The organism is Mesorhizobium sp. M0208 (assembly GCF_040322015.1).
Classification (GTDB): domain Bacteria; phylum Pseudomonadota; class Alphaproteobacteria; order Rhizobiales; family Rhizobiaceae; genus Mesorhizobium.
The window spans coordinates 115,344-171,654 of sequence record NZ_JAMYSP010000007.1 but is presented as its reverse complement, the minus strand read 5'-3'; the positions used below and the strand labels follow the sequence as shown (position 1 = coordinate 171,654).

Here is a 56,311-nt window from a genome sequence, read left to right as displayed (position 1 = left end):
GCTTCGAGAACGATGCCGCCGAATGCCCGCTGGTCGACAGCTGCGCCTTGAATTCGGCATTGCGCGAAGCGCTCAACGCCTTCTTCGCGGTACTGTCGCGCTACACGATCGCCGATCTGGTGGCGGCGCGCCCGAATGTGCGGCACCTGCTCGGCATCGACATGCTGGTGCAAAGGGCGCCGGCCGCTTGAGTTCTCTGATTGCCTAAGCCGCCGATTGCGGCAGTACGAACGGCATGTTTGCCGCCGGCAACACGCCGACCTTCAGCCGGCAATCGAAGACCTTTTCGATCAGCTCGTCGCTGAGCACCTGTTGCGGCGAACCTTTAGCGGCAAGCCTGCCGTGATGCATGACCAAAATCCGGTCGGCATACATCGCCGTCAAATTGAGGTCGTGCAGGATGGCGACCACGCCGCCGCCGCGTCTGGCGAAATCGCGAGCGATGTCCATGATGATTAGCTGGTGCTTGATGTCGAGGCTGGACACCGGCTCGTCGAGGAACAGATAGCGCGGCTTGCCGTCGAGCACCGGCGCCCAGACCTGGCACAGAACGCGGGCAAGCTGCACGCGCTGCTGTTCGCCGCCGGATAGCTCCTGGTAGAAGCGGCCGGCAAAACCCTCGAGGTCGACGCGAGCCAGCGCCCGTTCGGGCAGGCGCTGGTCCTCGCCGGGCAAGGCGCCGGAGCGCCCGCCGACCAGGCCTAGCCTGACGATCTCGCGCACGGTGAACGGGAAGGACAGCGTCGTCGCCTGCGGCAGCACTGCACGGACCGTCGCCGCCTCGACCGGCTTCATCGCCGATAGATTGCGGCCGTTGACGGTGACCTCTCCCGAATAGCCAAGATCGCCGGACATTGCTCTGAGGAAGGTCGTCTTGCCCGAACCGTTGGGGCCGACAATGGCCGCGATTTCGCCCGGCCGCGCCTCGAAATCGACATTGGCGACAATGCGCTTGCCGCCGATCGCCACCGAGACATCGCGCGCTTCGATCATAAAAACCCTCTTAGAGACTGTTTCGAAATTCGCTCTGGCGAGTCATATGGTGGTGGTTTCGAGAACCGGAGCGGAGCGGACATTTGGGTCCGTGAGCACCGGAAGCGCAGAAAAACGCCATCAGATGGCCGCCAGAGTAGAGTTTCCAAACAGTCTCTCACAGGTCGATGACGCCGCGCTTACGCAGCAGTATCCACAGGAAGAACGGTGCGCCGGCGACCGCGGTGACGATGCCGATCGGCAATTCGGCCGGGGCGACGATGGTGCGGGCGACGGCGTCGGCCAAAAGCAGCAGCGCCGCACCAAGCAGTGCCGATGCAGGCAGCAGATAGCGGTTGTCCGGGCCAATCAGCAAACGCAGCAAATGCGGTACGACGATACCGACGAAGCCGATGCCGCCGCTGACCGCGACGGAGGCGCCGACCGCTGCCGAGACGCCGATGATGGCGGTGTATTTCAGCCGCTGCACCGGGATGCCGAGATGGCCGGCGGTGGCCTCGCCAAGCGCCAGCGCGTTGAGGCCGCGCGCCAGGAACGGCATTGCCGCCAGCGCCAGCACGATGACCGGCCCGACCGAGCCGATCTTCTGCCAGGTTGCGCCGCCCAGCGAACCGAGCTGCCAGAAGGTCAGGTCGCGCAATTGCCGGTCGTCGGCCATGAAGATCAGGATGCCGGTCAGCGCCATGGCAAGCGCCGCCAGCGCGATGCCGGCGAGCAGCATGGTGGCGACCGAGGTCCGGCCTTGTCGTGTCGCGACCCGATAGAGCAGCAATGTCGTCGCCAGCCCGCCGCAGAACGCAGCCAGCGGCAGAGCCAGCGTGCCGAGCGCCGAAGTTAGCGGCGCCAGCATGGTCGAACCAAGCACGATGACGGCGACCGCACCGAGGCTCGATCCAGCCGAAACGCCGATCAGGCCGGGGTCGGCCAGCGGATTGCGGAACAACCCCTGCATGACGGCACCGGAGACGGCAAGCGATGCACCGATCAGCACGCCCAGAATGATGCGCGGCAGACGGATGTCATGGATGATCAGGCGGTCGCGGGCGCTCAACGCCGCGTCGCCGGGCAACGCGCCGAACAGCCAGTTGTGCATGACACCGATGGCCGAGGCATCGGACGCGCCGGAGGTCAGCGACAACAGCACGGCGATAACCAGCCCGACGCAGAGTAGCACGATGACGAGGCAGGCACGCCGCGAACGGTCACCTGCCGTCGCCATGATGCCCGTCGCACCGGCGATCGAATGATCGGCCATCGCGCTCAATCCGCGACCTGGCTGCCATAGAGCGAGACGGCGAGATCATGGATGGCGTCGGCCGTGCGCGGGCCGAAGCCGAGCAGATAGCCGCCGTCCATGCGGATCAGCTTGCGGGCGGCACCCGCCGGCGTCGAAGCCACGGCAGGGTTCGAAAACAATTCGTCATCCGCGGTGGCCGGCCCGGCATTGTTCATCATCAGGATCACGTCGGGCCTGGCGGTGATGACTGCCTCGTCCGACAATTGCTTGTAGCCGGCAAAGCCATCGATGGCGTTGATGCCGCCCGACAGCTTGATGATGCCGTCGGCGGCGGTGTCGCTGCCGGCGGCAAGCAGCCTGCCGCCCTGGATCGACAGCACGAACAGGATGCGCTTGCGCTCCTTGATCGAGGCGGTCTGCTTTTCAGCTGCCTTCAGCTTGGCGTCTGTCTGGGCCGCCAGCGCATCGGCCTTGGCCTCGGTGCCGAGCGCCTTGCCGACGATGTGGATCTTTTCGAGAATGCCTTGATTATCATAGCGCTCGGGCACCTCGATGAACGGTATGCTTGATTTCTTCAAGACGTCGACGGCTTCCTTCGGTCCGCTGCCGTGCAGGGCCAATATGCCCGACGGATTGACCGACAGCACACCCTCCGGCGAAAGCTGGCGCATGTAGCCGACATCAGGCAGCTTGAGCGCCGCCTCGGGGTAACGGCTGGTCGAATCGCGGGCAACCAGCCGATCCTGCTCGCCGAGCGCGTAGACGATCTCGGTGATCGAGCCACCAATAGCCACGATCCTCGAGCGACCGGCGAAAGTCGCGATGCCCTCGGCGGCTTGAGCCGTCATCAGCGTGGCGAATGCCAAGAAAACGGCGGCCGCAGGACCAAGCGCCGGCCTGGAGACCGATGCCAGCCTGGAGACAAGAACCATCGTCGTTTTTCCTCAGGCTGCGGTCGGGCTTGGGATACGCGGCAGGTTTTCGGCCAGAAAGCGCCAGTCTTCGCGCTCGCTTTCGCCTTCGTGCCGCTTCCCGAAGAACTGGATGATCATCTTGCCGTCGGCGCCATAGACTTCCAGCGACGTGACATGGCCGTCCTTGGTCGGCTTGCGCACGGCCCAGACCTCATCGATGTGGTCGGTCCGCAGGTGCAGATGGAAGGTCTCGTCGAGCACGTTGAGCCATGGTCCCATCGGCTTGATCGAGGCGACGGGGCCGGAATGGATCTGGATGCAGCCGCGATTGCCGACAAAGCACATGATCGGAATGGCGCCGGCAGCGGCGTGGTTGAACATGGCGTTCACTACATCCTTGTCCACCAGCCAGGCGTAGTCCTGGCCGACCATGCGCACCGCCTGTCGGCGGTTGATCTTCAGTGTCTTCAGCATGCCGAAGAACTGGTGCACGTCGGTCAACTGGCTCCAGCGGTTGCGCAGATCGTCGACGCTCGCCGAATTGTCCGCAGTCTCGGTCTCGTCAGCCGTGCCCGCTGAAATCGCCACCGTCGGCTCCTGGTTCGGCGATTCCAGCCCGGCCACCAGTTTCTGATAGGCGTAGAGGTTGGAGGCTGGCCTGAGATGCACCTTGTGTACCGCCTCGCCTGCGGTGTCGAAGAACTGCAGGCTGCGGCGGATGTCGGCGCCATCGCGCTTTTCCACGGCAAAGCCGTGCGCCCAGACTTTCGGGAAGATGCGCAGGTCGATGTTTTCGCCGAGCACCATGGCATTGTGATTGCCGGTGACGACCTTGTCGTAGACGCCAATCTTCTCGTGCACCGCGCTTTCGTTGCGGGTCAGCGCCATCACCTCACCGACAGCTTCGAGGCCAGTCAAGAGGTCGTTGACACGCGGCTCGACGCGCACGACCCCGTCGCCGCAATGCGCGGCGACCAGTTCGGCCTCCGAAATCCTCAGCTGGGCGGCGAGCTCACGCTCGCGCATCTTCGGATTGTCTGCCCGTGCCCGCCGGATCTCGTGCGGGGCGGGTTTTACGCGCTGGTCCATTTCTACCACCTACTTGTTGAGGATGAGCTTGCCCTGCCGGGTGATCTTCAGCCGATACAGCGCACCATGATGCTCGATGCCGATCTCGTGCTCACCCTGGAACAGCGTGTTGCTGGACAGCGTTCTCACGGCCGATTGGACCCGGTCGAAACGGATGGAATTTTCGTCGGAACGGCGGACGCGATAGCGAAAGTCGCTGGGATTGTGCGTGTTCATTGGTTCGATCCCTTTCCTGTGCCGGGCATCTGGCTCGGCGCCTGCGTGAATGCCGATTCAATTCTTGACTTGAATGGTCATGTTATCTAGCAGTGCAATACCGGAGTAAATTAGTCAACATTTAAGGCGCCGGACGCGATGAAAAATGCCAGCGAGCCCCAAGCCAGCCAGCATCGAACATGGATTCTTGGAGTTGCAGCATGGGGTTGGCGAATTGGGGACGGCCGGCGGGCAGCGGCCTGGCACACTGGTCGACGGCAAGAAAAATGGGTTCTATGGCAAGCAAAATGGCCGCGTTGCTGGCCGGCGCGGCGGCGATCCCGCTGCTCGCCACACCGGCCGGCGCCCAGCAGGCCGCCCAACCGGCAACCGGCCAGCAACGGACTGACCCGTCACAACAGCCCGAACAGGCAAAGCCGGCTCCGACGGGTACCACGCTGCTCGACAAGATCCTGATCCTCAGCCGCACCGGCGAGACGGCGATCGAATCGCTTGCGTCAGCCAGCCATGTCGACGAGGAACAGCTCGAGCGCCGCATGGCGACGACGCCCAACGAAATGCTGTTCGGTGTGCCGGGTGTCGCCGTCCAGGCCGACGCAAGGCGTGTCAGCTCCAGCATCAACATCCGCGGCCTGCAGGATTTCGGCCGCGTCTCCGTCATCGTCGACGGCGCCCGTCAGAATTTCCAGCGCTCGGATCATGGCACGCAATCGACCTTCTACATCGATCCCGAATTAATCAAATCCGTTGACGTGATCCGCGGCCCGGTCGCCAACACCTATGGCTCCGGGGCGATCGGCGGCGTCGTTTTTTTTGACACCAAGGATGCGCAGGATTTCCTCAGGTCGGACGAGACCTGGGCAGCAGCAGCGACCGGGCGCTACGAAACCAACGGCGAAGGCTGGACCACCAGCGCCAGCGGTGCCTATCGGATCAACGAGAATTGGGACGTGCTCGGCAACATCGTCTACCGCGATTATGACGACTACAGGCATGGCGGCGGCGACACTGTAGCGGGCACCGGCTTCGATGTCTTGAGCGGGCTGCTCAAGACGACCATCCGCCCCAGCGACAACAGCGAGCTGAAGCTCGGCTGGATCGGCTCGAACGACCGATGGACCGAAACCAGCGGCAGTGCGCCGGTGAACGACGCCGACCTGAAGGCGAATACCTTCACGGCCCGCTACAACATCACCGACGAAGACAAGAGCTGGCTCGATCTCCACATCAACGCGTCTTACAACAAGACCAAGCTCGATCTGACGACCCTTGTCGCGCAAAACCGGTTTGATCCGGTCACCGGTCTTCCGATCATCCTGCCAGCGGGTTCGATGTCGACATTCGATATCGGAACTTCCGGCATCGACATCTGGAACACGTCGAGATTCGAGACCGTTGGAATCGCGCATGAGCTGTCCTATGGCGGCGACTGGGTCGGCGACGATGTCGAGACAGGCGGCGCGGCGGGCGGCGACAGTTTCTACACGCCTTCGGGCGATAGAAACGTCTCCGGCGCTTACGTTCAGGACAAGCTCACCTGGCACTGGCTCGAGGTCATCGCCGGGCTGCGTTACGACAGCTACAAGCTCGACAGCGATGTCGGCGAAACCTCTGGCAACCGGCTGTCGCCACGCATCACAGTGGGCGTTTCGCCCTTCGAAACCGCCGGCCTTTCCGGGCTGCAATTCTACGGCACCTATGCGGAAGGCTACCGTTCTCCGTCGCTGTCGGAGACGCTGATCAGCGGCAATCATCCGTCAGGCGTCAGCTTCCCGTTTCTCCCCAATCCGAATTTGAAGCCTGAAATCGGCAAGACGGTGGAGTTTGGCGTCAATTACAGCACCAATGGCGTCATCGAGGCTGATGACGCGCTGCGGCTGAAGGCGGCCTATTTCAACAACAACGTCGATGACTACATCGACGGCGTGACGTTGTCGCCGTTCGACCCGACCAGCGGCTGCCCATTCGGTCCGGACATCCCGATCTGCTTCCAGTACCAGAATTTCGCCAAGGCCAGGATTCACGGCTTCGAGATGGAGGGCGTCTATGACGCAGCCTGGGGTTTTGCCGGGCTGTCGGCGTCGGTCACCGACGGCCACACCATCTCCTATGAAGGCGAACGGGCGGACCTTGTCACGGTCCCCTCCTCCCAGGTCACCGGGCAACTCGGGTTTCGCTTCCTCGAGGACAGGCTGACCATCGGCGGCGAGGTGCAATACAACGGCAAGCCGCAGGGCAACGCGGTGGCCAAGGACTATACGCTGGTCAATGCCTTCGCCAGCTACCAGGCGACCGACAATTTCAAGGTCGATTTTCGCGCCGACAATCTGTTCGACGTCAAATACGTCAACCCGCTGAACGCATCGACGACGAGCGTCGTCTACGAGCCCGGCGTCACCCTGAAGCTGGCGGCGACCATGAGGTTTGGAGGCTGACGACAATGACAGGCATGACGGCATCCCTTCGTCTGTTCGCCGCGGTGCTGGCAATATCGCTTGCGGCGGCTCCGGCATGGACACAGCAGCCAGCGCCGGCGCTGAACCTAGAACTGAACGGCGCGCAACCATCCGACAAGGGCTGCCGCCTGACCTTCGTGGTCACCAACAATCTCGGTGCCGATCTGTCCAAGGCGGCATTCGAGATCGCGCTGTTTAACGAAGTCGGTGTCGTCGATCGGCTGACCGTGCTCGATTTCAAGGAGCTGCCGGCAGGCAAGACCAAGGTGACGCGTTTCGACCTTGCCGGCACCGATTGCGGCAAGCTCAGCCGCGTGTTGATCAACAGCGCCACGGAATGCGCCGGCGCCGAGCCGAATGCCTGCATGCGCGGGCTGAACACGCAGACCAGGACCGGCATCGCCTTCGGGGTCTGAATTTTGGGACTGGAACCCGCCTTCGCACGAAACGCCGTGGCGTGGCCGCTAGCCGGTTTCCTGGCGCCGGAGCCGGACGATCCGGATTTCGCCATCCCGCGCGAGGCGCTGCGTGTTTCGCTGCGCGACAGACCGGAAGACAGTTATATCGTCGATGCCGACGGCAACTTGCCTACGGTGCCTGTGGAGCCAATGCGGCAGGCACGACAGAAGCAGCGGCGCCGCAACTGGACAGTGGCGATCGCCTGCTCTTGCGCACTCCACGCAGCCGTGGCGCTGGCTTTTCTCACGCTGCCGGACGACCGGCCAAGGATCGAAGGTGCCGACCAGCAAGGCGAAATGCTGCTCGGCGCCGACCCGCAGCAGGCAGCCGGCGATGCCGCAGACGACCCGGAAGTGGCCAACGTAACGATGGTGACCATGCTCGACGCCAAGCCCGTCGAAACGGTCGAGGCACAGGCGACCGCGGCGGAGGAGACGCTCCAGCCGGTCACTGACGCGGCCGAAGCTTCCGGAACAGAAGTGGTCGAGCCGGTCAGCGAGGCCGCCACGGAAGCTGCTGCGCCTGCCGATCGCACCGATCCCGCACCTGCCCAACCCGTCCACCCTGCCCGCCAGGACCCATCGCCCGACATTCTTACGACCCACAGGCTGGTGCCTGCCGACGACAATGCCGTGCCGCCGCCAGTCAGCGCAGCCGAAACGGCCGAGCCGGCCGAGACAAACGCGCCGGCACCAGCCGACCCGGCGCCAGCCGAAACAGTTCAGACGACCGAGACTGTCGGCGCGGCGGAAGAACCGAAGCCGGACAGGCCGAAGCCCAGGCAGGCCGAGCCGAAGAAGAAGGCAACCGCGCAGAAAAAGCCGGCCGGGAAAGCCGAACCAGATGAGCCTGAAAAGCCGATCACGCGCGACAAGGCGAGCAAGGCACTTGCCAAGGCCGACACCAAGAAGGGAAAGACCGGTTCCGGCGGCCGCGACGAAACGGATGTCGCGCGCGGCGCGGCCGACGGCAAGAAGGACGGCAAGATCCTGACCGCCAGCAGGGGCGGCAAATCAGGCGTCGGCAATGCGACCGTCACCAACTATCCCGGCAAGATCAGGTCTAAGCTGGTGCGGGCGTTCAATTCGACACGCACGCGCGCCACCGGCACGGCTACCGTCGCCTTTACCGTCGCATCGAATGGCAGCGTCCGGTCGGCCAGGCTGACGGGCAGTTCGGGTGTTGCCGCGCTGGACAAAGCCGCACTCGACGCAGTCCGCCGGGCTTCTCCGTTTCCTCCCATTCCGGAAGGAGCCGGTCGCTCGGCTTGGCAGTTCGAGGTGCCGCTCGGTATCAGGTAACTATCGCTCTCAGCCACCAAAGCCGGCGCCGCCCCTCAACCCGCTGCCGGGACCTTCTCCCGTAAAGAACGGGAAGAAGGGGCGTGGACGCAACGCTGGGCGACCCCTCTCCCCGTTCTTCAGGGGAGAGAGTAAGGGTGAGGGGAAACCTGAAGCGATTTACACGGCCCGCGATACGCGAACCCTGGCGAAACCCTACGCAGCGGCCAGCAGGCTGGCATTGCCGCCCGCTGCCGTGGTGTCGACGCAGACGGCGCGCTCGTGCGCATAGGCGGCCGGATAATAGACTTCGCTGACCAGCGGCACGATCGGGCCGGCGCGCTCGGCGATGACCTTGCGCACGATGCGCGCGGCCTCGGGCGTGCCGGAAAAGGCCACGACATCGACCCGCAGCGAGCGCGCTTCGACCGGGTCCGGCCGGCCGTCGATCGCCGCCAGCGGCAGGCCCTTGCCGGTCAGCGCTGATAGCGCCGCCGGCGCGCCGGGCGCGACGGCGAGCACCGCGTTGCCGGCGGCCAGCGCCTGGATCGTCTGAGCAAGCAGCGTATCCGCGTCGGGACCGAGGCACAGCACGCGCCCGCGCGGCGACAGCGACAGCGTGTTGGCCTCGCCGGTCGGCCCGGGCAGGTCGACCTGGCCGAAATCGATGGCGGCGGCAGCGCCGATGGCCGCGGCACCCTTACCGCGTAGATGTTTCCTCAGGATGGCAACGCGATCCGGACGCGTCGACCAGCCGCCAAACGCCGGGTCCGGCAGATTGTCGGCGAGCTCGGTCGCCGTCACCTTGCGGCCTTCGGCAAGATGGGTGCCGGCCTCCGGCCCCTTGCGGAAGCGCCGGAGATAATGCGGGCCGCCAGCCTTCGGCCCGGTGCCGGAAAGCCCCTCGCCGCCAAACGGCTGCGCGCCGACGACGGCGCCGATCTGGTTGCGGTTGACGTAGATGTTGCCGGCATTGATGCCGTCGACGAAATGCTGGGCGCGGCCTTCGATGCGGGTGTGCAGGCCGAAGGTCAGGCCATAGCCCTTGCGGTTGATCGCCGCGATCACCGCATCGATCTCGTCGGCATCGAAGGTGGCGACATGCAGCACCGGCCCGAACACCTCGCGCTCCAGCTCCTCGATGCCCTTGACCCGAAAGACGTGCGGCGCAACGAAGCGGCCATCCTTCGGTGCTTCGAGTTTGGCGATCAGCCGGCCCTGCAGGCCCATTTTGGTGCAGTAGTCGCGGATCGACGCTTGCGCCTCGTCGTCGATGACCGGGCCGACATCGGTCGATACCCGCCAGGGGTCGCCGAGGCTGAGCGCTTCCATCGCGCCTTTCAGCATCTCCAGCATCTTCTTCTCGACGTCCTTCTGCACGTAGAGAATGCGCAATGCCGAGCAGCGCTGGCCGGCACTCTGGAAGGCGGAGGCCAGGATGTCGCGCACCGCCTGTTCGGGCAGCGCAGTGGAATCGACGATCATGGCGTTCAGGCCGCCGGTCTCGGCGATCAGCATGGCATCGGGCGCAGCGGTCTCGGCGAGTTGCTTTTCGATCAGCTTGGCGACCTCCGTCGAGCCGGTGAAGCAGACGCCGGCAATGCGCGGGTCAGCGGTCAGCGGGCCGCCGACCGAGGGGCCGTCGCCGGGCAGAAGCTGGATGACGCCTTCCGGCACGCCGGCCTCGCGCAGCAGCTGGACGGCGCGAAAAGCGATCAGCGGCGTCTGTTCGGCAGGCTTGGCGATAACGGAATTACCGGTGACGAGTGCTGCCGCAATCTGTCCGGTGAAGATGGCGAGCGGAAAATTCCACGGCGAGATGCAGGCGATGGCGCCGCGCGCCTCGGTTCCCGCCTCGGCATTTCCGGCCTCGGCCGCATAATAGCGCAGGAAATCGACCGCCTCGCGCACCTCGGCAACGCCGTCGGCGAGCGACTTGCCGGCCTCGCGGGCGGCGAGTGCAAAGAACTCGACGGCGTTCGCTTCGTAGAGATCGGCCGCCCGGTTGAGGATGGCGGCGCGCTCGGCAACCGGGCGTCTTGCCCACGCCGGTTGTGCCTCGACGGCGATGCGCACGGCGGTCTCGACCTGCTTGGCGCCGGCCTCGCTGACCGTGCCGACCACTTCCGAAGGTTTTGCCGGATTGACGACCGGACGCTGCTTGCCGTAGCCGGCAGCGCGGCTGACCGGCTTGGCGTGCCAGCGCTCCGGCCCGGCGAACTCGGCCCTCGCCTTGTCGATCGCAGCCAGCGTCAGCGTGTCGGTGATATCGAAACCCTTGGAGTTGCGCCGGCCGGGACCGAAGATCGCCGACGGCGGCACGATCGCCGGATTGGCGGCGGGGCCTTGTTTCTCCACCGTCTCGAGTGGGTCGCGGGCAATGTCCTCGGGCTCGACCTCCTCGTCGGTGAGCTGGTGGACAAAGGAGGAATTGGCGCCGTTCTCCAGCAGCCGGCGGACCAGATAGGCAAGCAGGTCGGAATGGGCGCCGACCGGCGCATAGATGCGGCAGCGCGTGCCTTCGGCTTTGCGCACCGTCTCGTGCAGAGCTTCGCCCATGCCGTGCAGCCGCTGGAATTCGAATGTATCGCGGTCCGTCGTCATCGACAGGATGGCGGCGACGGTGTGGGCGTTGTGGGTGGCGAATTGCGGATAGATGCGATCGGTCATCGCCAACAGCTTCTTCGCGCAAGCCAGGTAGGAGACGTCGGTGTTAGCCTTGCGGGTAAAGACCGGATAGCCGTCGAGCCCGAGCGTCTGCGCCCGCTTTATTTCGGTGTCCCAATAGGCGCCCTTGACCAGCCGCACCATGATGCTGCGGTCATATTTCCTCGCCAGTTCGTAGAGCCAGTCGATAACGAACGCGGCGCGTGGGCCATAGGCCTGCACGACGACGCCAAAACCGTTCCAGCCGGCAAGCTCCGGCTCGGCCAGCACCCGCTCGATGACGTCCAGCGACAAATCGAGGCGGTCGGCTTCCTCGGCGTCGATGTTGAGGCCCATGCGCGAGTGGCGCGCCGCCAGCGCCAGCGAGAACAGCCGCTCGGCCATGACGGGCAGCATCTTTTCCTTCTGCGTGACTTCATAGCGCGGATGCAGCGCCGACAGTTTGACCGAGATGCCGTGGTTCTGGCGGATGTCGGGGCCGTTGGCGCCGGCATCGAGCGACGAGATGGCGTCGGCATAGGCCTTGAGATAGCGCAAGGCATCGGCCTCGGTGCGGGCCGCCTCGCCCAGCATGTCGAACGAATAGAGATAGCCCTTCTGCGTCATCGGCCGGCCGCGCCTGACCGCCTCGGCAATGGTGCGGCCGAGCACGAACTGCTCGCCCATCTCGCGCATCGCCGCCGCCACCGCCTTGCGGATGACCGGCTCGCCCAACCGGCGCACCATGGCGCGCAGCGTGCCTTCGATGCCGCCCTCGCCTTCGTCGAGCACGCGGCCGGTCAGCATCAGCGCCCAGGTAGACGCGTTGATGAAGATCGAGCTCGAGCCGCCCGCATGCGCCGACCAGTCGTGCGGCGCGATCTTGTCGGCGATGAGATCGTCCATCGTCTCGGTGTCGGGCACCCGCAGCAGCGCCTCGGCCAGGCACATCAGCGCCACGCCCTCCTTGGTCGAGAGGCCGTAGGCGGACAGGAAGACTTCCATCAGCCGCGGATCGGACGAGCCGCGCACTGCCCGCACCAGATCGGCGGCGCGGGCCGAGATCGCCTTTCGGTCTTTCCCCGAAAGCCCCGTCGCCTCGGCCAGCCGCTTCACAGCCTCGTCTTCGTCAGGCAGGTAATTGGCACGGATCTGCTGGCGGATGGCATCGAGCGCTGGCATGACGGTCCTGTAGAGCAAGCATCAGGGAGCGGGCCGGCGGTCGCCGGACCGAATGGCGCAAAGCTAGCACAAAGCCCGATCGCAGTCGGTCCAAAGAAATCGACAGCGCAGGTCGATTGATCTATCATGGCGGCTGATGCCCGCCATTTTGACCAGAATTTCAATGACAGAAGACCAATTGGACCGCATTGACAGGAACATCCTGTCGGCGCTGGGCAGCAACGGCCGGCTTTCCATGTCGGAACTCGCGGCAAAAGTCGGCCTGTCGAAGACGCCGGTGCAGGCGCGGGTCAAGCGGCTGGAAAAGGATGGCTTTATCAGGGGCTACCAGGCGATCATCGATCGCGAGCGCATGGGCGAAGGTCATGTCGCCTTCGTGCAGGTGAAACTTTCCGACACCCGCTCGGCCGCGCTCGACGCCTTCAACCGCGCCGTGCAGGCGGTGCCGGAGATCGAGCAGTGCCACATGATGGCGTCGAGCTTCGACTATCTGCTGAAGGTCCGCACCACCGACATCGCCGCCTACCGCCGCGTGCTCGGCGAGCGCATCTCCGCCCTGCCGCACGTTGCCCAGACCTCGACGTTTGTCGCGATGGAGACAGTGAAGGATCGGTAGGAGAGCGCTGTTGCGGTAATGTTGGCGGAGTGAAGGACTTAGAAAGCCGATCGCTACAGAGCGGGCTGAGCCACCCTCACTCCGCCAGTGTCTTCAAAAACGCCACCAGCGCCGCGCGCTCGCGGTCCGAAAGCTGCAGCGGGTGGACCTCTGACACACCCTCGACACTTGCCGGCGCCTTCGAATAATGCGCCACCACCTCGTCCAGCGAGGAAAACTGCCCGGCATGCATGTAGGGCGGACGGGTGGCGGCACCGCGCAGCGACGGCGTCTTGTAGGCGCGGACGAGTTCCGGCCCGGTCTTGACCATGAAGCGCAGTTCGCGGCAGGCGCTGGCATCGCCGTCGCGAAAGGCGCCGAAACAGTTGAACGGATCGGCCTCGACCTGCGCCACCGCGTCGACGCGCCCGCGATCCGGCGGCAGGCCCGCGACCGGCGGCACGCCGGTGTTGTGGAAGCTGCCGTCGGTAAAACGCGGGCCATTGTGGCAGGTCACGCAATTGGCCTTGCCGATGAACAGCTTTAGGCCGAGGATTTCCTCCGGCGAAAAGGCGGCGTCGCCTTTCGGCTCGGCGCCCGCAGCCAGGTCGATGGCAAAGCGGTCGAAGCGTGTCTGCGGCGGCGCGATCGAGCTCTCGAAGGCGGCGATCGCCTTGCCGATGTTGGCAAAGACGCGGTTGACCTCCTCGGCTTGGCTGGCGGGCATGGCGTTCCAGGCCGCCTTCTCGGCATCGGTGCCGAGCGGGCCGGCATTGGCCGGCACGCCCGAAAGGTCCGGCAGCGGCCCGAAGATGCGCTCGTAGCGCTCGCCGAAGCGGGCCTTGATGTAATGCGCGAAGGCGGCGCGGCTGCCGGCCTGCTCCAGCGGATTTTCGAGCGGTGTCAGCGCTTGCGCCCACAGGCTGTCGCGCCGCCCGTCCCAGAAGAACCAGGGATCATGCACGACGCCGGCCAGCGGCATGGTACGACGGTTGGTGCGGCCGACGCCGACCGCTTGCGGCAGGTCGTCCTGGAACTGCCGGTCGATCTTGTGGCAGGTCGAGCACGATACCGTGCCGTCGCCGCTCATCCCGGTGTCGAAAAACAGCGTCGAGCCGAGTGCCGCGGCGGCCGGCACATCGGCGAAGCGATTGGTGGTATCGGGCTTCAGCGGCGGCAGCTTGGATAGCGCCAGCGAGGCGATGGTCTGCTTTTCGGCATCGGAAAACTCCGGTCTGCCGCAGCCGGCAAGTACGGCCACCACCGCCAACGCGAGAAGACTGGGAAACCGGCTCATCAGTGGCTCACAGCACCACATTGAAGACGACAGTGTCCGAACCGGCCGCAGCGGAAATGGCAAAATGCAATTGCCACCACCCGCTCATCGTGAATTTCACGCCGTCGATGCGATAGCGCCCCGCGCCGAGGTAATCGGTCGCCTGCGGGCTGGTCGGCAGACCGTGCTTGTGCTGCGGCATGCCGCCGGAAATCGTTATCGCAGCACCTTCCACCGGCGCACCCTCGACGGTTTTGAGCGTCAGCAGCCAGGATTCCAGTTCGCCCTGCCGGATGACGCCTTTCTCGGGCTCGAAAGTCGCCGCGAACAGCTTGTTCGCCGTCGTCTTGGAACGGCCGACATCCGAGCTTGGTTGCGGCGCATGCGGCGCCGTCAGATAGACGATTGCCAGCACGCCGGCGAGCAAGGCAGCCAGGCCGAGGCCCCCAAGAAGATAACGCCATAACGATGCCAAACCCATTCCTGTTCTGCGGATAACGTTTCGCTGGGCAGATCGCGTCCCACGCCCCTGTGGGAAATCGCGCCCAGTGTAAGAATCCGCCGTCGCCAAGCATGGCGCTGCCGGCTGCAAAAAGCTACAGCACCGCAATTGCAGGACGGAGGAGTGCTTCATGGCAGGAAACGGCATCGCCTCGATCGGCGAGTGCATGCTCGAGCTTTCGGGCCAGGCCGGGCCGAACTGGCGCATGGGCTTTGCCGGCGATACGTTCAACACTTTGTGGGCGCTGCATGCCTTGAGCGGCGAGCGGCCGGCGACCTATGTGTCGGCCTTCGGCGACGACCCGTTCTCACGCGACCAGATCAAGTTCCTGGCCGAGAACGGCATCGGCATCGGCGCCAGCCCGGTGATAGCGGGCGCCCGCCCCGGCCTCTATGCGATCACGCTGACCGGCGCCGAACGTTCTTTCACCTATTGGCGGGCCGATGCGGCCGCAAGGCAGTTGGCTTCGGACCCAGCCGCTTTGCAGAAAAGCCTTGAAAATCAGGCGCTTGTCTATTTTTCCGGAATCACTTTGGCAATCCTCGACGAGGCTCCACGCAAGGTACTGCTGACGGCCGTGGCCACGGCGCGCGCGGCCGGCTCGCTGATTGCCTTCGATCCCAATTACCGGCCGCGGCTGTGGCGCCGGCGCGAGGACGCGCAGGCCGCGATCCTCGAGGCACTCGCCGTCGCCGACATCGCGCTCCCGACCTTTCCCGACGAGCAGATGCTGTTTGGTGATACGACACCGCAGAAAACAGCCGAACGGCTGCGAAAGCTGGCCGGCGAAGTCGTCGTCAAGAACGGTGAGGAACCGGCGCTGATCGCGCAAAACGGAACCTTGCAATCGGTTCCGGCGGTGCATGTCGCCGCGCCGGTCGACACCACCGGCGCCGGCGACTCCTTCAACGGCGCCTACCTCGCAGCCCGCCTTGCCGGCCATGCCCCGGCAGAGGCGGTGCTGCGCGCCCATCGCGTCGCCGCCGCCGTCGTGCAGGTGCGCGGCGCCCTGGCGCCGTTCGAGACGCTCAAGGCTGCGTTCGAGGCAACTGCTATCTGACCTTGATGACGACCTTGCCCTTGGCGCGTCCTGTTTCGACATAGGCCAAGGCGTCATTGGTCGCTTCGAATGGAAAGACCCGATCCACAACCGGGCGGATCGCGCCGGCTTCGATGAGAGCGGTGATTTTGCTCAGCTGATCGCCCTGCGCCCACATGAAAAGGAACGAAAACTGCACACCACGGCGCTTGGCTTTGGCCCGAATTCCGCGACTCAGGAAGCGCAGCACCAGCCTCAGCATCAAGTTCAGTCCCTTTTCCCTGGCAAATTCGGCATCCAGTGGACCGGAGATGGAGATGAGCTTGCCACCCGGTTTCAGCACGCTCAGGGATTCTTCCAGTGTCTTGGCGTCCTGGCTGTTCAAGACGACATCGTAGCCCGACAGAACTTTCTCGAAGTCGTCTTTCCTGTAGTCGACGACGACATCGGGGCCGAGACTTTTGACCAGATCGGCACTCGCCGCGCTCGCGGTTGTCGCAACGGTCGCGCCGAGGTGCTTGGCCAACTGAATAGCAAATGTCCCGACGCCGCCGGAACCAGCCTGAATGAAGACCTTCTGCCCCTTCTTCAGGTTTGCCCGTTCGATTAGCGTCTGCCAGGCGGTGAGACCGACCAGGGGAATCGACGCCGCCTCTTCCATACTGAGATTCTCGGGCTTCAAGGCTACGTCGGCCTCATTCACGGCAATGAATTCGGCGAATGTCCAATCCGGCCGTCGCGCGGCCGCGCATAGACCTCGTCGCCGGCCTTGAACTTGCTGACTTTCGATCCCACGCGGATAACCTTCCCAGCCACGTCGTGGCCCAGGATGAAGGGCCGGCGATAGGGCAGGATGAGCTTGAATTCTCCGGTTTTGACCTTGGAATCGAGCAGGTTCACCCCTGCGGCATGGACCTCGACCAAGACATCGCTGTCCTGGAGCTCCGGCTCCGGCATTTCGGCCAGCCGCAGGGTGCCCTTTTTATTATACTTATCGACAACGAATGCCTTCATGGCAGTTACTTTCTAAGAATGTCTGTTGCTGTTCGGGACGAAACAAGCCGAACGTTTTCAGCTGCATGGCCGCCCTGCGGCAAGGCCTCAGCCTCGAGGAAGGACAGCGCCTTCGGGACAAAATCGGCGTAGTTCTGAAATACCCCGCCATGCCCGGCATCCGGGTAGATGACCAGATGCGCCCCAGGGATACGCCCGGCGAGATCGTAGGCATTGCTGCTCGGCACCATCCTGTCCTGGTCGCCATTCGCAACCAAAGTGGGAATGCGGATGGTGCTCAGGTCTCGTGGCGCCTGGAGTCCGTAGGCCTTGATCGCCTTGAGTTGCGCGCCGAACGCGCTCAGCGATATCGCCTTGTCCCGGTTGTTCCGGCGCTCCTTCAGCCGTTCCAGAAATGCGTTTGCGGCGCGGCGCCCATTCGGCGTTCTTGTGAAGAAGAGATAGTACTTCGGATCCCGAAAAGTCAGCGCGCCCTTGATCATGTCCACGATCGTCAGCGGCGTCACCTTGTCGATGCCTTGCCCACCGGCCGGCCCCGTGCCAGCCAGGATGAGTTTGCGCACAAGCTTGGGCTCGGTCAGCACAATCTCTTGCGCCACGAAGCCGCCGAGTGAAAAGCCGAAGAGATCGACTTCTTCGAACCCCAGCGCCCGGACAAAGGCGATTGCATCCCGCGCCATGCCGGAAATGGTCGACGGAGTTTTGCCACCCGAAGCACCGATGCCGCGATTGTCGAAGGCAATTACCCGCCGGGTCGCAGCGAGGCCATCGACGATGCGCGGATCAAAATTGTCCAGCTGAGCAGCCAGATGGTTGAGCAGGATCACCGGCACGCCCGCCCTGGGCCCGAGTTCCCTGTAAGCAAAGGCTGTGCCGCCGACATCGATCGAGAGCGTTGGCGCGTCCTGGAACAACGCCGGTGAACGCGGCGACCGATTGGATCTATGTGTCATGCTTGGCGCCTCCGTTTCGTAGGGCCTGGCCAAATGTGTCGTAGTTGCTAGTCGCATGTGCGTGAAATCCTCTGGCTCGCCGTTGTTCAGACCGGCAGTCGGAACTGTTTGCGCAGGCTCTTGTCGAAAATCCCCGCGGGGGCAAAGCGGCGCAGCAGGCTGACCTGGCGCGCTGCGTTGCCAGCGGTATAGCGCCGTCGCGGGCGGGCATCGGTCGCTGCCTTGACAACCACATCCGCCACCACTTCCGGCCGATCGGCTTTGGGCATCACATCGCCCAGCAGCGCCTTGAGCCCGGCTCGAGCCCGATCGTATTCCTTCAACAGCGAATCCGGCTCGATGCCGTTCTGGTCGAAGACGGTGCGGACGAATGCCGGCTCGATGACGGAAACGCGGACGTTGAAGGCGCGCACCTCGTGGTCGAGCGATTCCGAATAGCCTTCGAGCGCGTGCTTGACCGCCGAGTAATGAGCTGAGTATGGCGCGGGTACCAGTCCCAGAATGGAGCCGATATTGATGATGCGCCCTTCGCCGCGCCGCCGCATCGACGGCAACACCGCATTGGTCATTCGCATGACGCCGAACAGATTGACGTCGAACAGGGCTTGTACCTGGGCGACCGAGGATTCCTCGGCGCCTCCTAGCAGACCGACACCGGCATTGTTGACCAGGAGGTCGATCCGGCCGGTCTGCGCGAGCACGGTGGCAACGAGCGCATTGACGGCCGCATCATCGGTCACGTCGCATGCCAGCATGGTCACTCCGCCCGGACCATTACTGGTCTTGCGGCGACTTGTCCCGAAGACAGTGAAACCCGCCCGCGCCAAGGCCTCGGCGCTGGCGCGGCCGATGCCGGAGGAGGCTCCGGTCACGATTGCGGTTTTTTCAGAATTCCCATTCATTTTTGATATTCCAGGTTCGAGAGGTCTAGCTTATTTCCACAAATTGAATTATGGTCGTAATATCAGATTATGAGCATAATGCAATAGCAGGACAGGAAAGAAAGACCATGCGCTACGAAAAGGGCCGAAAAGACGCGTCACGCAGCCGGATCATGGAGGTCGCCGCCGAACGTTTTCGATCTGACGGCATCGCGGCGTCCGGGCTGGCAACCATCATGAGCGACGCCGGGCTGACGAACGGCGCCTTCTATCCGCACTTCCAGTCGAAGGCGGAGCTCGTCCGTGAAAGCGTGGCGGCGGCCTTGGACGCGCAGTCGCATGAAGTGCAGGAAGCATTGGCCGCCGGCGGTCCGGAAATGGCCATAGAGACGTATCTATCGGCCGAGCACCGGGACAATCCTGGAAAGGGTTGCGCTTCGGCCGCGTTGTTGCCGGAAATCGCGCGGCAGCCGCCTGAAACGCGAGCCCTCTATGCCGAGCGCGCTCAATCCCTGGTGCGCCAGATAGCTGAAGCTCTGCCGCAGACGAACGATCCCGAGGGCGCTGCGTTGGGCATGTTTGCAACGCTCATCGGCGCGCTTCAACTCGCGCGCGCCGTGGAAGGAACGGAATTGTCGGATCGTATCCTAGCGGCGGGAGCAGCTGCCGCAAAGGCGCTGATCCGGCCGGTTCAAGACGAGGTGGCCTCCTGATGGCAGCCCGGATTATTCGGCCGGCTCGAATCTGCCTTGCACCAAGACTGTCTCCACCGGCCCAAGCGGATTGATGATCCGGCTAACCAGGACTTCGATAAGTTTGCGTCCAACACCCGCCATATCCACGGAATGAACTCCGATCTTTGCCGGCAGGAAGCGTGCCAGCCGCGTGCTGTCACGGGTGACGATGTGGACGTCGCGGCCTGGTGTAAGATCCCGCTTGCCGAGAGCGTGCAACGCTCCCAGAAGGCCCAGTTCGTTGGCGCACGCCAAGCCCGTTGGCGGATCTGATGACGCCAGCAAGCGATCGAACCAGCCTGCGCTCGATTCCATGGTGAACATGCCATGACCGATCAGCGATTGGTCGATCGGAATACCGGCCTCGGCCATTGCCCTTCCATACCCGGCAAGACGCATAGCACTCGTCTGGTCCTCCGGAACGAGAAGTTGCAGCGCAATGCGTCGACAGCCCTTATCCATGAGCCGCCGGGTCGCCTCGTAGGCAATCTGTTCATTATCGACATCGACATAAGGATACGCGATATCCAGGTCGGTTCTTCCAAACGCAACGAACGGCATGCGTTTATCCAGCAGCAGCTTGACGCGCGGATCAGCCGACACCAGGCGCGTGATGATCAGGCCGTCTGCGCTGTGCGCCTGAAGCTGCCGCTGCACACTCTCAACGGGATCGTCGTCGGGAGTGGTGGAATAGATGGACAGACTATAACCGGCTTGCCGCGCCGCCAGCGTCATGCCTTCGATTAAAGGAAGCTTCAACAGATCGGACAGATGGTCTCGTGTTTCCATCGGGAGTACGGCCGTCAGCGTCTGCGTTCGACCGGTTTTGAGCGCGCGACCATGATGATTTGGTAAATAGCCGACCCGCTTAGCCGCCTCCTTGACGCGGGCTATGGTCGAGGGCTGCACTTCCGGTCCATCTTTCAGAGCGCGGGAAACCGTGGTCACCGAGAGCGAAAGTTCCGCGGCGATCTGCTTTAGATTGGCCATTGTTCGCCCGACTTCATTTGCGAAAGCGCCGGCTGATTTGCTGACCGCCATAACGTTACCGAATTCGACATCCCGGTCAATCGAACTCCCGTAGGAAGCAGCTTGACTCCAGTGCATTGAGATGCAATCGTAACGTTACGATTACAAAATAATGGCTCTTTTGAGCGATGTTTGATAAAGTTGGGGAGGAGAACCTATGTCCTGGCTACGCATTTCCTTAACAGCATTCGCAATCTCGGCTGCCCTGCCCGTTCATGCGCAGACGGTCACCATCACGACCGCAGGTGGGGATTATGGTAACGCCATGAAGGAGGCCATGTGGGGCCCGGCTGCAAAAGAGCTTGGCTATGATGTCCGCGAGGAGACCCTAAGCGACGGCCTGGCCGCCTTGAAGATGCAGGTCACCTCGGGTGCGGTCACGACCGACGTCATTCACCTGGGTTCGCCGGAAGGTGCCCAGGCGGCCGCACAATCGCTGCTGGAGCCGCTCGACTACAAGATCATCGATCCGAAATCCGTGCCGGAGGGTGCGAAGTCCGACTACTGCTATCCGTTTGACTCCTATGGCACCGTCATGTCGTGGAACACCAAGACCTATGGCGAGAACCCGCCGAAGACGTGGGCGGAATTCTGGGATGTTGCCAAATTTTCTGGCCGTCGCGCGTTGCGCGCCAATGCGCAAGACTCGATCGAGATCGCGCTTCTCTCCGATGGCGTGGCACCGGCGGACGTCTATTCCGTGCTCAGCACCCCGGAAGGGCTAGAGCGCGCCATCAAGCGGCTTGAAGCGATCAAACCAGATGTCGCCGTGTGGTGGACCTCGGGCGCCCAGTCCGCGCAGTTGCTGAAAGACGGTGAGGCGGATTTGGTCATTACCTGGAACGGACGCGCCCAAACCGTGAAAGCAGATGGCGGCGCGGCTGACTACACGTTCAAGGGTTCGGTCATCGGCACGGACTGTCTTGGGGTGCCGAAGGGAGCGCCGAACAAGGAAGCCGCGATGAAGCTCATCGCAGCGATGACGCAGCCCGCGCGGGTTGCCAAGCTGACCGATTTCATTGCCTACGGCCCAGTCAATCCTGCGGCATATGAGGGTGGCCTTATTCCCGAGGACCGTCTGAAGACCCTAGCGACCGCGCCTGAAAATGCTGGCACTTCGGTGTTTTCCAATTCAGAATGGTGGGTCAAGAATGGCGAGGCTGCCCAAAGAGCCTTCGATGAAATGATGGCTCGCTGACTCTCAGCTCTGACGCATGTCGCGCAAAAATGTGCAGCGCGCGACAACGACATGCATGAAAACAAGAACCTAAAGCGCGTCGCGTGAAGCCGGTCGAACGCGACGCGCTTTAAGGCTGGAGCACATCATGAAGTCGCTCGCGATCACCATCGAAAGCGTGCACAAGGCTTATGGGTCCTACGTCGCACTGGATGATGTTTCGCTCGACATTCAGGCTGGCGAATTCCTCACGCTGCTAGGGCCATCGGGATCGGGCAAGACCACGTTACTCATGGCTCTGGCCGGTTTTGTCCGGCCGGATTCCGGTAAACTTTTCTTGGGCGATCGAGACATCACCCGCCTGCCGCCCAACAAACGAGACATCGGCATAGTATTCCAGAATTACGCCTTGTTTCCCCACATGAATGTCCTGGCGAACGTCGCGTATCCGCTGGTGCTGCGCAAGGTACCGAGAGCGGAGGCGCGTCAGCGGGCGCTTGATACCTTGGCCCGCGTGAAGCTGGATGGTCTGGCGGAGCGCAATATTGCCGCACTATCCGGCGGCCAACGTCAACGGGTGGCATTGGCGCGGGCTATCGTCTTCGAACCGCGCGTGATGTTGATGGACGAGCCGCTGTCGGCGCTCGACAAGAACCTGCGCGAGACCATGCAGTATGAGATCCGGCGTCTGCATGATCATCTACGGATCACCACGATCTATGTAACCCACGACCAGCGCGAAGCGCTGATTACGTCTGACCGGATTGCGGTGATGAATTCTGGCCGCATCCAGCAGATAGATACGCCGCAGCGGATTTATGATCGTCCATCGACCCGCTTCGTCGCGGAGTTCATGGGCGAGGCCAACATTGTGGCCCCGGGCTCAGCGCGCAGAATCGACGGCGCCGAAGCATCACGCGAAACTCTGATGATCCGCGCCGAAAGCTTCCATCTTGATGCGAAGCTCGTCGGGGGAGACGGAGTGGCTCTCGAAGGAATACTGCGCGCCAAAGCGTTCCGCGGCGAGAACTGGCTTTTGACGCTGGCGCTTGACGGCGGGCAAGAGGTTCTTGTCTGCATTCCGGCAGCGCTGGCCGGCGGCTGCGCCGAGCTTGCCGCCGGTCAGCGGATGACCGCATATGCACCGGCAGCGAAGGTTCACGCGATACCGGGAGCGATGGCGTGACCGTCGTCCGGGACCCGGCGCTCGCGGCGGATGCGCGGCGCGAGCGGCGGTTTTTTCTTTCACTTTCGCTCCCGGCGCTGTTCATCGTTGGACTGGCGGCGATACTGCCCATCCTTTGGATCATCCGGCAATCCTTCCTGACCACCGGGGGTGAGTACACCGTCGGCAACTACGAGAAGGTCCTTTCGAGCGGACTGACGTGGTCGGCGCTCGTCACGACCCTCGAACTGTCCTTGGGTACGGTGGCGGCCTGCATTCTCCTCGGCACTCCTCTGGCGCTGGCTCTGGCCAGCGTCAGACCAAGGCTGGCCAACGTGCTCATGGCGTTCGTCATGCTGCCGCTGTGGACCTCTATTCTGGTGCGTACCTATGGTTGGCTCGTGCTCTTGCGGCGCGACGGCCTGATCAACGCGGCTTTGACCGGTTCAGGCCTGACGGCGGAGCCATTGCCGCTGGTCTACAACTTCACGGGAACGCTCATCGGCATGGTGCACTACATGCTGCCACTTTTTCTGCTGCCTGTTTATGCTGCGATGCGCGATATCGACCCAAATCTCATTCGCGCGGCTGCGAGCATGGGAGCCACTCTCAGGCAGGTCATCCGCACAGTCATTATGCCGCTTTCGGCGGGCGGCATCTTCTCGGGTTCGATCATCGTCCTCATCTACGCCATAGGTTTTTTCATCACGCCGGCGGTGCTTGGCGGCGGCAAGGTAAATCCGCTCTCTACCCGGATCGAGCGTACACTATCGACCTTTCAGGACTGGGGGTCGGCAAGCGTCCTGGGCATTCTGCTCCTCGTTCTTATGTCGCTGATCGGTGTGATGTTGCTGGCGGCACGCCGTATGGTGGCCCAGAACACCGTGGAAGCCTCCCATGCTTGAAGCCTATCCGCAAAACAGGCTCGCCCGCATTTTGCTCTGGAGCTTTGCCGCTCTTGTCATGGCATTTCTGATGCTGCCGACGCTCGTGGTGGTGCCGCTTTCCTTTTCGGCGTCGAATCTCCTCGAGTTTCCGCCGCACGCCTACTCGTTGCGCTGGTACGAGAACTTCTTCGGCTCGGCAACGTGGATGGCCGCGCTCAGAACGAGTTTGATCCTTGGGACGTTGACGGCGTTGATCGCGGTACCCTTCGCGCTGCTCGCCTGCATTTCAATGAATCGGCTGGGCGGAAAGACCGCTACGGCCATCCAGAGCGTCCTGCTGACCCCCTCGATCACCCCAGGTATCCTGCTTGCGATCGGTCTCTTCTTTGTGTTGGCCGCACAACATCTGATCGGAACGCTATTCGGTGTGCTGGTCGGACATGTGGTGCTGGCCGTTCCGGTCGCCTGCATTGTGTTGCTACCCGCTCTCGCCCGCTTTGACTGGAACCAGGTTCAGGCGGCGCGCAGCCTCGGTGCAAACTGGGCCAGGTCCATTGGCGGAATCATCGTTCCGCAACTTCGGATCAGCTTGCTGTCAGCGACATTGATGGCGTTCCTGACTTCGCTCGACGAGTCGGTGATTTCGATCTTCATCGCAAGTGGTCGCAATAGCACGATGCCGAAGCTTATGTTCCTGTCGCTGCGCGATCAGATCGATCCGACCATTGCGGCGATCTCGACATTGTGGACCGTCATCGTCGTGGCCGTGGTCCTGATTGTGACCCTTCGCCAAAAATCCTGACCGAGACTGGAAACATGCCCACCAATTACCATGCAGCCGACGATCTGACGGATCATTCGACGGACATCCCTCAGGTAGGGTTGGCCATCATCACCGGGTCGGCAAACTGGGGGCTTGCCTTCCCGGAAGATGTCGAATTCGATGGTGTGCGTACCTTGCGGCGCGACATGAGTTTTGAAACGCCTTTCGGTCGTACCGACAACTGGAAGCTGCTCGAGTTCGACGCGTCGATTACTGCCGACGGGAGAGCAAAGCGCGCTCTGTGCATGTATTCGCACGGCAATCCCCGCGACCATATTGACCATTCCTGTCATCGCCGCGCGTTCTGGGTATTGATGCGGGCGGGTGTACGGCAAGTTCTCGCCTGCTCGACGGTTGGCGCCGTCAACAAGGCGATCCAGCCGGGCGACATGGTGGTGACCGCCGACATCATCGAACTGACGCAGACCCCGTTTTCACTGTTGCCTGACCGCCAGAGCTTTGACTGTTCGGGCAAGCAAATCGTGTGTCCAAGATGTGCGGCGGTTCTGGTCGAAACGGCCCGCCGTCATTGGCCAGCCGAATGCCGCGTTTATGGCATCGAACAGCAGTTGGTGGCTGCCCACTGTTATGGGCCCCGGCTGACAACGCCAGCCGAAGCCTTGGCGTATCGGGGCATGGGGGCGGATGTACTCAACCATTCCATCGCCCCTGAGGCGACCTTGTCGCGCGAGATCGGCGCGTGTTTCGTGCCTTGCGCGTTCGTGACGGCGGGCTTCAACGACTATATGGATCGCAATCGCCAGAAATTGCTGCAGGAGGACGTGCTGCCCAATCTCTCAATGACAGCCTCGCGGGTCGCGCTGGAGACCGCCGCGCGACTTCCTGCTGATCCGGCATGCTCCTGTCAGGGCTTGAAGTCGCCTCAGCCGAAAGAACGCTCCAGCCGGTTCTGAGATACCCGCCAGATGGCTGAAGCTCTGCCGCAGACTAGGGATCTCGAGAGTTGTGTGCGTCAAGCTCTGCAAAAATGGCGTTGCATTCAGCGATGACGTTGGCGTGTCCGCCGGGCAGCCGGTAAGCCTATGGGAGCCGGTCTAGGGCCTCCGCAACTTTTACTCTCAGTTGCGCTTCGTCAAGATAGAATCTAGGATTCTCTCTAATCAAGCTGATATCGGAAGTATATGAGTCAATGCCAGCAAAGATCTCATCTATCACCTTAAACTCCTGCTCTGGGATGGCTCGCGTCTCATTCTTAAATTTCTTTAAGTAAATTTCTACCAACTTAGGAGCATCTATTTCCCCTGCGAGAAAAGTTTCAACCAACGCACGGTATTCGCCAGATACGCTGCTCATTGTTCGCCTCCCAGTTTTCCGGTCGTCAAGACATATTCTAACTGCTTGGGACTGAGCTTCCATCAAGACAGGAGATTTCCTGAACTATCGCGAATGACATTCAAGCCGGTTTGCGGGTCGACGAAGTGCGTTACTGATTGCTCTTGGTAAGTTCCTGGATGGCCTGCGTCATCTCGGCCTCCAAAGCCTCCTGCACCACAATCTGCAAGACCTTGCGAAAGCCGTCCTCATCCGACGACAGCAACGCTTTCAACTCGCCCTCTGCTCAGCCTATTTCTCGACTGGTCATGGCACTCCCCTTCCACGGGAATCGGTGGTCGAAACGTCACCAGCGTGCCATGGCAGCCCGTTGCCTCAGGCCAAGAGCTGTTCTCTCTCCAGAGCTTTTGCAGAACCTTCAGGACACTATCATCCCGAGGCGCTACGTTGGGCATGTTCGCGACGCTCGAGTCGTACGCTTCGGCAGCGGCAGTCCAACCCTAAGGCAGCCTGAACCGGTATTCCGTCACGTGATGGTAGATCTGCCCGGGCCACAGTGTGGCTTGCGGGAAATACGGCCGGTTCGGCGCATCCGGCCAGATTTGCGGCTCCAGGCAGAAGCCCGAAAAGGCCTTGTATTCACGCCCACCCAATCCAGGCGAAGACGGCGCCAGATACTGGCCGGTATAGAGCTGGACACCCGGCTCCGTGGTCCAGAGCTCCATCTCGACGCCGGAATTCGCGCCCTGCGCCCATGATGCCTGTTTCAGCGGCCCGCGCGTCGAGGCGAGGCAGAAATTCTGGTCATAGGGGAGCTGTTCGCCCTCGGTCTCCATGCGCAGCGGCCGCGCCTGGCGAAAGTCGAAAGGCGTGCCGTCGACCGGCTTGACCGTGCCTGTCGGGATCAGATCGGCGTCGACAGGAAGATAAGCGCCGGCATTCAGCATCAGCCGGTGGTCGAGAATGTCGCCGGCGCCGCCGTCATCCAGGTTGAAATAGGAATGCTGGGTGAGGTTGCAGAGCGTCGGCTCCTCGCAGGTGGCGGTCAGTTCGACGCTGAGCGTGCCGGGGATCTTCAGCCGGTAGGTGCAGGTCACGTCGAGCGCGCCGGGAAAGCCCATCGTGCCGTCGGGGTCGTGCAGGGTCAGCGTGACAAAATCCCTGCCATGCAGCGAAACCGCCCAGGCCCGGCGCGAAAAACCTTGCGAACCGCCATGCAGCGTGTGCTTTTCGAGGAAATTGCGCTCGGTCTGATAGCGTTTGCCGGCAAGCGTGAAGCGGCCGTCGCGGATACGGTTGGCATAGCGCCCGACGACGGTGCCGAAGAAGGCGGTGTCAGTCTCATAGTGCTCGAAACGATCATAGCCGAGCACCAGCGGCGCGTCGTGCCCGGCCAGACGCAGATCCTGGATGATCGCACCCAGCCCGATGATGTTGGCGGTGAGGCCGCCACCACGGATGGTGAAGCGGCGGACGGCCTCGCCCGCCTGCGTCGTGCCGAAAACCTCGCCGTCCTTCATTGCCATGCTCGCAAGTTCGCTGCTCGATGCCAGCCTGGCCTTTCGAAGCGGCCCAGGGTCGTTTTCGGTATTACCGCATCAGGCTTCTAGAGACCAAGTCCACCGATGCAGACATATTTGGTGTCGAGATAATCCTCGATGCCCTGATGGCCGCCTTCCTTGCCGAGGCCCGATTCCTTGACGCCGCCGAACGGCGCTTCAGGGGTGGTGATGAGCCCTTCATTGACGCCGACCATGCCGTATTTCAGCCCTTCCATGACCCGGAAGGCGCGGCCGAGATCGCCGGTGTAGAAGTAGCAGGCCAGGCCGAACTCGGTGTCGTTGGCGAGTGCTACGGCCTCTTCCTCGGTCTCGAACTTGAATACCGGTGCTACCGGGCCGAAGATTTCTTCCTTCATGAAGCGCATCTTCGGCGTCGCATTGGCGATCACTGTCGGCTGGAAGAACGAGCCGCCGAGCGCGTGGCGCTTGCCGCCGGCGACGACCTTGCCGCCTTTGGCAGTAGCGTCGGCAATCAGCTCCTCGACCTTCTCCACCGCCTTCTCATCGATTAGCGGTCCCTGCTGGACACCCTCCTCGAGGCCGGAACCGACCTTCAGCCCGTTGCTCGCAGCAGCCAGCTTTTCGACGAACTGGTCATAGATGCCGGCCTGCGCCAGGAAGCGGTTGGTGCAGACGCAGGTCTGGCCGGAATTGCGGTACTTGGCGGTGATGGCGCCGGCGACGGCCCGCTCGATGTCGGCGTCGTCGAAGACGATGAACGGCGCATTGCCGCCGAGCTCCATCGACACTTTCTTGACGGTCACCGACGACTTCTGGATCAGGATCTTGCCGACCTCCGTCGAGCCGGTGAAGGTGATCTTCTTGACCAGCGGGTTGGCACAGATCTCGTCGCCGATCTCACCGGCGGCGCCGGTCAGGATATTGATTACGCCTTTGGGGAAGCCGACTTCCTCGGCAAGCGCGCCCCAGGCAAGGCCGGAATAAGGCGTCTGCGACGCGGGCTTGACCACGGCGGTACAGCCGGCGGCAAGCGCCGGGCCAAGCTTGCGGGCCAACATCGAGGATGGGAAATTCCACGGCGTAATGGCGGCGATGACGCCGACCGGCTCCTTGGTCACCAGGATACGGCGGTCCGCCCAGGGCGACGGAACGACGTCGCCATAGGTGCGGCGGCCCTCTTCGGCGAACCACAATATGTAGGACGCGGCCGAGCCGATCTCGCCCTTCGATTCGAACAGCGACTTGCCCTGCTCGATGGTCAGCAGTTCGGCCAGCACGTCCTGATTGTCCATCATCGCGTCGTGCAGCTTGCGCAACAGCTTCGAGCGTTCGAGCGCGGTGGTCTTGCGCCATGTCTGGAAAGCAGCGTCGGCGGCTTCGATGGCGCGGCGGGTCTCGGCCTTGCCCGACTTCGGCACTGTGCCGATCTTGAGGCCGGTGGCAGGATTGTTGACGTCGATCGTCTGGCCTGAATCGGCCTGCACCCATTCGCCATTGATGAGATTGGCCTGCCGCATGAAATGGCTGGTTTTCTGAAGCATGATCTCGCCTCCGTTCGGCACCTGGCGGGCCGGTCGCTGATTTCGTGAATGGACGTGCGCGATAGCATCGCTAGAGCCACTGCTCTTAGCCCAGGGCAAGCCCCGCAAGCAATCACAAGATGGCATATAGGGTTTGGGCCAGCCAAAGCGAGAGCGATGCAGCCAAGGCTCCAGGGTATGTTGAGATTCAGGTCAGGCCGAGTCGAGAAGGGTGGGTTCCGAGAACCGGAACGGAGCGGACATTCGGGTCCGTGAGTACCGGAAGCGCAGGAAACCGCCATTCGCAGGCCGGCATCACCTGAATATCGACATACCCTACCCAAAAACATGGACGACCACCGTCAGCCAAAACGCAGTGGTCACGACAGCACAGGCGGTGGCGATGGTCATCTGGTTCGACGCCAGCGCCTGGCCGGTGTTGAACTGCACCGCGATGAGATAGGAATTGATGCCGGACGGCAACGCCGCAACCATCACCGCCACCTTGGCCGTCAATGGCGGCAGGCCGATCAGCCACACCAGGCCGAGAACCAGCGCCGGCATCAGGAACAGTTTCAGCGCCGACAGCGCCAGCGCCGGCCTTACATTGCCGGAGATGCCAAAGCGGCGCAGGCTGAGCCCCATGGCAAACAGCGCAACCGGGGCGGCCGTGCCGGCCAGCGCGTCGCTCAGCCGCGTCGCAAGCACCGGCAGCGGCGCACCGGTGAAGCGCCACGCCAGCCCGGCCAGTATGCCGATGATCAGCGGATTGATGATTACCCTCCTGAGAAAGCTCCTGACGACACGGACCGGATGCACAGGCTCGCTGCCGCCGCGGCCGAACATCTCGAACAGGATTATCGAGGCCATCATCATCACCGGCAGGTGAATGGAGACGAGCAGTGACAGCACTTCGAACCCGGCCGGCCCGAACACGCCGATGATGAAGGGCGCGCCGAGCAGGACGACGTTGGAGAAGGACGACGATACGCCGCCGACGACGCCGGCGCGGGCGTCCCGCCCGAAGATGCGCGTAACAACCAGATGGCCGGTGGCCCAGGTGAGCGCGACCGCCGCGAAATAAGCGCCCCACAGCGACCACGGCGCCACGCCGTGGAAATCGGCCTTTACCATGGTCTGGAACAGCAAAAGCGGCATTGCCACGTTGATGGCGAATTCGGATACGCCCTCGCCGCTCGCCGGCTTCAAATAGCCGGTCAACCCGGCAAGATAGCCGAGCCCGACGAGACTGAAGACGAAGAGGACGGTTTCGGTAAGCGGAGACATTTTTCCCGTGATAGGCGAGCCCTGAGCGCGGCGCAATCGCCCTTCCCTCGCGAATGTACCGGCCAACAATCCGGCCGCTCGGATCTTGCCCGAATTTGCTCATGGTTGGATGCCAGCGCTATACAGGGTTGTCGGGGGACACGCGGCGAATGGGCCTTGTCGGAAATCAGCACTTCTTCAAGCAGGCGTGGCTGACGGCTTTCGTCGGCGCCATGCTTTGCCTCGTGGTGACCTCGGCTCATGCCGCGGAGCCGGCGAGCCTCAAGGGTGTGGCGCTGATCGTCGGCCAGTCGAAATACCAGCACATAGCGGCTCTTCCCAACCCCGCCAACGACGCCCGCGACATCGCCAAGATGCTGACCGACCTCGGCTTCGACGCGCGCAGTGTAACCGACCGCGACACGGCAAAGCTGAAGCGCGACCTCGAGCGTTTCGCCGAGGATGCAGAGGACGCCGACGTCGCCTTGATCTACTATTCCGGCCACGGCATCGAGGCCGGCGGCGAAAACTATCTGGTGCCGGTCGACGCCGACGTTTCTTCATTGAAGGACGCCGATCAGGCCCTGGTGCCGATCTCCGCCGTCATGGACGAATTGAAGACGACCGTGCCGGTAACGATCATGTTGCTCGATGCCTGCCGCACCAACCCGTTTCCGGCGGATGCGGTGCTGCGCCGGGCGCCGACGGCCTCGGCCTCCCCGATCAGCGCCGGCGGATTGGAGCCGGTGCGCGGTGCCAGGGCACTGGCAAACGCGACCGCGACGGAAAATCTGGGAACGGTGATCGGCTTTGCCGCCGAGCCGGGGCGGCCGGCACTCGACGGCATCGTCGGCGAAAACAGCCCCTACGCAGCGGCACTTCTGCGCCACCTAGCGGCAATGAAGGGCACCGAGTTCGGCTCGGTCATGCGCATGGTGACCGAGGAGGTCTATCTCGACACCAAGGCAAGGCAGCGGCCATGGGTCAATGAAAGCCTGCGCCGGCTGCTCTATTTCGGCGTTGCACCGCAGGAGCCGACCGGCGACGACGACCTGATCACCGGCGAGCGGCGGCAATTGCTGCTGACGATCGCCGAGTTGCCGAACCCCAAGCGGGCACAGGTCGAACTGGCCTCGCTGCAGGACGGCGTGCCGCTCGACGCGCTTTATGGCGTGCTGAAGGCGCTCGGCACCGAAAAGATGCCGGAGGACCCCACCGACCTGCAAAAGCTGCTTGATGCGCAGGCCGAGCGCCTGAAGAAGATGATCTCCGAGCGCAACGCGCTGCGCACCGACGACCCCGAGATCAGCCGCCTCGTCGCCTCGGCCGACAAAGCGATCGGCCAGGGCGCCATCGTCACCGCGCGCAACTTCCTCGACCAGGCGGTGGGCCGGGTCGAGCAGGCCAGCGGCGTGGTCGATCGGGCAGAGGATCTGGTCAGGCAGAAGCGTCTTGCCGACGCGGCGATCTATGCCAGGCGCGCCGACGCTTCGGCGCTGGTCTTCGACTATCTGTCGGCCGCCAACGACTACGGCGAGGCCTTCTCGCTGGTCGAGAGATGGGACGACAGGCTGCGCTGGAACTACAAGAACCAGGAGGCGGAAGCGCTCAACGCGCATGGCAACGCCACCGGCGACAGGCAAGCGCTGCAGCACGCTATCGACGCCTACCGCGTCATCCTGAACTTCATCCCCAATGGCGAGCAGAACCGCGACTGGGCGATCACCCGCAACAACATGGCGGTGGTGCTGCAGACGATCGGCGAGCGCGAGCGCGAAACCGACCGGCTGGAAGAGGCAGCGAAAATCTTTCGCGATTCGCTTGCCGTGTTCGAGCGCGAGAAGGACGACATCAACTGGGCCGCGGCCCAGAACAACCTGGCCAATGTGCTGTTGAAGATCGGCGAACGCGAGAGCGACCCGAAACGCCTGAATGAGGCGGTGGTGGCGATGCGCGCCACGCTGGAGAAGCGGCCCCGCGACAAAGTCCCGCTGGACTGGGCCGCCTCGCAAAGCAACCTTGGCCTTGCGCTTTACGCGCTTTCGGAGCGCGAACCGGACGGCGAGCGCCTGACCGAGGCCGAGGCCGCCTACCGGCTGGCGCTTGAAGAATACACGCGCGAAAAGGCGCCCGTTCAGTGGGCGATGGTCCAGAACAATCTCGGCAACACGCTGGTGTCTCTCGGCACGCAACGCAACGACAAGGCAAAAATCGACGAGGCAGCCGCGGCATTCCGCGCCGCGCTCGAAATCCGCACACGCGACACCTTCCCGCTCTCCTGGGCGAGCAGCCGTCTCAATCTGGGTAACGCGCTGAGCAGTGCTGCCCGTTTCGATCTCGGCACCGGCCTGCTCGAAGAGGCGGCTGCCGCCTATGGCGACGCGCTGACCATATTCACACGCCAACGTTTTCCGACGGATTGGGCTTCGGCGGAGAACAATCTCGGCTCGATCTACCAGACGCTCGGCCAGCGCACGCGCGATCCTGCCAGGCTTGAGCAATCGGCGGCCGCATACCGGGCGGCACGGCGCGTCTACACCAAGAAGGAGTTTCCGCTCGACTGGGCGATGACCCACTACAATCTCGGCAACACGCTGCAACTGCTCGGCGGCGTGACCGACAAGCCGGTGCATTACGAGGAGGCGATCGAGGCCTATCGCGATGCACTTCGCGAATACAAGCGCGAGACGACGCCGCGGCAATGGGCACTGGCGCAGGCCGGTCTAGGCTCGGCGCTGCAATGGCTGAGCATGAGCGAGGCCGATCCCCGCAAACTGGCCGCTTCGATCGCCGCGCGCCGGGCAGCGCTGGAGGTGCTGACCTTCGAGACCTCGCCCGTCGACTGGGCGAACGCGCAGAACGGCATCGGCATGAGCCTGATCAATCTAGGCAATCTCGAACGCACCGGCAAATATCTGGACGAAGCCGAAGCCGCCTTCGAGGCAACGCTCAAGGTCTTCACCCGCGAAAGCCAGCCGATGCAATGGGCCTTCGAGCAGAACAATCTCGGCGACGTCCACTGGAACCGCGGCAGCTATGGCGGTGGCAATGCCGAATACCAAAAGGCGATCGAATTCTTCGAGAACGCCAAGCAGGGCTTTACCGATGCTGGCTATACACTCCCCATCCCGCTGACCGACCGCAAGATCGATCTGGTGAAGAAGCAGATAGCGAAGAAATAGGCGTCTCGGCCGCAGGTTGCACTCGGCTTGTCTTTCAGCCGGCTTTGCCGTCCCTATATGCCGGTCACCGGGGACCTGCCTGCCGGTCACCCGAAAAGGATGTCTGATGCTTCGATTTGTGCTGGCGCTGCTGTTGCTTGCCGTTTCCGCCACAGCCCATGCGACGGAAGCCGGCTGGGCGCTGCTGCGCGACGGCGGGCATGTGGTGCTGCTTCGCCATGCCATGGTCACCGGCACCACCGATGCGGCCAATTTCGACCTCGGCAAATGCGCCACCCAGGTCAATCTCTCTGAGCGCGGCAAGCAACAGGCGCGCAAGATCGGCGCGCTGTTTGGCGCCCGCGCGGCACCGGTCGAGCGCGTGCTGTCCAGCCGCTATTGCCGCTGCCTCGAAACCGCGCGCATAGCTTTCGAAAGCGAACCGGAGCCGTTCGCACCGCTTGACCTGCTGAAGACCGACGAAAAGGAGAAGGCCGCTCAGATCGCTGCGATCCTGGCAGAGATCCGCGGCTATTCCGGCTCCGACAATCTGGTCATGGTCACGCATCTCGAAGACATCAAGGAATTGACCGGCATCTCGCCGCGCGAAGGCGAAGCCGTGGTCGTCGAGCCGCAAGGCGACGGATTGCGCGTGCTCGGCCGCGTTACCTTCTGACCGGGCCGGTCGCTCCTCGCGTCGAGCGAGATAGGTGTTGCCGAAATGCCACTGCCACGAGAAGCCGTGGTTGGATTCCGATCTCATCTTGCTCTGCCAGAACATCAATCCCATCTGCGCCCGGCGTATCAGGCCTTTTCCTGCCCGGAAAAACCGATTAGACAGCCCAAAACACATGCGGACAGATTCCGCCCGCAATCGAAGGAAAAGCCCTTGTCCACCACGTTCGACAAAGTCGCCAAGATCATCGCCGACACCAGCGAGATCGACATCGAGACGATCACGCCCGAAAGCCACACCATCGACGATCTCGGCATCGACAGCCTCGACTTCCTCGACATCGTCTTTGCCATTGACAAGGAATTCGGCATCAAGGTGCCATTGGAAAAGTGGACGCAGGAGGTCAATGACGGCAAGGCCTCGACCGACGACTATTTCGTCATGAAGAACCTGTGCGCCAAGATCGACGCGCTCGTCGCCGCCAAGAACGCCATCTAAGCACTGCGCTTGACGCGCCCTCACCCACAACAGCCGCCCATGAACCCCCGCGACGTCGTCATATCAGGCATCGGCCTTGTCTCGTCACTGGGCGAGGGTCCGGATGCGCATTGGCAAAAGCTCGTCCAGCCCCGCCTTGAACCGGTTCTGGAGGCCTCGCGCTTCTCGCCCTATACGGTCCACCCGCTGCCGGAGATCGACTGGAACCTGCAGATCGCCAAGCGTGGCGACCAGCGGCAGATGGAGACCTGGCAGAGGCTCGGCACCTATGCGGCCGGCCTTGCGCTCGACGATGCCGGCATCAAGGGCAATGACGAACTCTGCGCGACCATGGACATGGTGGTGGCCGCCGGCGGCGGCGAGCGCGACGAGGCGGTCGACGCGGCCATTCTCGCGGCATCGGAAAGCCGCAATGACCGCGACGTGCTGCTCAACGAGAAGCTTACCACGGAATTGCGCCCGACGCTGTTTCTGGCACAGCTCTCCAACCTGCTCGCCGGCAACATCTCGATCGTCCATAAGGTGACGGGATCATCGCGCACCTTCATGGGCGAGGAAGGTGCCGGCGTTGCCGCTGTCGAGACGGCGGCCGCGCGCATCCGCTCCGGCCAGTCGACGCATATACTGGTCGGCGGCGCTTTCCAGACCGAACACTCCGACATGCTGCTCGGCTATGAACTGGCCGGCTACCTGCATCGCGGTCCGTGGACGCCGGTCTGGCAAAGGCAAGGTGCCGAGGGCGGCGGCGTGGTGACCGGATCCGGCGGCGCGTTTCTCGTTCTGGAGCAGCGCGAGCATGCGGAAAGCCGTGGCCGGAAGATCTATGCGGAACTCGGCCCGATCCTGTCCGGCCGTGCCAAGCGCCGGCGGGGCGAACTCGACGGTGAGATCGCCGCGCTGCTGAAGCAGGCCGCATTGCCGAATGGCGAGCTGCTCGCGATCTCCGGCGCTTCGGGCGCCCATGCCGCGACCGCCGCCGAGAAATCGGCGCTCGACGCCAATCCGGCGATCGCCGCACGCGGCTTTTCGACGCTGACCGGCCACATGAAGGAAGCGCAGTTCCCCTTTGCCGTTGCGCTGGCGGTACTGGCTGTCGACCGCAAGGCCGCCTACCCTGTGTTCGACGCCACAGTCGAAAAACCGTTTGCCGGTGTCCCGAAGACCGTCCTTGCAACGGCGATCGGCTATCACCAATTCGAGGGTATGGCGCTGATCAAAGCCGCCTAGAGCATCGGACCGAAAAGTGTGACGCGGTTTTCGGGCGATGCGACGCTCCAAGAGAAACAGGTTTTTGGACAACAAATGGCCAATCTGAACGACCATATGGGCAGGCCGATCGTCGCGGTCACCGGCATCGGCGTGGTGACGTCGCTCGGTGTCGGCAAGGCCGACAATTGGGCGGCGCTGACATCGGGCAAATCCGGCATCCATCCGATCACCCGCTTCCCGGTCGATCATCTCAACACCCGCATCTCCGGCATGGTCGACTTCCTGCCGTCGAGCTCCAAGGGCGCCAGTCTCCTCACCTATGAGCTTGCCGAAACCGCCGCCCAGGAAGCGATGTCGGAGGCGGGCCTCGATGCCGGCGATTTCGGCGGACCGCTGTTCCTCGCTTCGCCGCCGGTCGAGCTCGACTGGAGCGAGCGCTTTTCGCTCTACAATTCCGACAAGCCCAATAATTCAGACAGGCACGATTCCGGCGCCGAAAGGCTGCTGCGGGTAGCGCGCGGCCTCAGAGAACTCGACATCTTCGAGACCACCCAGTTCGGCTCGATTGCCGACCGGCTTGCCGACCGTTTCGGCACGCGCGGCCTGCCGATTACGCTGTCGACCGCGTGCGCTTCGGGCGCCACCTCGATCCAGCTCGGCGTCGAGGCGATCCGCCGCGGCGAATGCGACAGGGCGCTGTCGATCGGCGCCGACGGCTCGGCGACCGCCGAGGCGCTGATCCGCTTCTCGCTTCTATCGGCGCTCTCCACCCATAACGACATCCCTGAAAAGGCCTCAAAACCCTTCTCCAAGGATCGCGACGGCTTCGTGCTCGCCGAAGGCTCGGGCGCCCTTGTGCTGGAATCGCTGGAGGCAGCACTTGCCCGCGGCGCCACCGTTCTCGGCATATTGCGCGGCTGCGGCGAAAAGGCCGACGACTTCCATCGCACCCGCTCTAAGCCGGACGGTTCGCCGGCGATCGCGGCGGTGCGCGCCGCTCTTGCCGATGCCGGCTTGAGCGAGGACGGGATCGATTATGTCAACGCCCATGGCACCTCGACGCCCGAAAACGACAAGATGGAGCATTTGTCGCTGTCGACGGTGTTCGGCGAGCGGATCTCGTCAATGCCGGTCTCGTCGAACAAGTCGATGATCGGCCATACCCTATCGGCTGCCGGTGCTGTCGAGGCAGCATTTTCGCTGATGACGATGCGCGAAAGCGTCATTCCGCCGACCATCAACTACGACAATCCCGACCCGGCGATCGTCCTCGACGTGGTGCCGAACACCAAGCGCAACGCCGAGGTCGGCACGGTCCTGTCGAACTCCTTCGGCTTCGGCGGCCAGAACACCTGCCTTGTCATGGCGCGGGAACCGGTCTAAGCGACCTTTTTCAGCCAGACTGAACCGACAGGCACCATGCGCGCATTGCAACTTATCGAGGACCGCCGCCTTGAAACGGTGGACCTGCCGCCCCCGCCGCAACCTGCGCTAGGCGAGGTGACGCTGCGCATCAAGGCCGTGGCGCTGAACCACATCGACGTCTGGGGCTGGCGCGGCATGGCTTTTGCCAAGCGCAAGCTGCCGCTGGTCGTCGGCGCCGAGGCCTCGGGCGAGGTCGAGGCGGTCGGCCCCGGCGTTTCCAGCCTTGTGCCCGGGCAATTGGTCTCGATCTATGGCGCCCGCACCTGCGGGCTTTGCCGCGCCTGCCGCGAAGGCCGCGACAATCTCTGCGAGCATGTTTCGGGCGTGCACGGCTTCCATCTCGACGGCTTTGCGCAGGAAAAGATCAACCTGCCGGCGCGCCTTCTGGTCCCAGTTCCGCCCGGCGTGAGCGAAATCGGCGCGGCGGTGGCGCCTGTCACCTTCGGCACGGTCGAGCACATGCTGTTCGACAATGCCCGGCTGCAGTCCGGCGAGACGATACTGGTCCATGCCGGCGGCTCCGGCATCGGCTCCGCCGCGATTCAGCTGGCCAAGAAGATGGGCTGCACGGTCATCACCACCGTCGGCTCGAACGACAAGATCGACAAGGCCAAGGCGCTCGGCGCCGACCACGTCATCAATTACCGCGACGACCGCTTCGAAGGCGTCGTGCGCAAGCTGACCAAGAAGAAGGGCGTCGACGTGGTGTTCGAGCATGTCGGCGCCGACACCTTTGCCGCCTCGATGCTGTGCCTCAAACGCGGCGGTCGGCTGGTCACCTGCGGCTCGACCTCGGGCGTGTCGACGCAGATCAATTTGATGCAGTTGTTCCAGCAGCAGCTGAAGCTGCTAGGCTCGTTCGGCTGCCGCATGGAAAACATGGCCGACGCCATGCAGAAGATGGCGGCGGGCCTGGTCGCGCCGGTGATCGACACCGAGGTCGGCTTCGACGGCATCGATGCGGCGCTGAAACGCATGGAAGGCCGCGACGTCTTCGGCAAGATCATCCTGCGCGTCGGCTGAGAATGATCGGCAACGCCTTCAAGAAGATCCGCAGGGACCTGGGATTCCGCTATGGCAGGCGGCTTCGCCAGTTCAATTACTGGCTGGTCGCGCGGGTCGCGATGATCATCATCTCCGCGCTGCGCCTGCTGCCGCCCGACAGCGCGCTCAATTTTGCCGACCGCGCCGCCCGCCGCATCGGCCCTTGGGTGGCGCGCCATCAGGTTGCGGTCGACAATCTGCGCCAGGCCTATCCGGAAAAAAGCGATGCCGAGATCGAAGCGATCGCTTCCGACATGTGGGGCAACATGGCCCGCCTGGCCGCCGAATACATTTTTCTCGATGCTTTGTTCGACTACGATCCCACTGCGACGAAGCCAGGCCGCGTCGAGGTCAAGGGCGTGGAGCATTTCGTGCGCATCGCGGGCGAGGACAAGCCGCATATCGTCTTCACCGGGCATCTCGGCAATTTCGAACTGCTGCCGGTGGCGGCGGCGACTTTCGGCATGAATATCACGGCGCTGTTTCGCCCGCCCAACAACCCTTACCTCGCCGACTACATCCTCTCGACCCGCCGCTCGAGCATGGGATCGCTGCTGCCGTCTTCGACCGGTGCCTCGTTCGCGCTTGCGGCCGTCCTGGAGAAGGGCGGCAATATCGGCGTGCTAGTCGACCAGAAATTCACCGGCGGGCTCGAGACGACATTCTTCGGCCGCCGCTGCGAGAGCAACCGGGTCCTCGGCACCCTGGCGCGGCACTACGATTGCGATGTCTACCCGGCGCGCTGCGTGCGCTTGCCGAACAATCGTTTCCGGCTCGAGATCGAGGACAAGCTCACCTTGCCGCGCACCGCCGGCGGCAGTGTCGACGTCCCCGCCACCACCCAGCTTCTCAACGACGTCGTCGAGCGCTGGGTGCGCGAAGACCCCGGCCAGTGGATGTGGTTCCACAAGCGCTGGGAGATCAGCAAGCGCAAAAAGCGTCGGCCGGTGACAATGCGCGACAAAGCCGCTTGAGCGGAAACCATAGCAAGCGTTTTCCGCTACTGACGTATTTTGTTCTTGCTTTGTGCCGGCAGCTATGCTACAAATTTAGTTATGGTGCTATTTGGCTCCGACGAACCCGCCGCTCCGGCGGGTTTTTTGTTGCGGGCCGGGGAGCAGACCCTAATTCGTCACGAGGATCCGCGTATTGCCGAAGCCGGCTTTGCGCACCATCGAATAGAATGCGGCCGCGTTGCTGGGGTGAAGGCGCACACAGCCATGCGATGCCGGGCGCCCCAATTGCCGGATCGCGCCGGTGCCGTGGATGGCATAGCCGCCGCGGAAGAACACCGAATAGGGCATCGGCGACATGTCGTATTTGCGCGAATACCACATCCGGGCCGTCCGCTGTGGACGATAGCTGCCGCGTGGCGTGATGTAGCCTTTGCGGGCGGTGGAAACGCTCCACCGGTAATACGACAGCCCGTATCTTACCGTCATCGTCTGTGAGGAAATATCGATGTTCGCGACCAGGCTGGCCGCACGACTCTCGAACGACGAACCGAACAGCATCGCTACTAATGCCGCTGCCATGAGAACAGTGTTTTTCATGCAATCAAACCCCTTTGATGCCCCTTGCCTGCCTGCCCTCACGCTGTTCCCCAGCGTTTTGATGGCAAGCCAGCGAGCTAACACTTACTCCCTGACGATTTCACCAATCCCAAGCAGCGAATTTGAACGATTTCCCGCAATAGTTGCCGTAACGACACGCAATCGCCTGGCAATTCGGCCATCGGGCTTGCAAAACCCCTCATCCGCTGCTCAATTCGCCGAATGAACGAACCGAACGAACGGCTCCTCAAGGCTATCGATGACCGAGCCGATGATCTGGTTGCACTGACTGCGGATCTGATCCGCTTTCCGACCATCAATCCGCCCGGCGAAGCCTATCGGCCATGTGCCGAATATATCGGCGCGCGGCTGAAGAAGCGTGGTTTTGAGATCGAATTCATCCGTGCCAAGGGCACGCCTGGCGACACTGACCGTTACCCGCGCGTCAACGTCGTCGCCCGCTTCGATGGCCGGGCGCCGGGTGCTTGCGTGCACTTCAATTCGCATATCGACGTCGTCGAGCCTGGCGACGGCTGGAGCCTCGATCCGTTCGCCGGCATCGTCAGGGACGGCAAGATCTATGGCCGCGGCGCTTGCGACATGAAAGGCGGGCTTGCCGCCTCGATCATCGCCGCTGAAGCCTTCATGGAGGTCTTTCCCGATTTTCCCGGCGCCATCGAGATTTCAGGCACGGTCGACGAGGAGTCCGGCGGCTTTGGCGGCGTCGCGCATCTGGCCAAGCTCGGCTATTTCTCCAGGCCGAAGGTCGACCACGTCATCATTCCCGAACCGCTCAACAAGGATCGCATCTGCCTTGGCCATCGCGGCGTCTGGTGGGCCGAGATCGAGACCAGGGGCGAGATCGCGCACGGCTCGATGCCGTTCCTCGGCGACAATGCGGTGCGCCATATGGGCGCCGTGCTGCGCGCCTTCGAGGACGAATTGTTTCCGGCGCTCGACCGCAAGATGACGCGCATGCCGGTCGTGCCCGAAGGCGCAAAACGCTCAACCATGAACATCAACTCGGTCCATGGCGGCCAGACGGAGGATTTCCGGCCCGGCCTGCCCTCGCCCAACGTGCCCGATTCCTGCCGGCTGACCATCGACCGCCGCTTCCTGCTCGAAGAGGATCTCGCTACGGTCAAGAGCGAGGTGACCGATATCCTCGAACGGCTGAAGCGCGAGCGCAAAAAGTTCGACTACGAAATCCGCGATCTGATGGAGGTGCTGCCGCTGATGACCGAGCGCGACGCGCCGGTGGTTAAGGCGGTCGCGCAAGGCATCATGGAGATATTCGACCGCGAACCGGATTACGTGATTTCGCCCGGCACTTACGACCAGAAGCACATCGCCCGTATCGGCCACATCTATGACTGCATCGCCTATGGCCCGGGCATCCTCGATCTCGCCCACCGGCCCGATGAATGGGTCGGCATTGCCGACATGCTGGACTCGGCAAAGGTGATGGCGATCGGCCTCGACGTTCTGCTGAGGGACGCCGGCCCGCGATGATCCGGCCATGGGCGAAAAAACATTCCTCCCGGCGACCGCCGACGGGACGAAACGCAATTTACTCGGCGGCGAATTCACGCTTCTATCCGGCCGGGTTTGAGCACGTGTTTTAGACATGGGGAGTTGCACGATGAAATTGTGGAAAACCGTTCTGGCCGCCGCGGCGCTGGCGTTGGCCGCCGGAACCTCGGCGATGGCCGCGCGCACCGACCTGGTCATCGGCATTACGCTCGAACCCCCGCATCTCGACCCGACCGCGGGTGCCGCCGCGGCAATCGACGAGGTACTCTATGCAAATGTCTTCGAGGGCCTGACCCGCATCGGCCCGAACGGCGAGGTGCTGCCCGATCTCGCCGAAAGCTGGAGCATTTCCGACGACGGCAAGGTCTACACTTTCAAGCTGCATACAGGCGTGAAATTCCATGACGGCAGCGACTTCAACGCCGACGACGTGAAATTCTCGCTCGATCGTGCCCGCGCCGACAATTCCGTCAACGCGCAAAAGAGCCTGTTCGCCGCCATCGACAAGGTCGAGGTCGTCGATCCCACGACGGTGAATGTCACGCTGAAGAACCCGCAAGGCTCGTTCCTCTACAATATGGGCTGGGGCGACGCGGTTATCGTCGCGCCTGAGACAGCCGACACCAACAAGGAAAAACCGATCGGCACCGGCCCGTTCAAATTCCAGAACTGGGCCAAGGGCTCGTCGATCACGCTGGTCAAGTCGGAAAATTACTGGGGCGCCCCGGTGTTCCTCGACAAGGCCGAGTTCCGCATCATTCCAGATGCCGCCGCCGCAGTTCCGGCGCTGCTTTCCGGCGACGTCCAGGCCTTTCCGTTCTTCGATCCTGACAGTGTCGCCCAGGTCAAGGACGACCCACGCTTCAAGGTGGTGATCGGCTCGACCGAGGGTGAAACCATCCTGTCGATCAACAACAAGAAGCCGCCCTTCGACAAGCTGCAGGTCAGGCAGGCGATTTCCTTTGCGGTCGATCGCAAGGCGATCATCGACGGCGCCTCGGCCGGCCTCGGCGTGCCGATCGGCTCGCACATGTCGCCCGCCAGCAAGGCCTATGTCGACCTCACCGGCCTCTACCCGCACAATGTGGAGAAAGCCAAGGAGTTGCTGAAGGAAGCCGGCCTGGAGAATGGCTTCAAGGCGACGCTGAAGCTGCCGCCGCCCTCCTATGCGCGGCTTGGTGGCGAGATCATCGCCTCGGAGCTTCGCGAAATCGGCATCGATCTCGAGATCATCCCGGTCGAATGGGCGCAATGGCTGGACCAGGTCTTCACCAAGAAGGATTACGACCTGACCATCGTTTCCCACACCGAGCCTAACGACATCGATATCTATTCGCGCAAGGACTATTACTTCAACTACGACAACCCGGCCTTCGACAAGATCATCGACGAGCTGAACCTTACCTCCGACGAGGCCAAGCGCATGACGCTGCTCGGCGAGGCGCAGAAGGTCCTGGCCGATGACGCCGTGGTCGGCTTCCTCTACGAATTGCCGAAGGTCGGCGTCTGGGACGCCAAACTGCAGGGCCTGTGGGAAAACGCCCCGATCCAGGCCAACGACCTGACCAAGGTGAAGTGGACGGATTGATCGCTGACAGAAAGGCGAAAGTTGCACTCCGTCACACCCCCCTCTGTCCTGCCGGACATCTCCCCCTCAAGGGGGGAGATTGAGCCCTCACCGCCGCTTTCGCTAACCACTAGCGTTGCAAGGACTGTGCCGGCGTGGAAACTGCCAATCTCCCCCCTTGAGGGGGAGATGTCCGGCAGGACAGAGGGGGGTGGGCGGGAACGCAAGCTTCGCCCGGTTTTTGCGTTCGCCAACACAGCGGTTCCTCAACGTCCATGACCGCCTACCTCCTCAAGCGGCTCGCCATCGCCGTCGTCACGCTGGTTCTGGCCTCGATGGTGGTCTTTGCCGTGCTGGAAATCATTCCCGGCGACCCGGCGCGGCTGATGCTTGGCCTGAACGCCAGCGCCGACCAGATCGAATTGCTGCGCAACCAGATGGGTCTCAACGCTCCCGTCGTGCTGCGCTATCTGCATTGGGCCGGCGGCTTGCTGAGCCTCGATTTCGGCCGTTCCTACACCTATTCGGTGCCGGTCATCGATCTGGTCCGTGAGCGCCTCGTCGTCTCGCTGCCGCTGGCACTGATGGCGCTGGCGCTGTCCACCGTCATTGCCATTCCGGTCGGACTGTTTTCCGCCAGCCGGCGCGGCCGGGCCGGCGACACGATCGCGATGGGTGCCGCCCAGCTTGGCGTCGCCGTGCCCAATTTCTGGTTTGCGCTGATGCTGATTTATCTGTTCGCTGTCTGGCTGCGGCTGGTGCCGGGCGGCGGCTTTCCCGGCTGGAGCCCCGGCGTCTGGCCGGCACTGAAATCGCTACTTCTGCCGGCGGTCGCCCTCGCTCTGCCACAGGCGGCGATCCTCGCCCGGGTCACCCGCTCGGCGCTGATCGAAGTGCTGAACGAGGACTACATCCGAACCGCCCGCGCCAAGGGCCTGCCCTATCGCCTTGTCTTGTGGCGGCATGCGCTGCGCAACGCCATGATCCCGGTGGTCACCATTCTAGGCCTGCAATTCGCTTTCCTGCTTGCCGGCACCATCATCATCGAGAACGTCTTCTACTTGCCCGGCCTCGGCCGGCTGGTGTTCCAGGCGATCAATCAGCGTGACCTGATCGTGGTCGAGAGCGTCGTCATGTTGCTGGTCGCCGCGGTCATCATCGTCAATTTCGTTGTCGATCTCTCCTATGCGGTGGTCGATCCGCGCCTGAGAGGCCGGCAATGACGCTGCACATCGACATCCCCGACGAGAACCTTGCCGGCATCCTGGCCAAGGCGTTTCGAAACCGTTCGTTCCTCGCCGGCTTCTTCATCACCGCACTGGTGGCGGCGGTCGCGATCCTGTCGTTCTTCTGGACGCCTTACGATGTCACCAATCTGGTCATTTCCGACAAGACCCAGGCGCCGTCGCTGGCGCACTGGTTCGGCACCGACCATTTCGGTCGCGACATCCTGTCGATGATCATGGTTGGCGCCCGCAACTCGATTGCCGTGGCGCTGGTGGCGGTCGGCATCGGCATGGGCGTCGGCGTACCGCTCGGCGCCTTTGCCGCGGCGCGCGGCGGCTTCGCCGACGACGTGCTGATGCGGTTGAACGATTTGGTCTTCGCCTTTCCGGCGCTGCTTTCGGCAATTATGATCACCGCCATCTTCGGGCCGGGCGCGTTCAACGCCATCATTGCCATTGGCATCTTCAACATCCCGGTGTTCGCGCGCGTCGCCCGGGCCGGCGCCCTGGCGATCTGGCCGCGCGAATTCATCCTCGCCGCCCGCGCCGCCGGCAAGAGCAGGACGCTGATCAGCATCGAACATGTGCTGCCCAACATCGCCACGCTGCTGCTGGTGCAAGGCACCATCCAGTTCGCGCTGGGCATACTGGCCGAAGCCGGGCTTTCCTATGTCGGGCTGGGCACCCAGCCGCCAATGCCGAGCTGGGGCCGCATGCTGTTCGATGCCCAGACCCGCATGGTGGTGGCGCCTTGGATGGCGATCTTTCCAGGCATGGCGATCGTCGTCACCGTGCTTGGCCTGAACCTGCTTGGCGACGGCATTGCCGACATTCTCGATCCGAAATCGCGGCGGCAGCGATGAGCCTGCTCGAAATCGAGAAGCTGTCGCTGACCATCGGCAGCACCCGTATCCTCAGAGACATCGAACTTTCCGTCGCGCCGGGCGAAGTGATGGGGCTGGTTGGCGAATCCGGCTCCGGCAAGTCGATGACGGCGCTCACGGTGATGCAGCTTCTGCCCTGGGCGGCGCACGCCAGCGGACGCATCAACTTCGACGGCGTCGACATCCTTGCCGCCAGCGAGGACCAGATGTGCGCGCTGCGCGGCGACGACATCGGCATGGTGTTCCAGGAGCCAATGACGGCGCTCAATCCGGTCAAAACCATCGGCGAGCAGGTCGCCGAGGGTATTCGCTGGCACACCAGGGCGAGCCGCGCCGACGCCGAGGAACGGGCGCGAAAAATGCTGGACCGGGTCGGCCTGCCGGCAGCACAATTCCCGCTCTCGCGTTATCCGCACGAACTCTCCGGCGGCCAGCGCCAGCGCGTCGTCATCGCCATCGCCTGTGCGCTGAAGCCCAAGCTGCTGATTGCCGACGAGCCGACGACCGCGCTCGACGTGGTGCTGCAGGCGCAGATCCTCGACCTGCTGCGAGATCTCGTAGCGGAAAACCGCATGGGTCTTCTGCTCATCTCGCACGACCTCGCAGTGGTGACCGAGATGGCGGACCGCATCACCATCCTGCGCCATGGCGAGGTGATGGAGGCCGGCGATACCGCGCGCACGCTGTCGGAACAACTTCATCCCTACACGCGACAGCTGGCGCAGGCCTCGATGCATGTGCCGGCGCGGGCCCGCACACATGACAGCGGATCGGCCAAACCGCTGCTTCAGGTAGAGAACGTAACGCGGGATTATCCGGGACGGCGCACATCCCTGTTGAAACGCGCGGCTCCCATCCGCGCGGTCGACGATGTCTCCTTCGCGATGGCGCCCGGCCAGTCGGTGGCGCTGGTCGGCCGTTCCGGCTGTGGCAAGTCGACGCTTGCCCGCATGGTCCTGGCACTGGACAAGCCGACGGCCGGTACGATCCGCTTCCGTGGCGACACCCTCACCGGCAAGAGCGAGGCGGAGCTCAAGCCGGCGCGGCGCGACATGCAGGTCGTATTCCAGGACCCGTATGGCTCCTTCGACCCACGCCAGAAGGTCGAAAGATTGGTGGCAGAGCCGCTGCATGTGCTGGAGAAGAAGCCGGCGCCCGCCGCGCGGCGCGAGATGGTGGCGCATGCGCTGCACGAGGTCGGCCTCTCGCCAGGCGACATGGACAAATATCCGCACGAGTTGTCGGGCGGCCAGCGTCAGCGCCTGTCGATCGCCCGCGCCATCATCACGCGGCCGAAGCTGGTCGTGGCCGATGAGCCGGTCTCGGCGCTCGACGTCTCGATCCGCGCCCAGATCCTCGATTTGTTCGCGGAGCTCAACCAGAAGCTCGGTATCGCCTATCTGTTCATCACCCATGATCTGACCGTCGCCCGCGCCATCACCGACGAAGTGATGGTCATGCATGACGGCAAGATCGTCGAGCGCGGCAGGACAAGCGAAGTGCTCGACCACCCGCAATCCGCAGCGGCCAAGGCGTTGGTCGCCGCCGCTCCAGATTTGCACCGGGCGATCGCGAAACGACTGCAGGAACAGGGGTGAGCGGCGACCGTTAGCCTTGCGGCTTGACCACATCGGCAGGGCTGATGTCGAGCAGGTCAAGCGTGCGGCGCAGCAGCTGCATCTCGCTCCCGGCAAGTTGCGAATCGGCCTTGGCGATCTCGGCCATATGGCGGGCGAGCAGCTTGCGCCGTTCGACATCGAGGTCGCGGAACTGCGCGATGGCCTGCGAGCCGTTGGTCTCGTAGCCGAATTCGTTGAGGTATTCGATGACGCTGTCGACGCTGGTTTCGGGAATGCCGAAGGCGTCCCGGCAGATACGCCTGAAGGCGGTCATTTCGCTTTCGCTGACCGAACCATCGGCCAGGATCATGCGGAACAGCATCAGTAGCTCCGCCGACAGCACCGGATCGTCCGCCACCTTGCGCACGCCGGGGTCGCCGTCGAAAATCGAGCGTATCTGGTCCAGCAATCCCATCGCCATCAGCCCCTTCCGATTCGTTCGGAAGGTAGCGCGGAATCGGCCTGGCGCAAACGGGGGTGCGCGTGCTGGAGCCGCATGTTTTCTCGCCGGAAAGCTGCAAGCCGCTGCGCTCATTGGTGTGTGACCGTGCGACTGATACTATGCCGCTGTACGAATCATGTTGAGGAGGGACGGACATGAATCTCAGTGCACCTACCCAGCTTATTTTTATCATATCCCTTGTCATCGCCATCATCGGCGTTCTCGCCGCGCTTGGCGTTCTTGCGTTTATCCCTTTGGCTTCCGTGTGGATTGTCGTCATCGCCTACATCGTGCTGGCCGCCGGCTGTCTGATGCGCGGCGCTTAAACACGTCCAGACAATTCGGAATCTCAGGCAACTCGCAATCTCAGGCAACTCGGGGCGCCCGGCCAAAAGCCGGGCGCTTTTGATTCTGCAGGATGGTCTGTTAGAATTCCTGGACCAGGGAAAGCACAATGCCCACCAGCGAAGACGGCAGCCGCCACGACGGCCCGGAGCTCGATCGGTTCGAGATGGTGCGGCGCGCGCCGAGCCATCGGCTTCAGGGCGCCGTCACTGACATGTGTGGCTTTCGCGAAACCATGCCAGGCCATTTCCGCGCGATCGAATATGCCTCGCTGACCGTGCCGCTGGTCATCAGCTTTGCCGAACCCTTTGCCATCGGGCTCGGCAGGAACCCCAGCGACAATGACCGCTTCGCCAGTTTTGCCGCCGGCCTTTATGCCGGGCCGGTGGTGATCGAATCCTTCGGCGGCGCCTGCTGTGTGCAGATCAATTTCACTCCGCTCGGCGCTCGTCGCTTCTTCGGCCGCCCGATGAGCGAACTGACCGACCGCATGGTCGGCCTGGATGACGTGCTCGGCGTCGAAGGCATCGCGCTTCGCGAAAGGCTTGGCAATGCGCCGGATTGGAGCTCACGCTTTGCCATCGCCGAGGCCTTCGTCGGCGATCGGTTGGCAACCGCAGACCGCACTCAGGCCGAAATGGTCTGGGCCTATGAGACGATCGTCTCGACGCGTGGGCGGACCCGCATCTCGACGCTGGCCGAAAAGCTTGGCTGGAGCCGCAAGCATCTTACCGGAAAATTTTCGGACGCAGTCGGCACCGGCCCAAAAACGCTGTCGCGCATCGTCCGTTTCAACCATGCGCTTGGCCTGTCGAGACAGGCCAACAGTGATTGGGCCGACATCGCCGCCGACTGCGGCTATGCCGACCAGGCGCATCTGGTGCGCGAGTTCCGCGACCTCGCAGGCGTCACGCCGACCACTGTCGCCGCGAGGTAACATTTCTTCAAGACGCGCAACCAGCCTTCGCCCAGACTGGGTTGATCGACCAACCCGCTGAAGGAGATCAGTCATGCCGAACATCACCGAACCACCGCGGCTTTATCCGGCGCTGCGCTACAGGAATGCCGGCAGGATGATCGATTGGCTGTGCGAGGCCTTCGGCTTTAGCGTTCGCGCCCGCTATGGCGAAGGCGACGTGGTGCACCATGCCGAACTCGCTTTCGGCTCCTCGATCATCATGCTCGGCACGGCGCGCGACGATGCCTATGGCAAGATGGTCGGCGCGCCCGGTTCGGGCGGCGGCAAGTCGATCTACGTTGCGGTCGCTGACGCAGATGCGGCATACGCGCGGGCAAAGACCGCCGGCGCCGAGATTCTGGAAGAACTCACCGACCGCGACTATGGCAGCCGCGAATTCATCTGCCGCGATCCGGAAGGCAACGTCTGGTCGTTCGGCACCTACTGGCCGAAGGCTGACGAAGCTGCCAGCTAACGCGCCAGCCCAAAGATGGCGTCGCAGTCGAGGTGGGTTTCCAGCTCGGCGGCGATCTCGTCCAGTGCCCGTTCGACCTCGGCGCGGTAGTCGATGCCGCCGCCCTTGACGCCGAGGCTTTCGAGGAATTTCGCCCGGAAGGCATCGGCGGAAAACAGCCCGTGCATATAGGTGCCCAGCACCTTGCCGTCGGCCGAGATAGCGCCGTCATCGATGCCGTTGATAACGACGGACGGCCGCAGCGTGTCCGGACCGGTGGTGCGGCCGAGATGGATTTCGTAGCCCTCGAGCGGCAGATCGAACGGCACCGAGCGCGCGCTGAGATTGCGCACCGTCTTTTCCGGCTCCATCACCGTTTCGACGTCGAGCAGCCCGAGGCCCTGCGTCTCGGTAACGCTGCCCTCGATACCATCGGGATCGCGCACGACATGGCCGAGCATCTGGAAGCCGCCGCAGATGCCGACGATATGGCCACCGCGTTTCCTGTGCGCGGCAAGGTCGCGGTCCCAGCCGTTCTCGCGGAATTTCAGGAGATCGCCGATCGTCGACTTCGAGCCGGGAATGACCACCAGCCCTGCATCCTGCGGCAGGCGCTGGCCAGGCGGCACGAACACCACCTCGACCTGCGGTTCGGCCTTGAGCGGGTCGAGGTCGTCGAAATTGGCGATGCGCGAGAGTACCGGCACGACGATCTTCAGCGCGCGCTTCTCACCGGACGCCAGCCGTTCGAGCACGACGGAGTCTTCCGACGGCAGCCGCGCCGCCGCTTTCAGCCACGGCACAACGCCAAAACAGCGCCAGCCGGTGAATTTTTCGATCGCCTCAATGCCATCGTCGAACAGCGAGACATCGCCGCGGAACTTGTTGATGAGGTAACCGACGATCATGCGCCGGTCCTCGTCCGGCAGGATCAGGTGGGTGCCGGCGACCGAGGCGATGACGCCGCCGCGATCGATATCGCCGACCAGGATCACCGGCACGCCGGCGCGCGTCGCAAAGCCCATATTGGCAATGTCGCGGCTCCTGAGGTTGATCTCGGCCGGCGATCCCGCGCCCTCGACAATGACCAGGTCCGCGCCCTCGCCGACCGTCGCCCAGGAGTCCAGCACCGCATCCATCAGTCGGCCCTTCAGCGCCTGATAGTCGCGCGCCCGCGTCTCGCCGAACACCTTGCCCTGCACTACGACTTGAGCGCCGACATCGGTCTGCGGCTTGAGGAGCACCGGGTTCATGTGGATGGTCGGCGGCACGCCGCAGGCGATCGCCTGCAGCCATTGGGCGCGGCCGATCTCACCGCCGCCTGAAACGCCTAGAATATCGGCGACAGCGGCGTTGTTCGACATGTTCTGCGGCTTGAACGGCCGCACTTTCAGCCCACGGTTCCTGGCCGCGCGGCACAGACCGGCAACGAGCACCGTCTTGCCGACATCCGAACCCGTGCCCTGCAGCATGATCGCCTTGGCCATATCAGTCCCTGCCCTGCGCAACGGTTACGGTGATCGTCGACTTGGCTGCCAGTGGCCCGCCGCGCCAGAGATAGAGCGCCAGCAGCGGCTCCTTGCCGGTGCGCATGGCGTGGCTGACGCCAGAGGCATGGCGGATCACCTCGCCCGGCGCTCGAAGGCGAAAACCGCCATCGCCCATGCGCCATTCGGTGCCGCCGGTCAGCGGGATGTAGATCTCCTCCGCGACATGGTGGTGGTCGGGGTAGACGATGTCGGGTCCAAGGATCAGCAGGCCGGCCGCGACCTCTTCATTGACGAAATGGCCGCGCGTACCAAACACCTCCAGCCAGCCGTAATTGTCCATGAAAACCTTGCCGAAATCCGCTTCGCCATAGGTCTGGCCCCAGCGCAGATCGCCGCGACGCGCCGCAACCAGCCGCGCCAGCGGCTTGGCCGCAACGGGAGCGAGTTCGACGATACGGTCGAGCTGGACGAGACAAGGCAGTGCATGCGGTTCGAGCGGCCGGCTTGGCATATCCCAGCCGATCCGGGCCACGGCGTCGCGCACCAGCGCAGCATCGAACGTCTGGAGATAGGCATGGAAGCATCCAAGCAGTTCGTCGAATTTTGTCGTCACACTTTGCTCCAAAGCGCATTCGCGCACAGCGGCTGCGCAGACGGGTCGGGTTGCGCGGCGGCATCATTGGTCTAGATTGAACGGCGCGCAAAGCCAAAAACGACAGGCCAGCAGGCCGGAAACGTCAGGGAGCACGCCATGGACGCCGCTGTCGATGCTGGCACCAGCCAGTTCGAACTCAACGAGGACCAGCGCGCCATCCAGGAGATGGCCGAGGCCTTCGCCGCCGACCGTGTGGCGCCGAACGCACTCGACTGGGATCGCAACAAGTATTTCCCCGCCGACGTGATCCGCGAGACGGGCCCGCTCGGCCTTGGAGGCATATATGTCCGCGAGGATGTCGGCGGCTCGGGGCTCGGCCGGCTCGACGCCGTGCTGATCTTCGAGGCGCTTTCGCGGGCCGATCCGGCGTTTTCCGCCTTCATCTCTATCCACAATATGGCGGCATCTATGATCGACCGCTTCGGCAGCGACGAACAGCGCCGGCGCTTCCTGCCGAAGCTGACCTCAATGGAATGGCTGGCAAGCTATTGCCTGACCGAGCCCGGCTCGGGCTCGGATGCGGCGGCGCTGAAGACGCGCGCGGCAAAGAGCGGCGGCGACTATGTGCTGAACGGCGCCAAGCAGTTTATCTCCGGTGCCGGCGACAGCGACCTCTATGTCGTCATGGCGCGCACCGGCGCCGACGGGCCGAAAGGCATTTCCACCTTCGTCGTGCCGAACGATGCGCCGGGCCTTTCTTTCGGCGCCAACGAGCACAAGATGGGCTGGCACATGCAGTCGACGCGCCAGGTCGTCTTCGAGGACTGCAAGGTGCCGGCGGAAAACCTTCTGTCTGCAGAAGGCGCCGGCTTCGGCATCGCCATGGCCGGGCTCGACGGCGGCCGGTTGAACATCGCCGCCTGCTCACTCGGCGGCGCGCAATCGGCACTCGACAAGGCGCTCGCTTACACGGCCGAGCGCAAGGCTTTCGGCTCGAAGATCAACCAGTTCCAGGCGCTGCAGTTCAAGCTTGCAGACATGGAAACCGAATTGCAGGCAGCGCGCGTCTTCCTCTACACCGCCGCTTCGAAGCTCGACCGCAACACGCCGGATGCCTCAAAATGGTCGGCGATGGCGAAGCGCTTCGTCACCGACACCGGCTTCAATGTCGCCAACGACGCCCTGCAGCTGCACGGCGGCTATGGTTATCTGCACGATTACGGCATCGAGAAGCTGGTGCGCGACCTGCGTGTCCACCAGATCCTCGAAGGCACCAACGAGATCATGCGCGTCATCATCGCTCGCGCCCTGATCGGGCGGTAAGGCAGTAGGCAGTAGGCAGTAGGCAGAAAGATGACCGGCAAGATCAATTCGTACAAGGATCTTATCGTATGGCAGCAAGCGATGGATCTGGCCGTCACCACCTACTCCCTGACCAAGGCATGGCCAAAAGAGGAATTGTATGGGTTGACCAGCCAGATCCGCCGCTCAGCAACCTCTATTCCTGCAAACATCGCGGAAGGTTACGGCCGAGACAACAGAGGCTCCTATCAGCAATTTCTCAGGATTGCCCAGGGATCGCTGAAGGAGTTCGAGACACACCTCCAGATCGCTGAACGCATTGGCCTTGCTACGCATGATCAAGCTTATCACGTGCTTTTAGCGACCGAGGGCATTGGGAAAATGCTTCGCCAGCTTATTAACAAACTTGCGCCCGAATAGGTCGCTTACTGCCTACCGCCTACTGCCTACTGCCTACCCACACCACGGGAGCGCCAATATGACCACCATCGCCTTCATCGGCCTCGGCAATATGGGCAATCCGATGGCCGCCAACCTGGTCAAGGCCGGGTATGCCGTGCACGGGTTCGACCTGGTGCCGGAGAACCTCGTCATCGCCAGGGAACACGGCGCCGTCATCATGGCCAACGCCGTTGCAGCGGTGAAAGACGCCGATGCGGTCATCACCATGCTGCCAGCCGGTAAGCATGTTCTGACGGTTTACGCAGACATAGTGTCCAAGGCAAAAAAAGGCGCGCTGTTCATCGATTCCTCGACCATCGATGTCGAGTCGGCTCGAAAGGCCCATGCCATCGCCGCCAAGCACGGGTTGCTGTCGATCGACGCGCCGGTCTCCGGCGGCACGGGCGGTGCCGCGGCCGGCACGCTGACCTTCATGGCCGGCGGTTCGAAGGATGCCTTCGCCAAGGCCGAACCAATCCTCAAGCCGATGGCCGGCCGCATCGTTCATTGCGGCGACGACGGCGCCGGACAGGCGGCGAAGATCTGCAATAACATGATTTTGGGCATTTCGATGATCGGTGTTGCCGAGGCCTTCGTGCTGGCGGAAAAGCTCGGCCTGTCGCACCAGGCGCTGTTCGACGTCGCCTCGACCTCGTCCGGCCAGTGCTGGTCGCTGACCACCTATTGCCCGGTGCCCGGCCCGGTGCCGACATCGCCCGCCAACAATGGCTATAAGCCTGGCTTCGCGGCGGCACTGATGCTGAAGGACCTGAAACTGTCGCAGGAGGCCGCACAGAGCATCGGTGCAGCAACGCCGCTCGGCGCCGAGGCAGCTCAGCTCTATGCGCTGTTCAACGCACAAGGGAATGCCGGTGCCGATTTTTCCGGCATCATTAATTTCCTCCGTGGTAACCCGGCGTAAGCTCCAAGTTCACAGGTTTTCGATCTGCCCAAAGCGGAAAGTCGGCAAATTTAGGTTTGCTTAAGCTCTTGCTAACCCTGCAGTAACGATATGCGTTTAAAACGGATTGCGAGGCGGACATCCGCCCGGCGCTCCGGATCAGGTCTCGCGTACCGGAGCCCGCAAGTTTCGCCGTTAGTTTCGCAAGTGTATTGTTGGCGAAGCGCCATGCGTATCTGGCAAAGCCGCGTTCCCGATGGAGCGCGGTTTTTGCGTTTCGCTTCCTCGCTTGGCAAGCGCTCGGTCGATCGCCGGGCGCCCGACATGGAGCGCCCGGCGGTCGTTCACCGCTTGCGCAGATCTGCTTCGGCCAGATCGAGCGCCTTTGCGATACGATCGCAAGCCATGTCGATCGTCTCGCGCGTCCAGATCAGCGGCGGCGACAGGATCATCGTGTCGCCGGTGGCGCGTAGCATCATGCCCTGGGCAATTGCGTGGTCGCGAACGGTCACCGCCGCGTTGCCGGCCGGCAGGAAGCGCTCCTTGGTTGCCTTGTCCTTGACGATCTCGATCGCTCCCATCAGCCCGAACGAGCGCACCTCGCCGACCAGATCGTGCCCGCCGAGACGTTCCTGCAAAGCTCTGGCGAAGTAAGGCCCGGTGTCGTTCCTGACGCGCTCGACCAGCCCCTCGCGCTCGATGATCTCGAGGTTCTTCAGCGCCACCGCGCAGGCCACCGGGTGCCCGGCATAGGTGTAGCCGTGATAGAATTCGCCGCCCTTTTCGACCAGCGTCGCCGCGATGCGGTCGCCGACCAGGAGCGCCGACAGCGGCTGATAGCCAGAGGTCAGCGCCTTGGCCGTGGTGATGGTGTCGGGCTCGACATCGAAGGCTTGTGCCGCGAACCACTCGCCGGTGCGGCCGTAGCCGGTGATGACCTCGTCCAGCATCAGCAGGACGTCGTATTTGCGGCAGATGCGCTGCAGTTCCGGCCAATAGCTCATCGGCGGGATCTTCACCCCGCCTGCCCCCATCACCGGTTCGCCGATGAAGGCGGCCACCTTGTCGGCGCCAGCTTCGAGGATCGCGTCCTCGACCGCTTTTGCCGCGCGCAGGCCGAAATCATGGTCGCTTTCGCCGGGCAGTGCGAGCTCATAGGCATAGGGCATCATTACATGGACGATGTTGGGCACGGCGCCGCCGAGCTGCTTGTGCATCAAATCCATGCCGCCGAGCGAGGCGCCGGCGATGGTCGAGCCGTGATAGCCCATCTTGCGCGAGATGATGCGGTTCTTCTCCGGTTTGCCTTCCAGCACCCAATAGTGACGGACCAGGCGCAGCGCCGTGTCGTTGGCCTCCGAACCCGACGAGCCGTAGAACACCTGGTTGATATGACTTGGCGCGATCTCCGCCAGCTTTTTCGACAGCAGAACCGGCGTCGGCGTCGAGCATTTGAAGAAGGAGTTGTAGTAGGGCAATTCCTTCATCTGGGCGTAGGCGGCGTCGGCCAGCTCGTCGCGGCCATAGCCGACATTGACGCACCACAGCCCTGCCATGCCGTCGAGGATTTCCGTCCCTTCGGAATCGTAGATGAACGGCCCGTTGGCGCGAGTGATGATCCGCGAGCCGGTCTCGCGCATCTCTTTGTGGTCGGTGAACGGATGAAGGTGATGCGCGGCATCGATCTGCTGAAGCTGCTTCAGCGAATAATTCTGGTAGGTCATGTCTGATCTTTCCTCTTGAACCAATCCGGCAGCTTTTGCGCCGGGGCGGATTCGTCAGAGGACAGCGGGCGGCGAATAGCCGATGCGGGCGCACAGCCGCAACAGCTCGGCGCGAAGCGTGCGCGGCGACGGCGTCACCGCGACCCCAAATGCGCAACCCGATTTCGCCAGCCGAGCCATGCATGTACCTTAGGCTGCCTCGAGCCCTCAGTTCAAGCCGTGCCGGTAAAGCGACGCCGGTCAATTGGTGCCAGTCAATTGGTGCCAGTCAGGGCCCGCTGCAGGAAGACGTACTTCATTGCCGCCTGTGCGGCCTGCGGCCGCCGATCGCCGCGTCCGCCATGGCCGCCCTCGGTCTCCTCAAAGAACAGCGTCTTGCCGTGGCCGGCCGCCTGCAGCCGTGCCGCCATTTTGCGCGCATGCCCGGGATGGACGCGATCGTCGGCGGTCGAGGTCGTCAGCAACACCGGCGGATAGGCTGCGTCCGTGTCTACATGCTGGTAGGGCGAATAGGCGGCGAGCCAGGCTGCCTCTACCGGCTTCGCCGGATCGCCATACTCGGCCATCCATGACGCGCCGGGCGGCAGTTCGGTGTAGCGCAGCATATCGAGCAGCGGCACCTCGATGATCACTGCACCGAACAATTCCGGGTGCTGGGTCAGCGAGACGCCGGTCAGCAGACCACCATTCGATCCACCCTGGATGCCCAGTGTGGCGGGCGTAGCGATGCCGCGTTTGACCAGATCTTGCGCCACCGCGGCGAAATCGTCGAAGGCATTCTGGCGATTGGCCTTGAGCGCCGCCTGATGCCAGTTCGGCCCGAACTCGCCGCCGCCGCGGATGTTGGCCTGCACATAGGCATTGCCCTTCTCCAGCCACAGCCTGCCGCGCACGCCGGCATAGCCGGGTAGCAGCGGCACTTCGAAGCCGCCATAGCCGTAAAGCAATGTCGGCACGGGTCCATGCAAGTCGCGCCTCCTGACGACGAAGTACGGGATCATCGTGCCATCCTTCGAGCGCGCTTCGAACTGTTCGGAGACCAGCGACGACGCATCGAAACGCGCCGGCTGCGACTTCACCGTTGCCAGCCCCGCGGCGTTGTCGTCCGACCAGAT

The 56,311-nt window shown here is 63.2% G+C and carries 52 protein-coding genes and 1 pseudogene (2 of these 53 only partly in view); 30 read left to right on the top strand and 23 right to left on the bottom strand.

The window, feature by feature from the left end:
- Positions 1 to 191, top strand: the 3' end of a protein-coding gene (rirA, locus tag NKJ17_RS10275; protein WP_352477664.1) for an iron-responsive transcriptional regulator RirA. Its footprint begins 271 nt before the window's first position; only the last 191 of its 462 coding nucleotides appear in the window; its start codon lies off the left edge, out of view; its stop codon occupies positions 189 to 191.
- Between the two features lie 13 nt (positions 192 to 204).
- Here the strand turns inward: rirA and NKJ17_RS10270 are convergent, their stop codons facing one another.
- The 5 genes from NKJ17_RS10270 to hemP form a co-directional block, all read right to left on the bottom strand.
- Entirely contained in the window at positions 205 to 993 is a 789-nt protein-coding gene (locus NKJ17_RS10270; RefSeq protein ID WP_352505796.1) for a heme ABC transporter ATP-binding protein, read from the bottom strand.
- Between the two features lie 157 nt (positions 994 to 1,150).
- Positions 1,151 to 2,248 (bottom strand): FecCD family ABC transporter permease, encoded by a 1,098-nt coding sequence (locus tag NKJ17_RS10265; RefSeq protein ID WP_352505795.1) that lies wholly within the window; start codon positions 2,246 to 2,248, stop codon positions 1,151 to 1,153.
- Positions 2,249 to 2,253: 5 nt separating this feature from the next.
- Complete coding sequence (locus NKJ17_RS10260) at positions 2,254 to 3,162, bottom strand: heme/hemin ABC transporter substrate-binding protein (RefSeq protein WP_352505794.1); 909 nt, start codon at positions 3,160 to 3,162, stop codon at positions 2,254 to 2,256.
- A 12-nt stretch (positions 3,163 to 3,174) separates the two neighbouring features.
- Complete coding sequence (locus NKJ17_RS10255) at positions 3,175 to 4,233, bottom strand: hemin-degrading factor (protein WP_352688203.1); 1,059 nt, start codon at positions 4,231 to 4,233, stop codon at positions 3,175 to 3,177.
- Positions 4,234 to 4,242: 9 nt separating this feature from the next.
- Positions 4,243 to 4,449, bottom strand: a complete 207-nt coding sequence (hemP, locus tag NKJ17_RS10250; RefSeq protein ID WP_352477658.1) for a hemin uptake protein HemP — start codon at positions 4,447 to 4,449, stop codon at positions 4,243 to 4,245.
- 287 nt (positions 4,450 to 4,736) lie between these two features.
- Here hemP and NKJ17_RS10245 point away from each other — a divergent pair, with 287 nt between their 5' ends.
- From NKJ17_RS10245 to NKJ17_RS10235, 3 genes are read left to right on the top strand one after another with little or no spacing between them, the layout of a single operon-like run.
- Complete coding sequence (locus NKJ17_RS10245) at positions 4,737 to 6,884, top strand: TonB-dependent hemoglobin/transferrin/lactoferrin family receptor (RefSeq protein ID WP_352688201.1); 2,148 nt, start codon at positions 4,737 to 4,739, stop codon at positions 6,882 to 6,884.
- Positions 6,885 to 6,889: 5 nt separating this feature from the next.
- Positions 6,890 to 7,321, top strand: a complete 432-nt coding sequence (locus NKJ17_RS10240) for a hypothetical protein (RefSeq protein WP_352505792.1) — start codon at positions 6,890 to 6,892, stop codon at positions 7,319 to 7,321.
- A gap of 36 nt (positions 7,322 to 7,357) precedes the next feature.
- Positions 7,358 to 8,665 (top strand): energy transducer TonB family protein, encoded by a 1,308-nt coding sequence (locus NKJ17_RS10235; protein ID WP_352688199.1) that lies wholly within the window; start codon positions 7,358 to 7,360, stop codon positions 8,663 to 8,665.
- 195 nt (positions 8,666 to 8,860) lie between these two features.
- Here the strand turns inward: NKJ17_RS10235 and putA are convergent, their stop codons facing one another.
- Positions 8,861 to 12,472: a bifunctional proline dehydrogenase/L-glutamate gamma-semialdehyde dehydrogenase PutA gene (putA, locus tag NKJ17_RS10230; protein WP_352505790.1), complete on the bottom strand. Its 3,612-nt coding sequence runs from the start codon at positions 12,470 to 12,472 to the stop codon at positions 8,861 to 8,863.
- 163 nt (positions 12,473 to 12,635) lie between these two features.
- On the opposite strand from putA, the gene NKJ17_RS10225 reads away from it, so the two are divergent.
- Positions 12,636 to 13,088, top strand: coding sequence for an Lrp/AsnC family transcriptional regulator (locus tag NKJ17_RS10225; RefSeq protein ID WP_023676441.1), 453 nt, complete (start codon positions 12,636 to 12,638; stop codon positions 13,086 to 13,088).
- A gap of 76 nt (positions 13,089 to 13,164) precedes the next feature.
- Here NKJ17_RS10225 and NKJ17_RS10220 read toward each other — a convergent pair whose 3' ends face one another.
- Both NKJ17_RS10220 and NKJ17_RS10215 read right to left on the bottom strand, forming a co-directional pair.
- Positions 13,165 to 14,364 carry a cytochrome-c peroxidase gene (locus tag NKJ17_RS10220; protein ID WP_352505789.1) on the bottom strand — a complete coding sequence of 400 codons (1,200 nt, stop codon included), beginning with the start codon at positions 14,362 to 14,364 and terminating at the stop codon, positions 13,165 to 13,167.
- Between the two features lie 7 nt (positions 14,365 to 14,371).
- The gene (locus tag NKJ17_RS10215; RefSeq protein ID WP_352451991.1) at positions 14,372 to 14,818 is read right to left on the bottom strand and encodes a FixH family protein; all 447 of its coding nucleotides are present in this window, start codon (positions 14,816 to 14,818) and stop codon (positions 14,372 to 14,374) included.
- Positions 14,819 to 14,975: 157 nt separating this feature from the next.
- Here NKJ17_RS10215 and NKJ17_RS10210 point away from each other — a divergent pair, with 157 nt between their 5' ends.
- Positions 14,976 to 15,905: a sugar kinase gene (locus tag NKJ17_RS10210; protein WP_352505788.1), complete on the top strand. Its 930-nt coding sequence runs from the start codon at positions 14,976 to 14,978 to the stop codon at positions 15,903 to 15,905.
- Here NKJ17_RS10210 and NKJ17_RS10205 read toward each other — a convergent pair.
- From NKJ17_RS10205 to NKJ17_RS10195, 3 genes and pseudogenes are all read right to left on the bottom strand, one after another.
- Positions 15,898 to 16,898, bottom strand: a pseudogene (locus NKJ17_RS10205) (NADP-dependent oxidoreductase). The gene NKJ17_RS10210 and the pseudogene NKJ17_RS10205 overlap by 8 nt on opposite strands.
- 5 nt (positions 16,899 to 16,903) lie before the next feature.
- A complete protein-coding gene (locus NKJ17_RS10200) occupies positions 16,904 to 17,851 on the bottom strand; it encodes an alpha/beta fold hydrolase (RefSeq protein WP_352688198.1) in 948 nt (315 codons plus the stop codon).
- A gap of 86 nt (positions 17,852 to 17,937) precedes the next feature.
- On the bottom strand, positions 17,938 to 18,753 hold the full coding sequence (locus tag NKJ17_RS10195; RefSeq protein ID WP_352451958.1) for an oxidoreductase: 816 nt from the start codon (positions 18,751 to 18,753) through the stop codon (positions 17,938 to 17,940).
- Positions 18,754 to 18,860: 107 nt separating this feature from the next.
- Here NKJ17_RS10195 and NKJ17_RS10190 point away from each other — a divergent pair, with 107 nt between their 5' ends.
- Entirely contained in the window at positions 18,861 to 19,445 is a 585-nt protein-coding gene (locus tag NKJ17_RS10190) for a TetR/AcrR family transcriptional regulator (protein WP_352451959.1), read from the top strand.
- Positions 19,446 to 19,457: 12 nt separating this feature from the next.
- On the opposite strand, the gene NKJ17_RS10185 is transcribed toward NKJ17_RS10190, so the two are convergent.
- Positions 19,458 to 20,507, bottom strand: a complete 1,050-nt coding sequence (locus NKJ17_RS10185; protein ID WP_352451960.1) for a LacI family DNA-binding transcriptional regulator — start codon at positions 20,505 to 20,507, stop codon at positions 19,458 to 19,460.
- 145 nt (positions 20,508 to 20,652) lie between these two features.
- Between NKJ17_RS10185 and NKJ17_RS10180 the strand changes: the two genes are divergently transcribed.
- The 5 genes from NKJ17_RS10180 (at position 20,653) to NKJ17_RS10160 (ending at position 25,461) form a co-directional block, all read left to right on the top strand.
- Positions 20,653 to 21,693 (top strand): ABC transporter substrate-binding protein, encoded by a 1,041-nt coding sequence (locus NKJ17_RS10180; RefSeq protein ID WP_023676450.1) that lies wholly within the window; start codon positions 20,653 to 20,655, stop codon positions 21,691 to 21,693.
- 127 nt (positions 21,694 to 21,820) lie between these two features.
- A complete protein-coding gene (locus NKJ17_RS10175; protein WP_352688195.1) occupies positions 21,821 to 22,858 on the top strand; it encodes an ABC transporter ATP-binding protein in 1,038 nt (345 codons plus the stop codon).
- Positions 22,855 to 23,742: an ABC transporter permease gene (locus NKJ17_RS10170; protein WP_352505785.1), complete on the top strand. Its 888-nt coding sequence runs from the start codon at positions 22,855 to 22,857 to the stop codon at positions 23,740 to 23,742. The genes NKJ17_RS10175 and NKJ17_RS10170 overlap by 4 nt, the downstream gene beginning before the upstream one ends.
- Positions 23,735 to 24,526 carry an ABC transporter permease gene (locus tag NKJ17_RS10165; protein ID WP_352505784.1) on the top strand — a complete coding sequence of 264 codons (792 nt, stop codon included), beginning with the start codon at positions 23,735 to 23,737 and terminating at the stop codon, positions 24,524 to 24,526. The genes NKJ17_RS10170 and NKJ17_RS10165 overlap by 8 nt, the downstream gene beginning before the upstream one ends.
- A 14-nt stretch (positions 24,527 to 24,540) precedes the next feature.
- Complete coding sequence (locus NKJ17_RS10160) at positions 24,541 to 25,461, top strand: phosphorylase family protein (protein ID WP_352505783.1); 921 nt, start codon at positions 24,541 to 24,543, stop codon at positions 25,459 to 25,461.
- A gap of 127 nt (positions 25,462 to 25,588) precedes the next feature.
- Here NKJ17_RS10160 and NKJ17_RS10155 read toward each other — a convergent pair whose 3' ends face one another.
- The 5 genes from NKJ17_RS10155 to NKJ17_RS10135 form a co-directional block, all read right to left on the bottom strand.
- Entirely contained in the window at positions 25,589 to 25,861 is a 273-nt protein-coding gene (locus tag NKJ17_RS10155; protein ID WP_352505782.1) for a colicin immunity domain-containing protein, read from the bottom strand.
- Between the two features lie 130 nt (positions 25,862 to 25,991).
- On the bottom strand, positions 25,992 to 26,114 hold the full coding sequence (locus NKJ17_RS10150) for a hypothetical protein (protein WP_352505781.1): 123 nt from the start codon (positions 26,112 to 26,114) through the stop codon (positions 25,992 to 25,994).
- 226 nt (positions 26,115 to 26,340) lie between these two features.
- Positions 26,341 to 27,366 (bottom strand): aldose epimerase family protein, encoded by a 1,026-nt coding sequence (locus tag NKJ17_RS10145; RefSeq protein ID WP_352505780.1) that lies wholly within the window; start codon positions 27,364 to 27,366, stop codon positions 26,341 to 26,343.
- An 80-nt stretch (positions 27,367 to 27,446) separates the two neighbouring features.
- The gene (locus NKJ17_RS10140) at positions 27,447 to 28,904 is read right to left on the bottom strand and encodes an NAD-dependent succinate-semialdehyde dehydrogenase (protein ID WP_352505779.1); all 1,458 of its coding nucleotides are present in this window, start codon (positions 28,902 to 28,904) and stop codon (positions 27,447 to 27,449) included.
- 315 nt (positions 28,905 to 29,219) lie between these two features.
- On the bottom strand, positions 29,220 to 30,170 hold the full coding sequence (locus tag NKJ17_RS10135) for an AEC family transporter (RefSeq protein ID WP_352505778.1): 951 nt from the start codon (positions 30,168 to 30,170) through the stop codon (positions 29,220 to 29,222).
- 149 nt (positions 30,171 to 30,319) lie between these two features.
- On the opposite strand from NKJ17_RS10135, the gene NKJ17_RS10130 reads away from it, so the two are divergent.
- The 7 genes from NKJ17_RS10130 to NKJ17_RS10100 all read left to right on the top strand — a co-directional run bounded on the left by NKJ17_RS10130 (position 30,320) and on the right by NKJ17_RS10100 (position 39,136).
- Complete coding sequence (locus tag NKJ17_RS10130) at positions 30,320 to 33,331, top strand: caspase family protein (RefSeq protein ID WP_352505777.1); 3,012 nt, start codon at positions 30,320 to 30,322, stop codon at positions 33,329 to 33,331.
- 106 nt (positions 33,332 to 33,437) lie between these two features.
- The gene (locus NKJ17_RS10125; RefSeq protein ID WP_352454578.1) at positions 33,438 to 33,986 is read left to right on the top strand and encodes a histidine phosphatase family protein; all 549 of its coding nucleotides are present in this window, start codon (positions 33,438 to 33,440) and stop codon (positions 33,984 to 33,986) included.
- Positions 33,987 to 34,199: 213 nt separating this feature from the next.
- Positions 34,200 to 34,484, top strand: coding sequence for an acyl carrier protein (locus NKJ17_RS10120; protein WP_023676462.1), 285 nt, complete (start codon positions 34,200 to 34,202; stop codon positions 34,482 to 34,484).
- A gap of 39 nt (positions 34,485 to 34,523) precedes the next feature.
- Positions 34,524 to 35,711: a beta-ketoacyl-ACP synthase gene (locus NKJ17_RS10115; RefSeq protein ID WP_352505776.1), complete on the top strand. Its 1,188-nt coding sequence runs from the start codon at positions 34,524 to 34,526 to the stop codon at positions 35,709 to 35,711.
- A 75-nt stretch (positions 35,712 to 35,786) separates the two neighbouring features.
- Entirely contained in the window at positions 35,787 to 37,076 is a 1,290-nt protein-coding gene (locus tag NKJ17_RS10110; RefSeq protein WP_352505775.1) for a beta-ketoacyl-ACP synthase, read from the top strand.
- A 36-nt stretch (positions 37,077 to 37,112) separates the two neighbouring features.
- Complete coding sequence (locus NKJ17_RS10105) at positions 37,113 to 38,141, top strand: zinc-binding dehydrogenase (RefSeq protein ID WP_352505774.1); 1,029 nt, start codon at positions 37,113 to 37,115, stop codon at positions 38,139 to 38,141.
- 2 nt (positions 38,142 to 38,143) lie between these two features.
- Positions 38,144 to 39,136 (top strand): lipid A biosynthesis lauroyl acyltransferase, encoded by a 993-nt coding sequence (locus NKJ17_RS10100; protein WP_352688190.1) that lies wholly within the window; start codon positions 38,144 to 38,146, stop codon positions 39,134 to 39,136.
- Between the two features lie 150 nt (positions 39,137 to 39,286).
- Here the strand turns inward: NKJ17_RS10100 and NKJ17_RS10095 are convergent, their stop codons facing one another.
- Positions 39,287 to 39,715 carry a L,D-transpeptidase gene (locus NKJ17_RS10095; protein ID WP_254818202.1) on the bottom strand — a complete coding sequence of 143 codons (429 nt, stop codon included), beginning with the start codon at positions 39,713 to 39,715 and terminating at the stop codon, positions 39,287 to 39,289.
- A 222-nt stretch (positions 39,716 to 39,937) separates the two neighbouring features.
- Here NKJ17_RS10095 and NKJ17_RS10090 point away from each other — a divergent pair, with 222 nt between their 5' ends.
- From NKJ17_RS10090 to NKJ17_RS10070, 5 genes are all read left to right on the top strand, one after another.
- Positions 39,938 to 41,227, top strand: a complete 1,290-nt coding sequence (locus NKJ17_RS10090) for an acetylornithine deacetylase/succinyl-diaminopimelate desuccinylase family protein (protein ID WP_352688188.1) — start codon at positions 39,938 to 39,940, stop codon at positions 41,225 to 41,227.
- Positions 41,228 to 41,357: 130 nt separating this feature from the next.
- Entirely contained in the window at positions 41,358 to 42,836 is a 1,479-nt protein-coding gene (locus tag NKJ17_RS10085; RefSeq protein ID WP_352688186.1) for an ABC transporter substrate-binding protein, read from the top strand.
- Between the two features lie 254 nt (positions 42,837 to 43,090).
- Positions 43,091 to 44,038 (top strand): ABC transporter permease, encoded by a 948-nt coding sequence (locus NKJ17_RS10080; RefSeq protein WP_352688184.1) that lies wholly within the window; start codon positions 43,091 to 43,093, stop codon positions 44,036 to 44,038.
- Entirely contained in the window at positions 44,035 to 44,904 is an 870-nt protein-coding gene (locus NKJ17_RS10075; RefSeq protein ID WP_352688182.1) for an ABC transporter permease, read from the top strand. Before NKJ17_RS10080 ends, NKJ17_RS10075 begins: the two co-directional genes overlap by 4 nt.
- Positions 44,901 to 46,523: an ABC transporter ATP-binding protein gene (locus NKJ17_RS10070; RefSeq protein WP_352688180.1), complete on the top strand. Its 1,623-nt coding sequence runs from the start codon at positions 44,901 to 44,903 to the stop codon at positions 46,521 to 46,523. Before NKJ17_RS10075 ends, NKJ17_RS10070 begins: the two co-directional genes overlap by 4 nt.
- Positions 46,524 to 46,533: 10 nt before the next feature.
- Here NKJ17_RS10070 and NKJ17_RS10065 read toward each other — a convergent pair whose 3' ends face one another.
- Positions 46,534 to 46,965: a TerB family tellurite resistance protein gene (locus NKJ17_RS10065; RefSeq protein WP_352646871.1), complete on the bottom strand. Its 432-nt coding sequence runs from the start codon at positions 46,963 to 46,965 to the stop codon at positions 46,534 to 46,536.
- 176 nt (positions 46,966 to 47,141) lie between these two features.
- On the opposite strand from NKJ17_RS10065, the gene NKJ17_RS10060 reads away from it, so the two are divergent.
- The 3 genes from NKJ17_RS10060 to NKJ17_RS10050 all read left to right on the top strand — a co-directional run bounded on the left by NKJ17_RS10060 (position 47,142) and on the right by NKJ17_RS10050 (position 48,764).
- A complete protein-coding gene (locus tag NKJ17_RS10060; protein ID WP_254818195.1) occupies positions 47,142 to 47,312 on the top strand; it encodes a hypothetical protein in 171 nt (56 codons plus the stop codon).
- A 128-nt stretch (positions 47,313 to 47,440) separates the two neighbouring features.
- On the top strand, positions 47,441 to 48,268 hold the full coding sequence (locus NKJ17_RS10055) for a helix-turn-helix domain-containing protein (protein WP_352688178.1): 828 nt from the start codon (positions 47,441 to 47,443) through the stop codon (positions 48,266 to 48,268).
- Between the two features lie 73 nt (positions 48,269 to 48,341).
- A complete protein-coding gene (locus NKJ17_RS10050) occupies positions 48,342 to 48,764 on the top strand; it encodes a VOC family protein (RefSeq protein WP_352688176.1) in 423 nt (140 codons plus the stop codon).
- Here NKJ17_RS10050 and NKJ17_RS10045 read toward each other — a convergent pair.
- Positions 48,761 to 50,230, bottom strand: coding sequence for a cobyric acid synthase (locus NKJ17_RS10045; protein WP_352688174.1), 1,470 nt, complete (start codon positions 50,228 to 50,230; stop codon positions 48,761 to 48,763). The two genes, NKJ17_RS10050 and NKJ17_RS10045, sit on opposite strands and share 4 nt — an antisense overlap.
- Before the next feature lies 1 nt (position 50,231).
- Positions 50,232 to 50,846 (bottom strand): dimethylsulfonioproprionate lyase family protein, encoded by a 615-nt coding sequence (locus NKJ17_RS10040; protein ID WP_352688172.1) that lies wholly within the window; start codon positions 50,844 to 50,846, stop codon positions 50,232 to 50,234.
- A gap of 138 nt (positions 50,847 to 50,984) precedes the next feature.
- Between NKJ17_RS10040 and NKJ17_RS10035 the strand changes: the two genes are divergently transcribed.
- Genes NKJ17_RS10035 through mmsB form a run of 3 tightly spaced genes read left to right on the top strand, consistent with a single transcriptional unit; the run spans position 50,985 to position 53,493 of the window.
- Positions 50,985 to 52,151 (top strand): isobutyryl-CoA dehydrogenase, encoded by a 1,167-nt coding sequence (locus NKJ17_RS10035; protein WP_352505762.1) that lies wholly within the window; start codon positions 50,985 to 50,987, stop codon positions 52,149 to 52,151.
- A gap of 30 nt (positions 52,152 to 52,181) precedes the next feature.
- On the top strand, positions 52,182 to 52,550 hold the full coding sequence (locus NKJ17_RS10030) for a four helix bundle protein (protein WP_254818189.1): 369 nt from the start codon (positions 52,182 to 52,184) through the stop codon (positions 52,548 to 52,550).
- A 58-nt stretch (positions 52,551 to 52,608) separates the two neighbouring features.
- A complete protein-coding gene (mmsB, locus tag NKJ17_RS10025) occupies positions 52,609 to 53,493 on the top strand; it encodes a 3-hydroxyisobutyrate dehydrogenase (RefSeq protein WP_352505761.1) in 885 nt (294 codons plus the stop codon).
- A 323-nt stretch (positions 53,494 to 53,816) separates the two neighbouring features.
- On the opposite strand, the gene NKJ17_RS10020 is transcribed toward mmsB, so the two are convergent.
- Entirely contained in the window at positions 53,817 to 55,196 is a 1,380-nt protein-coding gene (locus NKJ17_RS10020) for an aspartate aminotransferase family protein (protein ID WP_352505760.1), read from the bottom strand.
- Positions 55,197 to 55,450: 254 nt separating this feature from the next.
- Positions 55,451 to 56,311: the end of a prolyl oligopeptidase family serine peptidase gene (locus tag NKJ17_RS10015; RefSeq protein WP_352688169.1), read on the bottom strand. Its footprint extends 1,209 nt past the window's final position; 861 of the gene's 2,070 nt are visible here — the last part of the coding sequence; the start codon falls outside the window, past its right edge; it ends in the stop codon at positions 55,451 to 55,453.

Excerpts from the sequence above, each read along its gene's own strand:
- NKJ17_RS10030 (WP_254818189.1), top strand. The coding sequence starts at position 52,182 with ATGACCGGCAAGATCAATTCGTACAAGGATCTTATCGTATGGCAGCAA.
- NKJ17_RS10070 (WP_352688180.1), top strand. The coding sequence starts at position 44,901 with ATGAGCCTGCTCGAAATCGAGAAGCTGTCGCTGACCATCGGCAGCACC.
- NKJ17_RS10145 (WP_352505780.1), bottom strand. The coding sequence starts at position 27,366 with ATGGCAATGAAGGACGGCGAGGTTTTCGGCACGACGCAGGCGGGCGAG.
- NKJ17_RS10155 (WP_352505782.1), bottom strand. The coding sequence starts at position 25,861 with ATGAGCAGCGTATCTGGCGAATACCGTGCGTTGGTTGAAACTTTTCTC.
- NKJ17_RS10165 (WP_352505784.1), top strand. The coding sequence starts at position 23,735 with ATGCTTGAAGCCTATCCGCAAAACAGGCTCGCCCGCATTTTGCTCTGG.
- NKJ17_RS10195 (WP_352451958.1), bottom strand. The coding sequence starts at position 18,753 with ATGAATGGGAATTCTGAAAAAACCGCAATCGTGACCGGAGCCTCCTCC.
- NKJ17_RS10095 (WP_254818202.1), bottom strand. The coding sequence starts at position 39,715 with ATGAAAAACACTGTTCTCATGGCAGCGGCATTAGTAGCGATGCTGTTC.
- NKJ17_RS10075 (WP_352688182.1), top strand. The coding sequence starts at position 44,035 with ATGACGCTGCACATCGACATCCCCGACGAGAACCTTGCCGGCATCCTG.
- NKJ17_RS10220 (WP_352505789.1), bottom strand. The coding sequence starts at position 14,364 with ATGAGCCGGTTTCCCAGTCTTCTCGCGTTGGCGGTGGTGGCCGTACTT.
- NKJ17_RS10085 (WP_352688186.1), top strand. The coding sequence starts at position 41,358 with ATGAAATTGTGGAAAACCGTTCTGGCCGCCGCGGCGCTGGCGTTGGCC.
- mmsB (WP_352505761.1), top strand. The coding sequence starts at position 52,609 with ATGACCACCATCGCCTTCATCGGCCTCGGCAATATGGGCAATCCGATG.
- NKJ17_RS10115 (WP_352505776.1), top strand. The coding sequence starts at position 34,524 with ATGAACCCCCGCGACGTCGTCATATCAGGCATCGGCCTTGTCTCGTCA.
- NKJ17_RS10045 (WP_352688174.1), bottom strand. The coding sequence starts at position 50,230 with ATGGCCAAGGCGATCATGCTGCAGGGCACGGGTTCGGATGTCGGCAAG.
- NKJ17_RS10270 (WP_352505796.1), bottom strand. The coding sequence starts at position 993 with ATGATCGAAGCGCGCGATGTCTCGGTGGCGATCGGCGGCAAGCGCATT.
- NKJ17_RS10265 (WP_352505795.1), bottom strand. The coding sequence starts at position 2,248 with ATGGCCGATCATTCGATCGCCGGTGCGACGGGCATCATGGCGACGGCA.
- NKJ17_RS10050 (WP_352688176.1), top strand. The coding sequence starts at position 48,342 with ATGCCGAACATCACCGAACCACCGCGGCTTTATCCGGCGCTGCGCTAC.
- NKJ17_RS10060 (WP_254818195.1), top strand. The coding sequence starts at position 47,142 with ATGAATCTCAGTGCACCTACCCAGCTTATTTTTATCATATCCCTTGTC.
- NKJ17_RS10065 (WP_352646871.1), bottom strand. The coding sequence starts at position 46,965 with ATGGCGATGGGATTGCTGGACCAGATACGCTCGATTTTCGACGGCGAC.
- NKJ17_RS10240 (WP_352505792.1), top strand. The coding sequence starts at position 6,890 with ATGACAGGCATGACGGCATCCCTTCGTCTGTTCGCCGCGGTGCTGGCA.
- NKJ17_RS10105 (WP_352505774.1), top strand. The coding sequence starts at position 37,113 with ATGCGCGCATTGCAACTTATCGAGGACCGCCGCCTTGAAACGGTGGAC.
- NKJ17_RS10200 (WP_352688198.1), bottom strand. The coding sequence starts at position 17,851 with ATGACACATAGATCCAATCGGTCGCCGCGTTCACCGGCGTTGTTCCAG.
- NKJ17_RS10130 (WP_352505777.1), top strand. The coding sequence starts at position 30,320 with ATGGGCCTTGTCGGAAATCAGCACTTCTTCAAGCAGGCGTGGCTGACG.
- hemP (WP_352477658.1), bottom strand. The coding sequence starts at position 4,449 with ATGAACACGCACAATCCCAGCGACTTTCGCTATCGCGTCCGCCGTTCC.
- NKJ17_RS10175 (WP_352688195.1), top strand. The coding sequence starts at position 21,821 with ATGAAGTCGCTCGCGATCACCATCGAAAGCGTGCACAAGGCTTATGGG.
- NKJ17_RS10180 (WP_023676450.1), top strand. The coding sequence starts at position 20,653 with ATGTCCTGGCTACGCATTTCCTTAACAGCATTCGCAATCTCGGCTGCC.
- NKJ17_RS10135 (WP_352505778.1), bottom strand. The coding sequence starts at position 30,170 with ATGTCTCCGCTTACCGAAACCGTCCTCTTCGTCTTCAGTCTCGTCGGG.
- NKJ17_RS10090 (WP_352688188.1), top strand. The coding sequence starts at position 39,938 with ATGAACGAACCGAACGAACGGCTCCTCAAGGCTATCGATGACCGAGCC.
- NKJ17_RS10190 (WP_352451959.1), top strand. The coding sequence starts at position 18,861 with ATGCGCTACGAAAAGGGCCGAAAAGACGCGTCACGCAGCCGGATCATG.
- NKJ17_RS10100 (WP_352688190.1), top strand. The coding sequence starts at position 38,144 with ATGATCGGCAACGCCTTCAAGAAGATCCGCAGGGACCTGGGATTCCGC.
- NKJ17_RS10055 (WP_352688178.1), top strand. The coding sequence starts at position 47,441 with ATGCCCACCAGCGAAGACGGCAGCCGCCACGACGGCCCGGAGCTCGAT.
- NKJ17_RS10125 (WP_352454578.1), top strand. The coding sequence starts at position 33,438 with ATGCTTCGATTTGTGCTGGCGCTGCTGTTGCTTGCCGTTTCCGCCACA.
- NKJ17_RS10160 (WP_352505783.1), top strand. The coding sequence starts at position 24,541 with ATGCCCACCAATTACCATGCAGCCGACGATCTGACGGATCATTCGACG.
- NKJ17_RS10260 (WP_352505794.1), bottom strand. The coding sequence starts at position 3,162 with ATGGTTCTTGTCTCCAGGCTGGCATCGGTCTCCAGGCCGGCGCTTGGT.
- putA (WP_352505790.1), bottom strand. The coding sequence starts at position 12,472 with ATGCCAGCGCTCGATGCCATCCGCCAGCAGATCCGTGCCAATTACCTG.
- NKJ17_RS10110 (WP_352505775.1), top strand. The coding sequence starts at position 35,787 with ATGGCCAATCTGAACGACCATATGGGCAGGCCGATCGTCGCGGTCACC.
- NKJ17_RS10140 (WP_352505779.1), bottom strand. The coding sequence starts at position 28,904 with ATGCTTCAGAAAACCAGCCATTTCATGCGGCAGGCCAATCTCATCAAT.
- NKJ17_RS10255 (WP_352688203.1), bottom strand. The coding sequence starts at position 4,233 with ATGGACCAGCGCGTAAAACCCGCCCCGCACGAGATCCGGCGGGCACGG.
- NKJ17_RS10185 (WP_352451960.1), bottom strand. The coding sequence starts at position 20,507 with ATGGCGGTCAGCAAATCAGCCGGCGCTTTCGCAAATGAAGTCGGGCGA.
- NKJ17_RS10245 (WP_352688201.1), top strand. The coding sequence starts at position 4,737 with ATGGCCGCGTTGCTGGCCGGCGCGGCGGCGATCCCGCTGCTCGCCACA.
- NKJ17_RS10225 (WP_023676441.1), top strand. The coding sequence starts at position 12,636 with ATGACAGAAGACCAATTGGACCGCATTGACAGGAACATCCTGTCGGCG.
- NKJ17_RS10020 (WP_352505760.1), bottom strand. The coding sequence starts at position 55,196 with ATGACCTACCAGAATTATTCGCTGAAGCAGCTTCAGCAGATCGATGCC.
- NKJ17_RS10035 (WP_352505762.1), top strand. The coding sequence starts at position 50,985 with ATGGACGCCGCTGTCGATGCTGGCACCAGCCAGTTCGAACTCAACGAG.
- NKJ17_RS10080 (WP_352688184.1), top strand. The coding sequence starts at position 43,091 with ATGACCGCCTACCTCCTCAAGCGGCTCGCCATCGCCGTCGTCACGCTG.
- NKJ17_RS10210 (WP_352505788.1), top strand. The coding sequence starts at position 14,976 with ATGGCAGGAAACGGCATCGCCTCGATCGGCGAGTGCATGCTCGAGCTT.